This window comes from Caballeronia sordidicola, from assembly GCF_002220365.1.
In the GTDB taxonomy this organism is placed as follows: domain Bacteria; phylum Pseudomonadota; class Gammaproteobacteria; order Burkholderiales; family Burkholderiaceae; genus Caballeronia; species Caballeronia sordidicola_C.
The window spans coordinates 173015-218610 of record NZ_MTHB01000123.1; the positions used below are offsets into that span (position 1 = coordinate 173015).

At 58.7% G+C, this 45596-nt stretch carries 30 protein-coding genes and 1 pseudogene (1 of these 31 cut by a window edge); 12 read left to right on the plus strand and 19 right to left on the minus strand.

Translation table 11 applies throughout. The annotated features are described in order from the left end of the window. The 4 genes and pseudogenes from BSU04_RS20465 to BSU04_RS20480 form a co-directional block, all read left to right on the plus strand. On the plus strand, positions 1-306 hold the 3' portion of the coding sequence (locus BSU04_RS20465) for a phasin family protein (RefSeq protein ID WP_089162340.1). It extends 117 nt beyond the left edge of the window; only the last 306 of its 423 coding nucleotides appear in the window; its start codon lies beyond the left edge, outside the window; the stop codon is at positions 304-306. A 1217-nt stretch (positions 307-1523) separates the two neighbouring features. Next, positions 1524-2519: a mechanosensitive ion channel family protein gene (locus BSU04_RS20470; protein ID WP_179258378.1), complete on the plus strand. Its 996-nt coding sequence runs from the start codon at positions 1524-1526 to the stop codon at positions 2517-2519. Then, a complete protein-coding gene (gene mgtA, locus BSU04_RS20475) occupies positions 2516-5125 on the plus strand; it encodes a magnesium-translocating P-type ATPase (protein ID WP_089162342.1) in 2610 nt (869 codons plus the stop codon). The genes BSU04_RS20470 and mgtA overlap by 4 nt, the downstream gene beginning before the upstream one ends. Continuing rightward, positions 5125-5805, plus strand: a pseudogene (locus tag BSU04_RS20480) (VIT1/CCC1 transporter family protein). The gene mgtA and the pseudogene BSU04_RS20480 overlap by 1 nt, the downstream one beginning before the upstream one ends. A 334-nt stretch (positions 5806-6139) precedes the next feature. Here the strand turns inward: BSU04_RS20480 and BSU04_RS20485 are convergent. The 7 genes from BSU04_RS20485 to BSU04_RS20515 form a co-directional block, all read right to left on the minus strand. Further along, positions 6140-6787 (minus strand): BON domain-containing protein, encoded by a 648-nt coding sequence (locus BSU04_RS20485; RefSeq protein ID WP_089162343.1) that lies wholly within the window; start codon positions 6785-6787, stop codon positions 6140-6142. A 175-nt stretch (positions 6788-6962) separates the two neighbouring features. After that, positions 6963-8096, minus strand: a complete 1134-nt coding sequence (locus tag BSU04_RS20490) for an alkene reductase (RefSeq protein WP_089162344.1) — start codon at positions 8094-8096, stop codon at positions 6963-6965. Positions 8097-8342: 246 nt separating this feature from the next. Further along, complete coding sequence (locus tag BSU04_RS20495) at positions 8343-9113, minus strand: PRC-barrel domain-containing protein (RefSeq protein ID WP_089162345.1); 771 nt, start codon at positions 9111-9113, stop codon at positions 8343-8345. 375 nt (positions 9114-9488) lie between these two features. Beyond that, the gene (locus BSU04_RS20500) at positions 9489-10358 is read right to left on the minus strand and encodes an ADP-polyphosphate phosphotransferase (protein ID WP_089162360.1); all 870 of its coding nucleotides are present in this window, start codon (positions 10356-10358) and stop codon (positions 9489-9491) included. A gap of 388 nt (positions 10359-10746) precedes the next feature. Next, positions 10747-10989, minus strand: coding sequence for a hypothetical protein (locus BSU04_RS20505; protein WP_089162346.1), 243 nt, complete (start codon positions 10987-10989; stop codon positions 10747-10749). Between the two features lie 299 nt (positions 10990-11288). Further along, a protein-coding gene (locus BSU04_RS20510) for an IS3 family transposase (protein ID WP_373452836.1) occupies positions 11289-12424 on the minus strand; the annotation gives its coding sequence in 2 pieces (ribosomal slippage) (positions 11289-12160 and positions 12160-12424; 1137 coding nt in all). Positions 12425-12541: 117 nt separating this feature from the next. Continuing rightward, positions 12542-13333 carry an alpha/beta fold hydrolase gene (locus BSU04_RS20515; protein ID WP_089161538.1) on the minus strand — a complete coding sequence of 264 codons (792 nt, stop codon included), beginning with the start codon at positions 13331-13333 and terminating at the stop codon, positions 12542-12544. Between the two features lie 150 nt (positions 13334-13483). Here BSU04_RS20515 and BSU04_RS20520 point away from each other — a divergent pair, with 150 nt between their 5' ends. Further along, positions 13484-14965: an HD domain-containing phosphohydrolase gene (locus tag BSU04_RS20520; RefSeq protein ID WP_089161537.1), complete on the plus strand. Its 1482-nt coding sequence runs from the start codon at positions 13484-13486 to the stop codon at positions 14963-14965. Between the two features lie 59 nt (positions 14966-15024). Here the strand turns inward: BSU04_RS20520 and BSU04_RS20525 are convergent, their stop codons facing one another. From BSU04_RS20525 to nadC, 5 genes are all read right to left on the minus strand, one after another. Next, positions 15025-16662, minus strand: coding sequence for a methyl-accepting chemotaxis protein (locus BSU04_RS20525; protein ID WP_089161536.1), 1638 nt, complete (start codon positions 16660-16662; stop codon positions 15025-15027). Between the two features lie 85 nt (positions 16663-16747). Then, the gene (locus BSU04_RS20530; protein WP_089161535.1) at positions 16748-18025 is read right to left on the minus strand and encodes an MFS transporter; all 1278 of its coding nucleotides are present in this window, start codon (positions 18023-18025) and stop codon (positions 16748-16750) included. Between the two features lie 459 nt (positions 18026-18484). Beyond that, positions 18485-19846 (minus strand): MFS transporter, encoded by a 1362-nt coding sequence (locus BSU04_RS20535; RefSeq protein ID WP_089161534.1) that lies wholly within the window; start codon positions 19844-19846, stop codon positions 18485-18487. 117 nt (positions 19847-19963) lie between these two features. Further along, positions 19964-21769, minus strand: coding sequence for a phosphonate metabolism protein/1,5-bisphosphokinase (PRPP-forming) PhnN (phnN, locus tag BSU04_RS20540; RefSeq protein ID WP_089161533.1), 1806 nt, complete (start codon positions 21767-21769; stop codon positions 19964-19966). A 7-nt stretch (positions 21770-21776) separates the two neighbouring features. Next, positions 21777-22613: a carboxylating nicotinate-nucleotide diphosphorylase gene (gene nadC / locus BSU04_RS20545; RefSeq protein ID WP_089161532.1), complete on the minus strand. Its 837-nt coding sequence runs from the start codon at positions 22611-22613 to the stop codon at positions 21777-21779. Positions 22614-23433: 820 nt separating this feature from the next. Between nadC and BSU04_RS20550 the strand changes: the two genes are divergently transcribed. Next, positions 23434-24981 (plus strand): methyl-accepting chemotaxis protein, encoded by a 1548-nt coding sequence (locus tag BSU04_RS20550; protein ID WP_089161710.1) that lies wholly within the window; start codon positions 23434-23436, stop codon positions 24979-24981. Positions 24982-25144: 163 nt separating this feature from the next. On the opposite strand, the gene BSU04_RS20555 is transcribed toward BSU04_RS20550, so the two are convergent. From BSU04_RS20555 to BSU04_RS20575, 5 genes are all read right to left on the minus strand, one after another. Next, on the minus strand, positions 25145-26107 hold the full coding sequence (locus BSU04_RS20555; protein WP_089161531.1) for a Csu type fimbrial protein: 963 nt from the start codon (positions 26105-26107) through the stop codon (positions 25145-25147). Then, the gene (locus tag BSU04_RS20560; protein ID WP_089161530.1) at positions 26104-28542 is read right to left on the minus strand and encodes a fimbria/pilus outer membrane usher protein; all 2439 of its coding nucleotides are present in this window, start codon (positions 28540-28542) and stop codon (positions 26104-26106) included. The genes BSU04_RS20555 and BSU04_RS20560 overlap by 4 nt, the downstream gene beginning before the upstream one ends. A gap of 64 nt (positions 28543-28606) precedes the next feature. Continuing rightward, entirely contained in the window at positions 28607-29362 is a 756-nt protein-coding gene (locus BSU04_RS20565) for a fimbrial biogenesis chaperone (protein WP_306427205.1), read from the minus strand. After that, positions 29359-29883: a Csu type fimbrial protein gene (locus tag BSU04_RS20570; protein ID WP_089161528.1), complete on the minus strand. Its 525-nt coding sequence runs from the start codon at positions 29881-29883 to the stop codon at positions 29359-29361. The genes BSU04_RS20565 and BSU04_RS20570 overlap by 4 nt, the downstream gene beginning before the upstream one ends. Positions 29884-30786: 903 nt before the next feature. Continuing rightward, positions 30787-31791 (minus strand): LysR family transcriptional regulator, encoded by a 1005-nt coding sequence (locus BSU04_RS20575; protein WP_179258340.1) that lies wholly within the window; start codon positions 31789-31791, stop codon positions 30787-30789. Positions 31792-32020: 229 nt separating this feature from the next. Between BSU04_RS20575 and BSU04_RS20580 the strand changes: the two genes are divergently transcribed. The 5 genes from BSU04_RS20580 to BSU04_RS20600 all read left to right on the plus strand — a co-directional run bounded on the left by BSU04_RS20580 (position 32021) and on the right by BSU04_RS20600 (position 39855). Beyond that, positions 32021-34066 (plus strand): NADH:flavin oxidoreductase, encoded by a 2046-nt coding sequence (locus BSU04_RS20580; RefSeq protein ID WP_089161709.1) that lies wholly within the window; start codon positions 32021-32023, stop codon positions 34064-34066. Between the two features lie 155 nt (positions 34067-34221). Next, positions 34222-34719, plus strand: coding sequence for an Lrp/AsnC family transcriptional regulator (locus BSU04_RS20585; protein ID WP_089161526.1), 498 nt, complete (start codon positions 34222-34224; stop codon positions 34717-34719). Positions 34720-35340: 621 nt separating this feature from the next. Then, positions 35341-36474, plus strand: coding sequence for a porin (locus BSU04_RS20590; RefSeq protein ID WP_089161525.1), 1134 nt, complete (start codon positions 35341-35343; stop codon positions 36472-36474). Positions 36475-36721: 247 nt separating this feature from the next. Next, on the plus strand, positions 36722-37618 hold the full coding sequence (locus BSU04_RS20595) for an AraC family transcriptional regulator (protein WP_089161524.1): 897 nt from the start codon (positions 36722-36724) through the stop codon (positions 37616-37618). Between the two features lie 329 nt (positions 37619-37947). Continuing rightward, positions 37948-39855 carry a tannase/feruloyl esterase family alpha/beta hydrolase gene (locus tag BSU04_RS20600; RefSeq protein ID WP_256982836.1) on the plus strand — a complete coding sequence of 636 codons (1908 nt, stop codon included), beginning with the start codon at positions 37948-37950 and terminating at the stop codon, positions 39853-39855. 154 nt (positions 39856-40009) lie between these two features. Here the strand turns inward: BSU04_RS20600 and BSU04_RS46505 are convergent, their stop codons facing one another. After that, on the minus strand, positions 40010-40177 hold the full coding sequence (locus tag BSU04_RS46505; protein WP_179258339.1) for a substrate-binding domain-containing protein: 168 nt from the start codon (positions 40175-40177) through the stop codon (positions 40010-40012). Positions 40178-40459: 282 nt separating this feature from the next. Between BSU04_RS46505 and BSU04_RS20610 the strand changes: the two genes are divergently transcribed. Next, positions 40460-44245: a chemotaxis protein CheB gene (locus tag BSU04_RS20610; RefSeq protein WP_179258338.1), complete on the plus strand. Its 3786-nt coding sequence runs from the start codon at positions 40460-40462 to the stop codon at positions 44243-44245. 42 nt (positions 44246-44287) lie between these two features. Here BSU04_RS20610 and BSU04_RS20615 read toward each other — a convergent pair. Continuing rightward, positions 44288-45596: HAD-IC family P-type ATPase (locus BSU04_RS20615; protein ID WP_144021256.1), on the minus strand; the 1309-nt coding region annotated here is incomplete at its 5' end.

Here is a 45596-nt window from a genome sequence, read left to right on the forward strand (position 1 = left end):
CTCGTTGAGGCCAACAAGGCCACCTATGAGGCGATGCAAGCGCTCGCACGTCGGCAAACAGAGCTCCTGACCCAGGCCATGCAAGAGATTCAGGAGTCTGCTAAAGCCTTGGCCGCTGGCGGGTCCGCTGGGGCGGACCTTGCGAAGCAGACTGAGTTAGTGCGCGGCGGTTACCAGAAAGCGCTGGCCGATACGAAGAGCCTAGCGGAAATGGCACGCAAGTCGCAGACCGATGCGATGGATATCATCACGCAGCGGGCCACGCAGAGCCTGGAAGAGATGAAAAAATTGATGCAGCCAAACTAAAGGCGCCCTATGGACGCGGCGGCCGATGGTCGCCGCGTGGGCCACACACCTTGAAAAAACGATGGTGTCGCACTCCAAGTATTCCGTGGACCGGTCGGGCAGCCCTCGCGACGCACCCGTACCCTGGAAGGGAACGCGATAACCCGATCGAGCGGGTGCACTGGAGTGGCAGCGACCCACAACGCACACACAAACTCCTCCCGTGCTTCGGGTCGATCCAGCAACTCTTCACTGAAGGCGCATGTGAAACGCGCTTCACTCTATCGCGAACAACTCGCAGCCACGGTTCGTCGCATGGCGCAAATTCACCGAGTTGGCCCTCCGTCGAATGCTTTCTGATCAATCGGCAAACTTACCGCCATGCCGTCTCCCCCTCGGCAAGTTGATAATGACGCTTGGACTGGTGCAGTCGTACGCCAAAGCACGAATAGATTCCGACCTTTCGCACAGCCATTTCATTCGAATTAAATTACTGCTTAACCCGTTGGTGTCCCGGGTTCCGACCGTACCTCCTCTCAGTGATTTACCGACAGAGCTCAATCTGCCGTTAGTCGCCCGTGCATTCGAAGCCGCGAACCTGAGTAGTTTCCGAGCCTGCCGCGGGTTCGTGGCGAAGCCCATAATCGGCTGAGCGCAGAGAAATGATTGGCTTCGGCTCTATTGCTGTCGTCGCTTGAGAACCTGCCCAGCGAGGTCAGTTAGTACGTCGCCGGCTCTTGTTCTGCACCGACCGGCGGGCGTTTTCCGATCGGGCAGCTCCCGCGAGACTCCGCTTTTGCACTTCGATGCAGCGATCTTCTTCGCGACCGTCAGGGAGGTCGTCTCCTGACGCTGAAGCCAGTTCGCGCGGGTGGGCGCTGCGTTTGCGCAGACATTCACATGAGCGACATCTAGAGCTTGCCATGGGTTTCTTTGAGAGGAGCGTCAGTTCTTGCTCGTCGCCGATCTTGCACGGCATGACTGTATCGACTTTCTGCGCCAAGTGGTGGAGATGGGCATCTTCAAACAAACGAACTATCCGCTCTAGAAGGTGAACCGGGATCGAGCGGATCTCAGTGCAGGCAGCTTCAACGGCGCTGCCGCTCCTGTACGTGGGACGGCTCTTCGAATCACATCAATTGACGCGCCCGAAGCCGAGGACGAAACGGCACTCCGGCGCACGGGACTATAGCAAGATGATTGGTTTGACAGAGATTTGCCTCCTATCGACTGCGGCCGTGCTTCTGTTGCTTCGTGCACTGCCATACCTTCGACCTTACCACCCACTGTTTGGCGGCGGCGGTGTGCTACTGCTGATTACCGCAGTATTTCCGCGGACAGGTAACCCTCTAGGACAATTTCTCTTCGGGACGACGGGAGGTGGCCTGCGCCTGCCACGCGAATTGTTCGGGATCGTGTGGTGGATTCTGGGTGCGTGGTTGTTCAAAAGCCTGCTTGATCTAGTGCTACTCCGAACGTTTTTCCCCGATAATGACGAGCCTCACGCGCGACGCCTGTTCGCGGATCTAGCATCGGGTCTCATCTATGCCCTTGCCTTCGTTGGCATCGTCGGCACTGTCTTCAAAGAACCGGTCTCAACCTTCCTGGCGACTTCCGGCGTCCTGGCAATTGTCCTCGGCCTGGCGCTCCAGAACACCCTCGGTGACGTACTTTCCGGTCTCGCGATCAACATCGAACGTCCATTTGGAGCAGGGGACTGGATTACCTTGGCTGATCAGGTCTCTGGCCAGGTCATGCAGGTCAATTGGCGGGCTACCCGGCTTAGGACATGGTCTCATGACATGGTCGTCATACCGAACAGCTTCATTTCGAAGTCCATCGTGACGAACCACAGCCGTCCGAAAGGTCCCCACCGCTGCATTATTAGTCTCAGGGTCGATCTCGCAGTGGCGCCTTCGCGCGTGATCCAAGCGTTAATAGCGGCTGCCACCGGTAGCCCAGACATCGCCCACGGCACCACTCCGCAGGCCTACGCATGTGCATTCACGGACTCTCTCCTGGACTACGAGTTGGCTTTTGCGATCGACAGCTTTGCGCTGACGCCTGGTGCGAAATCCGAGATGATCGAGCGCATAGCGGACGCCCTCCGGGATCTTGACATCCATATTGGCAAACCGGCGATGGATGTCCGCATCGTTGCACAGGGTGATCTCGCTGTCGCCGCTGGCGTGCTGCACAGCGCTGCCCCATTACAACCGAACGGAAGCCGATGAAAACGATCGGTAAATGCGAGGGCGTTAGGGAGCCGGATCTCCACGATGCTATCGGTGTCGCAAATGGCGAACCCACTCCCGATGATTTCTGGAGCGGGCCCGTAGACAGGCTTCTTGTTCACTTGGCAACTACCGCTACCGGCCTAAAGACGTCTGAGGCGCAGTCGCGCTTAGCGACCTATGGACCAAACGACGCCGCAATCGACAAGCAGGCGCCGCTGTGGCTCCGATTTCTTGCCCGCTTCCGCAATCCACTCGTCATCATCCTGCTTTTCGCAAGCGGACTATCCGCGGCGGCTGGTGACATGATGAGCTTCATCATCGTGCTGAGCATTGTCATGCTTAGCATGATCATCGATTTCGTCCAAGAGGTGCGCGCCCAGAATGCGGTCGAGGCGCTGCGCCGCTCAGTGGCGGTTGAGGCCACCGTCCGACGTAACGGCACATGCGTGTCGTTGCCGATGGACCGACTGGTCCCTGGCGACATTGTTGAACTGATCGCTGGCGACCTTGTTCCCGCTGATTCGAGATTGCTTGCGAGCCGGGATTTATTCGTCAACCAGGCCCTTCTTACGGGCGAGTCTTATCCGGCTGAAAAACAGACTGGCAACCTGCCATCTGGTGCCGAAAATCCGGCCGGGGCATCCAACTCCGTCTTTGCCGGCACCTCAGTTATCAGCGGCACCGCGACGATCGTCGTCTGCCAAACTGGCAGCAAGACAGCGCTTGGGCATCTCGCGACGACTCTGGCGGAAAAACCGCCGGATACGGCATTCGTGGTCGGCATTCGTCGCTTTGGCATGTTGATCATGCGTTTCACCGTGTTAATGGTGCTGTTCGTCCTTGTTGTAAACATCTCGTTTCATAGGCCGGTTCTGGAATCGCTAATGTTTGCGGCGGCGCTCGCCGTGGGGCTGACACCTGAGCTTCTACCGATGATCGTGACAGTGACCCTTGCCCGATCGGCGATCGCACTGGCCAAACGAAAAGTGATCGTAAAGCGCCTCTCAGCGATTCACGATCTCGGTGCCATGAACGTGCTGTGCACCGACAAGACCGGGACGCTGACGGAAGCCACGATCAAGCTTGTCAGCGCGATCGATGGATACGGGGTGGAGAGCGCGGCCGCCTATGCGGATGCCTTCATCAATAGCCGCTTCGAAAGCGGTATGAAGAGTCCACTGGACGAAGCAATTCTCGCTGCCCATCCGTTCGACATGACCGGTTGGAAGAAGCTTGACGAAGTCCCATTCGATTTTGAGCGACGGCGCGTGTCGGTCCTGGTCGAGCACGACGCCAAGCGCCGTCTCGTGGTGAAAGGCGCACCTGAAGACCTGCTGCGACTTGCCGATCGATACACGACGCAGGATGGCAAAGAGCTACCGATCAATCCCGAAACGCGCGGCATCTTCGAGGCGACCCTCGACGCCCTCGGCGCGCAGGGCCTCCGCGCACTCGGTATCGCGAGCCGGGAGGTGGGTGAAAACCATCAGAGCGCTGCTCTCACCGACGAGTGCAACCTGACGTTCTCCGGTTTCGCCGTTTTCCTCGATCCCCCAAAATCCAGTGCCGGCACGACGATCCGGGAGTTGGCCGAAGCTGGCATAACAGTGAAAGTCCTGACCGGCGACAACGAACTTGTCACCCGCCACGTCTTCGGCGAGATCGGCGTGCCAGTTACGGGTGTTCTCACGGGAGATTCATTAGCCCATCTTTCGGATGAGGCGCTGCTCGGGCAGCTCCCGCAGGTGAACCTGTTTTGCCGGATCAACCCGCAACAGAAGCATCGTATTCTGCTGGCGCTCAAGCGGCTTGGCCACGTCGTCGGCTTCATGGGAGATGGCATCAACGACGCTCCGGCGTTGCACGCGGCAGACGTCGGGATCTCTGTCGATGGCGCTGCTGACGTGGCGCGCGCAGCCGCCGATCTGATCCTGCTCGAACATGATCTTTCGGTCGTGCGCGACGCCGTGGTCCAAGGCCGCAGTGCCGTTGAGAACGTGTCCAAATACGTCCTGATGGGGGCAAGCTCGAATTTTGGCAACATGTTCAGCATGGCTGGCGCTGCGCTCATACTGCCGTTCCTGCCCATGTTGCCGATCCAGATATTGCTTAATAACCTGATCTACAATGTCTCCGAAATCGCGATCCCGTTCGACCGGGTCGATCCGGAGGCGGTCAGCGTACCCATCAAATGGAACATCAAGCTGATCCAGCGATTCATGCTCGTATTCGGCCCAATCAGCTCCGTTTTCGACTTTCTCACGTTCTATGCGCTGCTGCATCTATTCGGGGCCGGTCAAGCCTTGTTCCAAACCGGCTGGTTTATCGAGTCGATGACAACGCAGGTCCTTGTCGTTTTCTGCATTCGGACGCGACGATGGTCCTTCTCCAGTCGGCCGAGCTGGTTTCTCGTTGGCATTTCTCTTTCTGCTGTGGCTATAGCGATCGGCCTTCCGCTTCTTTCTGTTGGCAAGTGGTTCGGGTTTGTGAAGCCACCTCCGATGATTTTCGTCTACGTCATCCCCGTGACCGTGGCATATCTTGCGCTCGTCGAGGTCACGAAGGTCCTTTTCTATCGTCTCGGAGCGAGAAGCTTATGGTGATGGCGCGACAGAGAGAACGACACCGGACGGGCAAAGCGGTTGGCTGCGCGCCGCTGTGTTGGGGGCCAATGACGGTATCTTATCGACGTCGAGTCTGGTTCTCGGTGTTGTCGCAGCGCATGGAAGTCATAGCAGCGTCTTGATCGCCGGAGTCGCAGGAGTTGTCGCTGGTGCGATGTCGATGGCCGCAGAGGAGTATGTGTCGGTGCACTCGCAGGCAGACACCGAGCAGGCGGACTTGGCGCTCGAACGGACCGAACTCAAAACGGACAATCCCGGCGAGCACGCTGAACTCACGGCGATCTATGTCGGCCGCGGCCTCGATACAGCGCTCGCCAAACAGGTTGCTGACAAGCTGATGGCTCATGACGCTCTTGGCGCGCACGCCCGAGACGAACTCGGCTTGTCGGAGGCCCTCAAAGCCCGCCCGATACAAGCAGCGCTTGCCTCGGCAGGCAGCTTCCGCCTTGCCGCTGCTCGTGACCGCTTTGTCACCCGAACCTCAGATAACTGTCTTCGTCTCTGCCGCGTCTCTGCTTTTCCTGGCCTTTTTAGGTGGTCTCGCGGCGCGAGTCGGTGGCGCTCGCGTGATTACGGGTGCGATCAGGGTCACGTTTTGGGGAGCAATGGCGATGGGGATAACTGCGGGCGTCGGCGACCTATTTGGAAGGTTAACGTGAACGATGGATAGCAGGCACGATATTCGATTTTGACAATCTTGAGCGCTGTATCCTTGAGCGATAGCACCAAGCCCTGCATCGGCTTACATCGAAAATGAGGGCTATCGGACCGGAGGGGCGTATTAGACACGCTGACTGACGTGGGACAACCTGGGAGTTGCTCAGGCCACGTCGTAGCGTCATGGATACGACCTGTTGGTTTCAGTTTGTCTCGAAAGAAAACAGCGCTTCGCTGGCAACCTTCGAGCAGGAGCGTTTCGCACTTCGCAAGGTCTGCCATGGCGGTCCGCTGATCTGCCTACCCAACGGCATTGGGTAGGCAGATAGCGGCTCTTCAGACAACAGTGATGGCGTTCTCGACATCCGTCGTGCCAGGTGCGGCCCAAGCGGCAGCGGTTGCCTCGTCACGCTCGTACCAGGATTCTACTTTCCCGGTCAACCTCACTTTCCCACCCTGCGCGGTCACGTTGATTGACGCAGGATCGAACCACGAGCGGTCCAATGCAAAAATGATGTCGTCTCTGATCTTAGACGTGTTAGGCCTCGGCTTGATAGTGATCTCGTTTGAGACGCCGACGACACCCCAAAGTCCGCGAACATCGTGCGCCGCAGCGTCTTGTTGGTAATGCCAATCGACTTCGCCGGTGAGGGTGACCCAGCCTTTTTCCACTTTAGCCTGAACGGCGTCGCTCGGAATAGCAGTGTCCCATTTCATACGATTGACCGCCGCAGAAGCAATTTCTTCATCGCCATGCTTTACATTGAAGGGCAGACGAACCTCAAGCTCCTCGGCAACCGCCTTGACGTCCTTAAGCCGGCGCGTAGCCTTCTCCGCAGCAAACTTCTCCGCATAGCTCTCGACGTGACCCATGAGAGTCACGACACCGGCTTTCGCAGTCACGCCTATGTGAGCGGCGTTTACACTCGGTTCCCACTTCAGTCCGTCAAGCACGGCTTGTTTCAATTGCTTATCGTCAGACATGGTTATTCTCCTGGTTTGATACAGAACTCGTGACGCCCTAAACTCCATGGGCTTGCGACCATGCGAGGGCAGGCTCGGAAGCTAAACGACCCGGTCAGTCCCTTCCGAAGTGGGGGTAGCACCGCGACCGGTGACGGCTGTTTTTATCTTTGCGTCGTGTTCGAGTGCGGGTTTCTCACGGAAGCTCTACCGCGGCGCCGCTTTCTTCAAGTGTGGGGTAGTCGGTATAGCCGCGGGCGCCGCCGCCATAGAACGTTTCCTCACCGATGAGGTTGTTGAGTGGAGCATTCAACCTAAGCCGCTGCACGAGATCTGGATTGGCCATGAATAGTCGTCCAAACGACACCAGATCGGCGCGGCCACTGGCCACCGCATCTATCGCCATCTGCCGGTCATAGCCGTTGTTGACCATCCAGACGCCATCGGAACGGTCATGCAGGGCGGCATAATCAAACGCAATACTGTCCCTGGCGCCGCCCGTCTCGCCCTCAACAATGTGCAAGTACGCCAAACCAAGGGGATTGAGGGCTCCTACGACATGATCGAAGAGCGCCTGCGGGTGGCTGTCCCGTGAATCGCCGGCGGTGGAGACCGGCGATAGCCGAACGCCGAGGCGCTCGGCTCCAATGGCGTCCGCGCAAACCCTGCTAACTTCGAGGAGCAGTCTTGAGCGGTTCTCGATGGAGCCGCCATACGCGTCGGTACGATGATTGGTTCCGTCGCGTAGAAAGGCATCGAGCAGGTAGCCGTGAGCGCCATGCAGTTCTACGCCGTCGAATCCGGCCTCGATGGCTCGCATGGAGGCGTGACGGAAGTCCTCGATAATGCCCGGGATCTCGTCTAACCGGAGCGCGCGGGGCATCGACACGTCGACAAAACCCTTTCCGGCCAAGAAGGTTTTGGTTTTTGCGCGGATCGCGGAAGGGCCTACGGGTGCTTGGCCGTCTTGCTGGAAGCTGGTGTGGGAGACACGGCCCGTGTGCCACAATTGAACGACTATGATGCCGCCCTTGGCGTGCACAGCGTCAGTTATCCTTTTCCAGCCTCGGACCTGATCGTCTGTAAAGCATCCTGGCGTGCCGTCGTAACCTTGCGCTTGAACGGATATCTGCGTGGCTTCGGCGATGATTAAGCCGGCCGTGGCGCGTTGGGCGTAATACTCGAGAGCAAACGGTCCTGGCACCAGGCCTGGCCCGGCTCGATTTCGGGTGAGGGGGGCCATGACGATGCGATTGGCGAGTTTGAAAGCGCCTGCACGCATGGGTTCGAACAGAGCCCGAACTGAGCGGGTTTGGTAAGTTTTTTTCATGCTGTGGCTCACGGATTATGGGTGGCGGATTGCGTGGGAAGGAGGCGCAATATCGGCGCCTCTCGAGGTTTGGACGAGGCGATGTATGCTGTCGCCTTATCGATCGCCCCCCGCGACGATTTCATCGGATGATTGGTCACCCCGAGTCTTTTCGGCGGGCGAGAGCTCTTCAAAAATCCCAGACGTCGGGATAGTCATGCTTCGACGGCAATAGGAAGCATTTGACAAAATTCATGTCGAAAAATATCAAGACCAGTAAGCTTCTCGACCGTAGAAATTATGGAGTTGAGTCTCGTACATGCGGTTCAGAGGGACGGCGTCGACGTACGCTGGACTATGCTCGACTGCATCGCGATTGAGCGTTGTCGAAACCGTGAATCTGACCGAATCGACACTCTCGATCCATTCGGTCGACAGTAGTATTTCCCTCGCGCTGTCCCACCAGTCTCGTGTATCGACAGCCATGTAGCGTACGACCCATGTCTCATCGTCGAACACAAAATCCGCGACGTGCCCGATGGCGCCGTCCGCGGTCGCCACGGAGAAGCTTCCTGCCTGTTGCGCACTTAGCAGATGTAGGTTGGCGCGCGAGCCTTTCACGTGAAGCGTTGGGCGCAGTTGCAAGGATTCAAGGCCCGGCCTTGAGTCGTTGGATCCTGCGGGGTTAGACGCATAGGTCGACGTGGCTCTGGCGGCCCAATAGGGTCTGCATCCGTAGTAATTGAACAGCTTGGTTTCCTGGAGGCGGGAGACGGGTTTTCGGGTATCGATTGGGGGGCTACCCGTCATCTGCCGCTGTGTCAGGTTCAAGGTGACAAGGCCTGCCGCGAAATCAATTCCTCTAACAGACAAAGGAGATACCCAGACTTCCTGCCAGTTGTTCCATCCCATCGCCTCGATAACAATAAAGCGGATACCCCACATCTCGTCATCGAAATAGACATGCTCCACCGCGCCGAGCTGGCCATCCGGGCAAGTTACTTTGCAGCGTTTCAGATCTTCTATGCTTCGTAACATAAGGGTGCCCTATCACTAGAAATGGCGAATCTGCCTGCTCGCCGAAGCCGGCCGCGAGGTTGGAAAATCCTGTTGGTCCGGCAGGCTAGCTTTGATGCACCCCCAAGCCGCCATGCCGTTGCAGGAATATGAACAAGCGTAAAGGTGGAGTTCCGCTAGCGATAGACTCGGAATCTACTCATGAAGACGTGCGGCTCGCTTGACAGACGTAGGGCACGCTCCGATGCTAAAGCGTTTGGGTGACGACGCCTGTTCCATCGAGAGGAGATAACGCACGCACATGAAGGCGATCCATAGATCATCTCACCGGCGGTAGTAGGACCGACAGAAGCGGAATCTGCGGCAACTTATCCGACACTGTACGCATACCGTAGATCATCTATGAAGCTTTCTACGAATAACTTGCAATTCCCGCTTGCGACTATCCGATGACTTCGGGTAAGTCATTTTGAGCTCGTTCAACGTATCGAGGAGGATGCCGGATACGATCAACCTCGCATTCTTCTTGTCATCAGCAGGTACAATGTACCAGGGCGAGTCCAACGTGCTCGTAGCGCCTATGCACTTCTCGTAGGCTCTCATGTACCGCATCCAAAATTGCCGTTCAGTTATGTCCGCAAGACTGAATTTCCAGTTTTTATCGGGCTCTTCGATGCGGTCGAGAAAACGCATTCTCTGCTCTTCCTTTGAGAGGTGAAGGTAGAACTTCACGATGTGAGTCCCGTTACCGTACAGATGCCGCTCAAGGTCTACGATGGACCGGTAACGGTCCCGCCAGACCTTCTTCCCGGTGCGACGGGAGTCTGGCAGGGCTTCACTACGAAGTTCCTCGGGATGGACTCGTACGATTAGCACCTCCTCGTAGTAGGATCGGTTAAAGATCCCGATCCGTCCTCGTTCAGGCAAGTCCCGCGTGGTGCGCCAAAGAAAATCATGCTCAAGCTCGGCCGCACTGGGATGTTTGAAGCTGAACACCTGGCAGCCTTGTGGGTTGACACCAGACATCACGTGCTTGATGGCCCCGTCCTTTCCTGCTGCATCCATCGCCTGAAAGATTAACAGGACGGCGTGATGGTTAGAGGCATAAAGCAGTTGCTGCAACTCGGAGAGCTTCTTTACATGCGTTGCCAGCAATTCCTGATAGTGCTTCTTTGACTTGTAGACAGGCGTCACGTTAGTGGGCCAATTCCGGAGGTCGATCTTGCTACCCTCCCGAACCCGAAAATTCTTTCGTTTGATTTCCATCTCGTATTCCTCGAGAAAACCCATTTGGCAGCCCCGACGGTCCGAGCAATTCGATGCCCGAAAAGATGTGCACCTTCATCAGCTACGACTGTGCCAATGGAGGACGACTCGAGCACCAAGGCATGGAAATGGCCGCAAGTCCCTCCGAGCCATGAGACCCGACCCGAAATGACAAGAATTTGCGGGTCGATCGGCAATTAGCCTGGGACCGCCACGGGGTGCGGCACGTGCGGGCCGTGCCGGAAGCGAGATTACATCAGGCACCCTTGCGTGCATCTGACTCCCTTTTTAGTCGATAAACCGGGTCCGCGTGAAAGCCCACGCCCCGTACTCGCACCCTATAGCAAGGCCGCTCGAAACCATTGCTCCATGCAGGGCGATAGAGCAATCACACTCTGATAGTCCTGGATATCTCCAGATCGATCCAGATCATGCCTTCACGTAACCCGTGCAGCACTGCGTCCTGCTCGGCTATGAAAATATGGCTATCTTTAAACTCGTGGGTGAAGTCGCCGTGGAGGTTGCGAGCGGTCACGTTGATCTGACAGATAAAGCCGCCCTCGGCTTCGTGCGTTTTCGCGGTAACCGACCAATTTCCATTTCCTTCGTTGACTCTACCAGACAGATTCATGATGATCTCCTCGCCGTTTTATCGGTTTTCCGGGTAGGCGGCAAAATCCGCCTGACCGACGCACAATTGTTCATCACAATCTTACGCAATCATCTTATACACGACCGGTTGCGACCTTCACGAAGACTCCGAACGTACAAGATGTACTCACCACTCGAGATCGTCGTGGGCACCTCCCTCATTCACCCACACTACTGAACCCTGGGACATCAACGTGCGGCAGTTCGTGCCGCCGTTGAAGAGAGGTGGCCCCGTTCGTTCGGACAGTTTTTTCGATTTTTAAGTGGAACGCTGGGCGGTCACGCTGCCGTTTTCATCGCGGGCAGCATCGCGAAGTAAGCTTCATCCGGGGTCTTGTCCGAAAGACTTGAATGAGGCCTTTGTTGGTTGTACCACGTCAGATAGTTAGCGATCGACTGCCGTGCCTGGCCGACGGACTCATAGGCCTTCAAATATATCTCTTCGTACTTCACGCTGCGCCACAGCCGTTCGATAAAAACGTTGTCTCGCCAGCTTCCCTTGCCATCCATCGACAGAGCGATCCCACGCGACAGGACTGCGTCGGTGAAGACCGTACTGGTAAATTGGCTGCCTTGATCGGTGTTGACGATCTCAGGCACTCCATATTTCGCGAATGCTTCTTCAAGTGCTGCCACCGCATGCTCGGCTTCCATCGTGATCGCAACCCGGTGCGCTAAAACACGACGGCTAGCCCAATCGATCACAGCAGTCAGATATACGAAGCCCTGTGCCATAGGCACGTAGGTCGTGTCCAGTGCGAACACCTGATTGCTGCGCTCGATCTTCCGATCGCGCAGCAGGTACGGCCAGATCTTGTGCGCCAGATGTTTGCGGCTCAGGTTCGGCTTGCGATACAGCGCCTCAATGCCCATTTTGCGCATCAACGTGCCGACGTGCTTGCGTCCGACCACTATGCCCTCTCGCTTGAGCAGGCGCATCAGCATGCGCGCGCCGGCAAACGGATGCTCCAGGTGCAACTCGTCGATGCGGCGCATGAGCGCCAGATCCGCGCCACTGACTGGGCTCGGCGCGTAGTACGCACTGGATCGGCTGATGCCGACTAGCTTGACTTGCCGGGAAACCGGCAAGGGGTGGGCACGATCAATCATTTCTTTCCGCTCAGCAGGCCTGCCTTGCCGAGCGCGCCGGATAAAAAATCGTTCTCCAGCGCCAATTGGCCGATCTTTGCGTGCAGCGTCTTCAGATCCACCGGCGGCTCACTGACGGGCGCGCCCGCCGCGCCGAACACATCGGCCGCTCGCTCTTGCAACTGCCGCTTCCATTCCGTGATCTGGTTCGGATGAACCTCAAACTGCTGCGCCAATTCTGCCAGAGTGCGCTCCCCACGTACTGCTGCCAGTGCCACCTTCGCCTTGAACGCCGCTGAGTGCGTGCGCCGGGTTCTCTTCGTCATCGTCTGGTTTCCTTTGTAGCCATTATGCCAATCTCAGAACCCAGCGATTCCACCTAACCGACTGTCCAGATTCCCGGAGCCACCTCTAAATGACCACGCCGAGAGCCTCGCGCCGGCTTACTGCGCTTCGCGTGCCGCAGCGATGATCGCCGCGGCGACTTCTGCCGGCTTTGACAGCATCGCCACGTGGCTCGCGTCCACCTTTACGACTGTCGCACCGATTTGCTGCGCCATTGCGGCCTGCAGAGCCGGGGGAATCATGCGGTCCTTTTCCGTCAATACCCACCACGACGGCTTGTTATGCCACGCGGCTTCGGACACCTTGTCGTCGGTACAACCGGCGAACCAGGGACCTTGAGTCGCCGCTACGAGGCGGGCTTGTGCAACGGGCAGGTCCTGGGCAAAGTCGTGAATGATTGCATCGGTCGAAAGTGTCAGGTATCCGGCGGAATCTTTCTGCAGCGCCGACGCCCACGGCGGTGCCGGCTTCCCCTTCAAAACGTCGTTGATCGACTGGTCCTTGTCGAGCGCAAAGGCGGCAACGTATACCAGCGCTTTCACCTTGTCGTCATTGCCGGCTTGCGTAATGACTGCGCCGGCCCAGGAATGGCCGACCAGTATGACGGGACCGTTCTGTTGCTCGATCACTCGTTTCGTCGCCGCTGCATCGTCATCGAGCGACCTGAGCGAATTTTGCACCGCCACCACGTGCAAGCCTTTCGCTTGCAGAATGGGGATAACCTTGTCCCAACTCGATCCATCCGCGAACGCGCCGTGCACCAGCACCACGTTTTTGCCCTTCAGGTCGTCAGGCGAAGACGCGGCGCTGGCTGGCGTGAATGCGGCGAGCGACATCAGGCCACCGAGCAGCAGCGTAGCGGCCAGGCATTTTTTGAGCAGGGTGTTCATAATATGAGTCCTCTTGAAGAAATCGGGTTGGCAAGGAAATCAGTGTGCGGATTGGAGAATGCGCTGATTGGGCGAGCTCTTGTATCGGTCAAATGACCGAGCCTGATCTGACGGAGGCTAGACGCGAAAGCTAAAAATGAGGCGAAACTGATGCAAGGCGACTCTGATATCCGGGTGCTGGACGCCGTCAAGGCGCTTGCATTTGTCGGCGACCTCAGCATGGGGCAGCCAACCGATCATTCCCTGCGTACCGGTTGGCTTGCCGGGCGACTCGCCGCCGAAGCCGGCCACGACGACGCTCAGTGCGGCGTTGTCAAGGAAGTGTCGCTGCTGCGCTGGTCGGGCTGCACGGCGAACGCAGCGGGTTTCGCGGAGTGGCTGGGAGACGACATCGGCAGCAGGGCGGACATGCTGGCGATGCGGCCTGGATGGGCCGGCGCCGACGAATCCCCGGGACGGTTCGGTGCGGCAATCACGCCGCTGGCTCAGATTCACTGCGAGGTATCGGGCGAGGTCGCGCGCATGCTCGGACTGGCAGGCGCAACCCAGGTGGCGTTGCGGCACATTTTCGAAAGTTGGGATGGCGCCGGTTTCCCGCATCAGATGCAGGGCGGCAATGTGCCCGATGCCGTGTTTCTCGTTGCGTTGGCCGGTGATATAGAGATTTTCAGCCGGATCTATGGGGTGGAGCAGGCGAAGGTGTTGATCACCCAGAAGGCCGGCCGTCAATATCCGCAAGCGCTTGCGCAACTTGCATTGTCCCGCGCGGCAAAGTGGCTGGACGAGCTTGAACAGTGGAGTACGTCGGCCCATGACGAACCCCTGAATACGCAACCGATGCTGCAAACAAGCGCGCCGGAAATCATCGCTGACGTGATCGACCTGAAGCTGCCCTGGATGGCCGGCTATTCACGGCGCGTAGCCGAAGCGTCGGCAGCGTGCTGCGCGCGCTTGGGCCTTGGTGAGGAGACAGCGCGCCGCGTGTATCTCGCCGGTTTGATCCACGGTATGGGACGCGCGGCAGTGCCGAATGCAATATGGAATACGCCGGGTCGATTGCCCACGGCAGCCTGGGAGAAAGTGCGACTGGTCCCTTACTGGACCGCGCGGGCGGGCAAGCAGATCGGCGCCCTCGCGCGCGAGTCGGAGATTGCCTCGCTTGCCTATGAGCGGCTGGACGGTTCGGGCTATTTCCGGGGCGCAGCGGGCGATGGCATTGCTCGTGAAGGCCAGGTGCTCGCTGCGGCCGCTGCCTGGGTCGCGCTGCGCTCGAAGCGTCCCTGGCGTGAGGCGCTTTCCCCCGAAGATGCCGCAACGCTGCTCCGCGAGCAGGCGTTGGCAGGGCGATTCAATGCCGATGCTGTCAGTGCGCTAATCTCGAACGAATGTGACGAGTATGACGGGAGCGTAATTGCCCAAAAACCCCGCTGCGCCCAAGCAACGCTGCTGTCGCCTCGCGAGTCGGAGGTGCTTCGTCACATTAGCCTGGGCGCCAGCAACAAAGAGGTCGCAAAGGCGCTGGAGCTGAGTCCCAGCACGGTGCGCACGCATGTCGAAAGCGTGTTCCGCAAGCTCGCTTGCTCGACGCGTGCGGCGGCCACTTTGAAGGCGTCGATGCTTGGATTGATTTGATGTCCTGGCGGTTCATCGGACAGCGCTGACATCGATGCCGGTCAATGGGTACTAGCGTGTCAGAAATGCGCCAGGGTGTGCACTGCTCGCTCCAGTTCAACGCCGTGTCCTCGCACACCCGGCGCGCTTGACGCCCGGGACGCTTCCGTACGGAACACGGCCACCGCCGCCGTGAGCCGACGCGCCTGATCTTCCAGCGAGCCGGCTGCTGCGGCTGCCTGCTCGACGAGCGCGGCGTTCTGTTGCGTCACCTCGTCCATCTGCGCGACCGCTACGTTGACCTGATCGATGCCTGAGCTTTGTTCAATTGCCGCTGAAGCAATCTCGCTCATGATCGCGCTGACGCGGGCGATCGCCTTGACGATCTCCGTCATGGTCGATCCGGAGCGTTCAACCAGTTGCGCACCGGACTGCACCCGTGCCGTCGATTCTCCGATCATGCCCTTGATCTCCTTGGCGGCCGCGGCACTGCGCTGCGCGAGCGAACGCACTTCGCTCGCCACCACGGCAAAACCACGCCCTTGCTCGCCCGCGCGTGCCGCTTCGACCGCCGCGTTGAGCGCGAGGATATTGGTCTGAAACGCAATCCCTTCGATGACGCCAACGATATCCGCCATGCGGTGCGAGTCGTCGACGATCTGATGGATCGTGCCAACCACCTGCTGGGTCAGCTCTCCGCCTTCGGCGGCGAGGCTCGACGCGCCTTGTGCAAGCGAGTTGGCCTGCTTGGCGTTCTCGGCGGTCTGCTTGACCGTGGAGTTCAGTTCCTCGATGCTCGCGGCGGTTTCTTCCAGCGACGCCGCCTGTTCCTCGGTGCGTTGTGACAGGTCCGTGTTACCCGATGCAATTTCACGCACACCGGTGTCGATCGACTCCGTTCCCGCACGGACCGTGTTCACCGTCGCGATCAGCGAGTCCTGCATCTTGCGCAGCGCGGTCGCCAGCTTGCCCATTTCGTTGTCGCTCGTCACGTCGATGCGGCCGGTGAGGTCACCACTCGCGATGCGCTCGAATTGCGCGATGGTGGCATCGACCGGGTGAACGATCGCCCGCACCAGCACGACGCGGCCCAGCCACGAGAACAGCAGCGCCAACACCATGCCCACGGCGACGGCAATACTGATGGCATAGAAGCGATCGTGCGCGTCCTGATAGCGTTGTGCGCCGTGATCGATTTGCAATTGCTCAAGCGTGAGCATCGCCTTTTCGTACGCGTTATAGAGTGAAGGAAGCTGGTGAGCCTGCAACTGCTGGAACGCGGTTTTGTCACCGGCCTTGAGCGCGGCCATCGCCGGCTCGATCCCGTTATGCAGGAACGTGGCACGCTTGTCCTGCATGTCTTTGATGAGACGTTGCTCGTCGTCGTCCGTCCCCGCGTGCCTCAAATAGTGCCCTAGGCGGTCGTTCGATACCTTCAGATATTGATCGAAGCGCTTGAGCACCGCTGCGGCACCGTCCTGATCGTTGAGATCGACGAGCGACGCGTAGGTCGCAAGCGCCAGGCGCAGACGCAGCAATTGTCCGGCGCTGCCTTCCAGGTCGGCGACGGCGGGTGTATCGACCGTGTACATCTGCTGTAGCGACGCATTGCTCGCGCGTAGCGACAGCAATCCGGCCGCGGCGCCAAGCAGCAGCACCACGCCGAAGAAGGCAATCATCGCGCTCAAACAAGCGCGAATCGACAGGTTTCTCAGCATTTCTTCTTCCTTGTTTACCGCGCTGATCGGCAAGGCTTTTGCCGTGGCACACGCAGATTTGTTGTGTTGTTCGAGGCCAGTTGCATCAGGCGTAGCCGGCCGAGGGCTCGCCACTATTTGCTTCACCCGGTAACTGCCGGTCCGGCCGCATCACGAAGGCGAGCAGCGTACCGCTCAGCATCAATGCCATCGAGACAATGAACGGGAGATTCCAGTTGCCGGTGTGATCGATGATCCAGCCTCCGACCACCGGGCTGACAATCGCCGCGGCAGCGGACCCCATGTTCATGATGCCGCTCGCAGTGCCCGCGTATTGGGGGGCAATGTCCATCGGCACGGCCCACATCGGCCCGATCGTCATCTCGTTGAAGAAGAAGCCTACTGACAGCGCGAGCGCAGCAAGGGGAATCGACAGCGAATGGACCAGCATGATCGGCGCAAGCGCCAGCAGCGCGAGGAACATGCACGTCGAGACCATGACGTTGCGCGCGAGCCGCAGGTTGCCCGTTCGACGCATGATGAAGTCGGTCAGCTCGCCGCCAAGCCAGTCGCCTAACACGCCGGTCAGGAATACGCCCGACGCGAACAGCGCTGATTTACCCAGTTGCATGTGCTGATGCTGGAAATACTGCGGCACCCAGCCGAGAAAGAGCCACAGGACCCAGCCGTAGCAGAAGTACACCGCGGTCACCGGCAGCATGCGTCGAAGCAGGGCGCGCCAGGGCACGCGGCCGCTTATCCTCGCCACGTTGTAGGCAGGCAGCCGGTCCGCTTCAACGGAACTCATCGAGCGATGCTCGCGCGGGTTGTCGCGGAAATACCAGACCCAGATGAGCGCCCACAGCACGCTGACAATGCCGGTAATGACAAATGCCCCGCGCCAGTTCGTCGTCAGCATGAGCCACGTCACCAGCGGCGGCGCGGCCGCGTTGCCAATGCGCGAGGCAGCATGGGTGATGCCTTGTGCGAAGCCGCGGCGCTCGGGCGTCGTCCAGTTTGACATTGCACGGGTGGCCGCCGGGAAGGTAGCACCCTCGCCGAGACCCAGCAGCAGGCGGGCAAACACCAGCGACATGAGACCACCGGCTAGCCCCGTTAGCACGGTCGCACCGGCCCAGATGAACGCACAGATGGTAAGCGTTCGGCGCGGACCAAAACGATCCGCAAGCCAGCCGCCGAAGATCTGGATGATGAGATACGGATACGCAAAGGCTGAAAAAACAAAGCCTGTTTGAGTATGCGAGAGGTCGAATTCCTTACCGAACTGCGCGGCCGCGGTGCTGACGTTGACGCGGTCTATGTACGTAATGCAGTACATGACGCACAGGAGGATGAGCACCTTCGTGGTGACGCGGCGAAACATGGTGGAAGTCCCCAACGTGTAGTCACATGATTCGCTGCATCTGCCGGTGGCGTGACTGATGCCTGATTCCGGGCGGCAGATCGCCTGATGCCGTCGCGCTCACGCCTTATCCTGCAGGTGCGCCGATCCGTGAATGTTGGGATGAGGGTGGCCGCGACGATGTCTTAAGTACTGTATTCCTCATACAATATCGACAACCATCGGTAAAACTTGAGCAAAAAATTTCGCTCAATGAGGAGACGGTCGGAAATCAGGCGGGGACGCGCGTTGCCTCACCGCGCAATGAAGAGAATCAATTGCTTGATACGGGCCGGCAGGGACCGGCGCCGCGCGGTTGAGATGTGAAGGGACTAACTGGGTACATTGAGCCGTAATGGGCTCTTGCCGCTACCGCGGCAAGAAAATTTCAAGTCAGGTGCACCTGGAAGCGGCTAACCTGCAACCCGGGGGCCGCAGACATCAAGGGCGCGCTTCATCCGAAGTCAAATCGCTGGTCAAGTCGCTGTTGCTTGCCACTTGCCGGACGCGCTCTTTAGACGGGGCGGCAACGGCGGCTTGCGGGATATCGAAGAGCGGCTTCTCAGGGTGCACAAACAACCAGAGCACCGTGCCTACCGCGGCCGCCAGTGCGATGACGACCAGGGCGCTCCCCCAGTTACCGGTGAGTTTCACCATGAAAGCGACGGCAACGGGTCCCGCGACGTTCGATGCGGCTCCCCACAGGTTAGTCCAGCCAGACATCACGCCGGTAAAATCTCGCGCCAGGTCTTGGGCTGCCGACCAGACGACGACTTGCACAAAACCTACCGCAGCGAAAGACAGGCACAAGAAACCAATGACGGCCGCAATATTGACGGCCCATGAAGCCAGACAGAGGGCGATAGCGCTAACAAGAAATCCCACCATGGCGACCGGAGCGCGAGCGGCCCAGACCGATTGAGTGCGCTTCAATATCTTGTCGCATACGATCCCCGCCACAAATACCGCCACGAATACGGCGATCCATGGAAGCGATGCCGCGAATCCCATGGACTTGAGCGAAAGCCCACGTGCGCGCATAAGATAAGTTGGCAGCCAGGTCGTATAGAAACTCTGGATCAGGACCAACAGAAAGTACTGGATACCGAAAAGCCAGAACCGCGGATGCCGGAGACACCTCAGGAATACCCCTTTGGCTACCGCCTCTGGTTCCGACTGTCCCGCAGCGATATACGTTGCCTCCTCGGGGGTAATCAGAGGGTGCCGCGCGGGCACATCGCGATAACCGAACCACCAGGCAATTCCCAATACAAGGCCGATTGCACCGAACACATAGAAGACGGAGTGCCAGCCGAACTGCAAGATCATCCAGGCAGTAAGAGGCGCGGAAATGATAGGTCCGAGATAGAGACCACCCAGGAGAAAGGAGTTCCCCTTCGCGCGTTCATTCTTGGGAAACCAGCGTTTCACTGCGAGCACGCCGCTTGACCAGTCAGCAGATTGTGCGCCTCCGAGCAGGGCGCGGCAGCCAACGAGCCAGTTAAAACCCACGCCGAACGGCGTCACTATCATCATCAAAGACCAAAGAGCGCTTGTTCCAAACAGCACCTTCCTCGACCCATGACGCTCGGCCAGTCTTCCGGCAGGGATTTGTCCCAATGCGTACGTCCAGAAATAGATGGTCAGGATCACTGACATCTCGACAAGCGAAAGACCAAGCTCCTTCTGGATCGTGGGCGCAGCGATCGTCATTGCAGCGCGATCCAGCGTCATGACGAAGGTGATGGGAGCGACCAGTAGCGAAACAATCCCCCACCGTAAATTGCCGATTCTTTTTGGCATTCTCACTGCTCCAAAGATAATTAACGACGCGCTGTTATGGAATCACTGCTACCGCTGTGGTCTTGCCAATTGCTTCCGGATCGTCACGCTCCGCCAGCTGCTCATGCTGCTCATGCCTTAAGCGGAGGGGAAGGGCGCGCTATTCATACGTTCAACGCAGATCTCATGCGTGCGCGTTGTTCGTGCCAACAAAGCCGCTGCCGAGACAAGCCCTTCGTCAGCGCCGTAGATATGAAATAGTCCGTCGCCGGGCTCGACGTACTGGCCCACCGTGGCGAGAAGATCTACGCCGGCACCCAGGTCCGTCGGAGCGCCGGCTTTTCGCGCAATTCCCGCGATGGCCCAGCCATCAATGCTTGAGACGATGCCACCCTGTTGTGCCACAACCGTTTGTACAAAGTTGCCGACTGAAACCGGCGGAACCCGCCGGCCCTGGCTATCGACAATGCTTTCGAATGCAATTCGGGCTCGGCCCGAAGAAAGCAGCGATTCCGCGATCTGCCGACCCTTGGAAACAGTGCCTACGGCCGGCGCCCAAGCAAGAATCTCCGCCGCAAAACGGAGCGCTTTTTCGCGCAGGTCGGCGGGTGCAGACGGGTCGTTATCCAGCACCTGCTTGACGTCCCGTACCTCGAGTGCCGGTCCGATGCCCCGCCCGATCGGGCTGCTGCCATCGGTGACCATGGCCTTTACGTGCAAGCCCAGGCCTGCTGCGACATACTCGAAAAGATTACCTAATGTGCGCGCTTCGAGTTCGTCCTTCAACTTGGCGTGCGGGCCGTAAGGAAGATCGATGATGACGTGGGTGGATCCTGCCGACCACTTCTTGGATAAAATCGATGCAACGGACCAGCGGTTTGAATCGAGGCCAAGCGGCCTGGTAAATGCATTGATCCGATCGTCGATCAACGAGTGATTCAACCGTCCGTTCCACGCAATACAAGCGCGCGCTTCACTGACGCAACGACGTACCTCTGCGCTGGTGAGATCGACACGTGCAACCGTCTCCATTGCATCGGCAGTCCCCGCGGCAGAGGTGATTGCCCTCGATGACGTCTTTGGCATTGCAAGCCCGAACGCCGCCACAACAGGTACTACGATCAAGGTGATCCGGCTACCCGGGACGCCTCCCATTGAATGCTTGTCAACGAGTATTGGCTCGTCCCATTCGATGCGTGGCGTCAGCTTGCAACGCACCTTTGCCAACGCGAGCACTTCGGCGTCGGACAGGTTTTGCGACGCGTGCAACAGGAACGCGTTGATATCCCGGTCCGAATAACGCAGTGCAAGAATGTCGTCGAACACACCGCTATATTGAGCTTCGTTCAGTGCTTCCCCGGCAATCTTTGCCTTCAAGGCGCGCATGCTGGGCGGAGCAGGCTGTGTGGCGCGGCGAAGCGCTGCGACGAAACGTGCTATCCCCTGCTCAAGCGTTGTGTCGTTCATGACCTTCAGGACCTCAACGTCGGCAGAGGTCGGCTCGACCTGACGCGCCACGCGTTTTACAACCTCGTCGTGGGTTTCCCTGCCTCGTGCGAGAATTCTTGCAGCGAGCACGGAAGCGGGTGCGTTCACGTCGACTACCACCAGCCGCGGTACGCGAGTTGAAAGCACGTCGATCATTGCCCGCGACCCGTTAGCGATGACGTGATGCCCCCGCGAAAGGGCGTCGAGAAGATCATGACGCAAACCGTATCTTAGTCCGTGGGCCGACCAGGTAATAAGGAATTCTCCTTGACTGTCCAGGCGCGCGAACTCGGTTTCATTAAGCGCTTCGTGATCTTCGCCCGGCGAGCCGTGAGGCCGGGTGACTACCCGACGCGCGAAGACGAAATCGCTGAGAACTTCACGCGCTCCGTCAATAAGCGAGTCTTTGCCGGCGCCGCTCGGGCCGACCACAAAAAAGAAGATTCCGTCGGACATGAGGGTATTACTCCGCCTCGTCCAGACCGATGTCAATGCACACCGAAGCCTGGTTTATCTTGCTCGTGGAGATATAGTCGACGCCCGTTCTTGATATTTCCCCGATTGTCGCGAGGCTGATACCGCCAGACGCTTCAAGCTTCGTACGGCCATTGACCAACTTCACGGCCTTGGTCATTTCCTCGACCGACATGTTGTCGAGCATGATGACGTCAACGCCGGCTTCCAGCGCCTCCTCCACCTGCTCGATGCGATCGCATTCGACTTCAAGCTTCGTCAACACTGGCAATTGGCGACGCGCACGTTGCACAGCCTTCATGATTCCGCCGCAAACCGCAATGTGGTTGTCTTTAATCATCACGCCGTTATCAAGTCCAAGGCGGTGGTTCAAGCCGCCGCCGCAGGTCACCGCATGCTTCTCCAGCATGCGCAAACCGGGTGTGGTCTTGCGCGTGTCAATCAATCGTGCGCGCGTTCCCGCGACTGCCTTGACGTACTCTGCTGTGAGGTTGGCAATGCCCGACATGCGCTGCAGGATGTTAAGCGCCGTTCGCTCGGCGGTCAGCACGCTTCGCGCATTTCCCCGTACGTCGAGAAGCACAGCCCCCTTCTTGACGTGGTCACCGTCCTTGACACGTACGACCACTTCAAGCGTTGGATCGTAGCGCTTGAACACCCGCGCTGCGACGTCGATACCCGCCACGATCAGATTCTCGCGCGCATTCATGAAGAATGCTCCCGTTTCGTTCGCTTCAATCATGACCTGTGCGGTTAGGTCACAATACCCAATGTCCTCGGTCAGCCACGTGTCGATCAGGCGATCCGTTTGAAATACGTCGTACATGTCAATCTCCTAGTGTATAAAAAAACAATTGTTTGTTGGTCGACAGGGGCACCAAAAGAAGTGCCTCCAAGATCGAAAGAAAATATCGGACTACGAAGTAGATAAGATTTGAAATGTAATATTGAAAGTGCGATAAGGCGTCTTACTTGAATTGGTGTACGTGTCGTGTCGGCCTGCGATTGCAGCGTCCACGCTCAAAATCTAAGCCGACCCCCAACACTGAGCAGGTTGAAACGACTGCGGCGGTCATGACGAACTCGATGCTCGACTGATCCGGTGCCGCGCGTGCACCGATATCCGCCAGTGACCACCGGAGAGCAACACCCGCGGCGCCAAGCGTTCGAGATCCCGTTCGCGCAGCATGGGTAGGCTGTAGCAACGGCGGAAGGAACTGCCCGATACGCAATGTCTTTGTCATCTGGTCGACTTCTCCGAAGCGTGCATCAGGATGTGTTCGATTTCTCAAAGTCTAGTGTTCACATTATAATTTGGCAAGATATCTAAGTATATTTTTGTTGGTGCATGTGTGCTTTAGTTTGGTGAAAACCCTTATTTAATGCATCATTTAAGGGAATACCCCATCTGAAGCCACCTATGTGGAAATTATGTTTTTAAGGAAAAATACAATGTGTACGCTCGATAAGACTTCATTCAAGCACTTTGGAAAACGCGCTGTTGGCGAGTGCAGGAGATGGAGGGAGTGAAGGGCGCCCAGCAGCAGGGCGGGGATCATCAAAACATCAAGGAACTCGAAAAGAAGTATCAAGTATCCGGGTTTCGTGCCGTACACCGATTAGTACACAACTATCTAAAAGACCTCATGAAGCGCCTTACATTTCAGCAACAGTTGTGGATCCCTTTGGCACTCTCCCTGATTTGCCTGATCTCTGTGGCGGGCTTCGGGGCTTACCAGACTCGTGAGGTCCGTCTGGAAGAAAGGCAGCATTCGTTAAAAGATGCTGGCGATATCGCGATGAGCATCACGCGCCGTTACGCAGCGCTGGCTGCTGACGGAACGTTATCGACGCCTGAAGCGAAGAAGCAGGCACTCGCGCAATTGCGAGCGATCCGTTATGGCGCTGACGGGTACGTATCCATCGTAGATTCAGACTGCCACGCCGTCATGAATCCTTCCAAGCCGGAAACCGAGGGCAAGTACTTTGGCGACTATCAGGATTCCAACGGGAAGTACGTGTACCGCTCGATGGCTGCGATCGCGAAGGGTTCTGGGGATGGGTTCGTTGACTATGCCACGCCGCGGCTGGGTTCGAAAGAACCCGTGCGAAAGCGCAGCCACATTGCCACCTTTAAACCCTGGGATTGGTCGTTCGTGACAGGGGCCTACCTGGACGACATTGACGAGGCGTTCAATGCATCGCTGCGCCAGTTGGTTGTGCTCGTCGCCATCATCGCTGCCATGCTGTCCGGTGCCGTGTACCTGGTGAACCGTAGGCTGAATCGGTCGCTAGGCGGTTCACCGGAATATGCAGCCCAGGTCGTGAGCGCTACAGCGGGTGGCAACCTCGCGCAACACATAGACCTGCAAGCCGGCGATCGAGGCAGCCTTCTGTTCAAGCTTCAGGAGATGCAGGCGCAACTGCGTCAGGCGGTGGTCGCGATCATCGGCGCGGCGAAGTCCATTGGAACGTCCACAGATGAAATATCGTCAGGTAACGCGGACCTCTCGAGAAGAACCGAGGAGCAGGCTGCGTCGTTGGAAGAAACTGCCGCAAGCATGGAGCAACTTACCTCAGCCGTGAGACAGAACGCCGACAACGCGCGACAAGCTTCGGTGCTTGCCGGCGATGCCTTCTCCATTGCCAATCGCGGCAATGAGGTCGTCTCGGAAGTCGTCGCTACCATGGATGAGATCACCGACAGTACGAAGCAGATTGGAGAGATCCTTGGGATGATCGAAGGAATCGCTTTTCAAACCAATATCCTCGCACTTAATGCGGCTGTCGAGGCGGCGCGGGCAGGCGAACACGGCAGAGGATTCGCCGTCGTTGCCTCTGAAGTCCGGAATCTGGCACAGCGTTCGTCCACCGCCTCAAAAGACATCAAGAGACTGATCGAGCATTCGAATGGTCGCGTTCAGAGCGGCGCCACGCTCGTCGACAACGCTGGCCAGTGCATGAAAGAGATACTGGTATCAGTTCAACGAGTGACTGCGATCATGAAGGAGATCGCATCGGCCTCCGAAGAGCAAAGCGACGGGATCGAACAAGTGAACAAGGCCGTCACCCAGATGGACGAAGTAACGCAACGAAACGCAGCGCTTGTGGAGCAGGCGGCAGCAGCCGCAGTGTCCATGCGCGAGCAAGCGCATGGACTTGTAGAGAGTGTTGCTGCGTTTCAGGTCGCTTGAGCTCACGCTTCTGACTTCAGTTTTGCCGCAACTCCTGAAGGTCGGGCTCCATCTCGGCAACCAGCCACGCCTTGATCCGTTCCACCTGGCCTCGCGCGGGCCGTTGCCCGCTGATTCGAGCCACGCGAATTCCGCGGCACGCTTCGACGCCATCGGCGGGTCTCTAAAAGCTGATCGTGGCCGTGACGGTGTCCGTGTAGGTACCCGGCGCCGGTGTGTTCTGCGCCGGCACCCGGCCGTAGACACTGATCACTTGTGCGTCGCCGGTGCCCGTGTTTGTCGCCGGGGACGTGCCCAGCGTGCCGTCGCCCCATGGCGTCGTGAATTGCGTATCCGTGTACAGCTCATAGCCGAGCGTCGCGCCACCGCCCGATCGCATCATCTTGCGGGCGTTGAGCGTGCCGTTCGCGCCACCGTTCAATGTGATCTTGTAGGCATTGCCATTCGTGCACTGCGCGGTGATCGCTCCATTTGCTGTCAATGCGGTGTCCAGCAAGCCAACCGCGTTGAAGGCGATGTTGGTCGCGCTGAGGTTGCAGTTGTTCACGACCGTCGCGCTCGCGTTGAAGCCGAACGTGCTTGTTGCTGCCAGAGCCGAACACGGCCACCCGCCACCCTGCAGGTAGAACAATACGTTGAACGATGTGTGTGCGCCGTGAAAATTCTGCGTGTAGAGCGTGTTAGCGTTATTGACGGTGCGGACTGCCGGCTGGTTTGCCAAAATCCGGCCATACACCGTCACTACCTGCTTGGTGGATGTGCCGGTCGAGGGCTTGATCATCGTGAATGAAATTGGCACAGTGCCGTGGGATGTCGAACCCCACGCCACAGAATGCCCCGGGTCGCTGTAAAGATCGTATTGCAACTGGTTCGTGCCGTTCGAAAGATGGCGGGGACTCGTGCCGCCGAGGTTCAAACAGATTTGCACATTCGGCAACTGCGTGGTGGCAGGCCACGTGCAGGTCACACTGACGGTACTGGTTGCATCGAACGCCTCGCGGCTGATCGGACTGACCGAGCCAAAATTCAGGTCCGTCGCCACCGCCGTGCAGGATTCTGCGCTTGCCTCGGTGGGCATCGAAAATAACACGACCGCCAGCACGAAGAGCGAGAGCGAGCGTTTCATCGCGTGTCTCCTGCTTGGCGAAGGCACGTCAACGGTCCGATGGTCGGCAGCGTGCCATCGCCGGGACGTATATAAGGAAAGCTCACGCGGCAATGCAGCGCACCGCTGTCGATCACCAGGTGATTATCTTTTTGCAGGCCTTCGATAAAACTCAGCCCGTCATAGCCGACGATGGTCTTTTGGCCGCTCTCCTCGTGCCGCACGCTCGCGCCCGGCGGCAGCAGCTTGCCGTCCGGCCCCTGCAGGATCACCGACGCCGCGCTATAACGCGTCACCCCGAAATGCGCGAGTACGCCCGATTGCGCCTGCGGCACGAGGGTCATCGTCGTGGTGGCGATGCGGGCATCGGCGGGAAGCTTCATGCCGTCGATACCCACCCGGTTGTCCTGATACGAATTCAGGTCGGGCACCAGCAGATGCCCCGCACGATCCGTCGTGCCGATCAGGCGGTTCTCGTGCAGCACGGGAATCCCGGCGACACCGTCCGTGGAGATCAACGCGAAGCCATCGTAGATACGGCGCGATGGCTGCACGCTGCCGTCCATCAGCACCACGGTGCCCGATAGATCCAGCGACGCCGTCGTGCGACTGGAGATCTGCTGCGCCATTGCCGTTACCTCACCGCCCTTGCCGAGATACTGCACCTGCGCCTGCCGGTACGGCGCCGGGCCCGCGTCGCCTGCTTGCACGCCCCAGCCCCAGCCGCCGTCGTAATCGGGCGGACGGCTTGCATTGACGTTGTAGTTCGGCTGCCCGTTCTGGCGCCCGACTGTCGTGTTGGCCGATGTATTGTTGCCAAGGCCAAAGCTCACGCTGATAAACGCGCCACGCGAATCGCGCTGCCTGAAGTCCTGATAGGCGCTGACATTCACGGACGCCAGGTTGCCCACATTGAGCGTGTAAGACACCGAGCCGATCTGCGAGGTCCGCGCCTGCGGATACTTGAAGCCGATATAGCTCAACGACAACGTTTGCGCGTTGAAAAAAGGGATCGCCAGCGTCACGCGATCCGTGGCGGTGGGCACAGGCGTGCCATCGCTCGCCGCAAGGTCGCCGTAGTTGCCGAACGCGCGGATGGTCTGGGCATCGATAGAGAAATACGGTTCGATCAGGTCATAGCCCAGGCTTGCCTGCGTGCCGGCGAGGCGCCCCGTGCTTACCGCGAGCGAACCGTTGAGCACGCCCGCCATGCCAAGCCGCACGAGCGCTCCGGCACCGGCGTTATACACGTCACGGATGGCTTCCGCATGCGCTTCGAGCGTCAGGTAGTCGTTGACGCCATGGCGTGCCGATGCGCTCAGCGCGGGATTCGGATCGTACCGGAACGAATCCAGTCCGTAGGCGCGGCGCAGGAACCCGGCTTCGAACGAATAACTCGTCAGGCCCGCGGCAAGCAACTGCGTATCCACATAGAGCGGCACGGATGTCTCGACCGTGCGTCCCAGCGCGTCGCGCGTGATCACGGTCGCTTGGCCGCCGCCAGTGATGCCCGGCACATTGTTCAAAATGAACGGACCGCTTGGCACATTGCCGCTGAACTGGCGCACGCTGTTCACATAGAGATCCACCGCCGACGGCACAACCGCCGAGCCGCTGAAAGCCTGCACGGGAAACGTCACGAGATCGGGGCGCAACGCGAAGTTGCTGCGCCACTGGAAGCCGCCCATGCGCACCGAACGCGACCAGGCGAGCGACGACGAGATGGTGTCGCCCATCTGTTTCGTATCGAGCGAGACGGGATCGGACGTGCTCCACGATGTATCGAACCGCGTATAGCGATGATCGCTGCCGTACAGGTATGCGACCCCCGTGTTGCTGAATACGCCTGCGGGATCGAAGTAACGTTCCTCGCTCCAGATTGCGAGCGGTGCTTCGGTATCGGATTGCGCGTAGGCGTCGTAGTTGATCAGGAAGCCGCGAGACGACGTGGCGGGTGGCGGGGCTAAATGCGCGCGGGTATCGAAGGTATAGGGTTTGCGGATGTCGTCGGGCACCTGCAGCGTGACGCGTTGACGCGCTGCGTCGTAGGTGTAGTGAAGACCACGAATGGAATCCAGCGGCACCTCCGCGGTGTCCGCAATGCCGAGCCGGTCGATCGCAATGCCGATGTTGCCGAGGTCTTTACCGGCTGCGGACAGACGGCCGCCCGACTCGCGAAATTGCGCGATCAAAATGGAACGCTCGCCATTGAGCGACACGTCGAGATACAGGTCATGCGACGGGTTTGCACTGGCGTCAGGGCGTTGCGCACCAAGCCGGCCGAGGGGCTGGCCGTGCTGCTGTGCTTGTGGCTGCTGTGCTTGTGGCTGCTGCGCTTGTGGCTGCTGCGCTTGTGCGACAGCGCGCGTGCACTCCAGAGTAGCAACCAGTTCCGTTGCGGCAAGCGCGATCTGGAAGCTTCGGGAGTGACGTCTGAGGCGTCGTCGGATTTTCATCGATTCAAATTGGGATGCATCATGGCAACGAGGCAACGAGGCAACAATCACTCCGCGCCGCCGTTCAACCCGGCGGCGCGACCGTCGCCACGGCCTCCAGGGGCATTGAATTGACCGCGGCGCGGACCTTCACCTCGCCGCGCAGAATGGCGTCGGCCGGCAGTGACACCTGCCACTGCCTGGCGCGGCCGGCTAATGCATAGCCAAGCAGACCCTTGCTGATCTCGTGGATCTTGCCGGCGCTGTCCACCACTTGCACCGACGCGATCTGCGCGCGCCTCGTGCCCGCGTTGTCCACCCGAAGCACCCAGCCCTTGATGTCACGACCGAGATGCCATGACAGCACCGGCGCGGCCACCTTGCCCGCCGGCTCGACAAACACCGGCACCGAATAGCGCAGCCGGATGGTCACGCCGTTGGCGGAGTCGGTCCTGGGCGACGGCAACTCGTCGATGACGATCCGGTAGCTTTGCTCCGTGCCTGTGGACGCGGGCGAAGTTCGCACGAGCCGCACGAGCTGGTTTCCCCCGGCGCCGATCTGTATCAGCGGCGGGCTGGCGACGAGTTCCTTCGTGGGCGTCAGTGTGTCGTCGAAGTGAACCTGATCCCACCGGAATACGCGGACCTGACCGTACAGCGGCAGCTCACCGGGATTGCGCAGCGTGACGCCGGTTGCACGCTCGTTCGACCGCAGGTCAACCATCACAGGCGATATCTGTAACGTAGCTGCCAATGTCGTGTGGCTGACAACGCCGCAAACGCACGGCAAGACCGCAAGGGCCCGACCGGCATTTGCCTTGAGGGTGGCGCGGACTATCAAAAATAGACCGTTGCGGTAACTGTAGTCTGGTAGCGATCAGGCGCGGGTGAGGCCTGCACCGGAACGCGCCCGTAGACGGTGATGGACTGGGCCGATCCATTGCCTGTGCCTTCCACCGTGTTGATGCCTTGGGTGTTGCCCCATGCAACCGTGCGCCCCGCGTCCTGATATAGCTGGAAGTTGACCGTCTTATCCGTGTTTCCGTCCCCTGTGCCAGCCAGCAAACGCGCTCCGACGGTTGATCCGGCCGCCGTTCCTCCGTCGAGGCCCACGTTGTAGGGCGTAGTGTCCGTACATGTGACCGCAAGGGTGGTTTGCTGGTCGATTGCGCTTTCTGCGACTCCGCCGGTCCCGAAATCCAAAGGCGTTGCATTGATCTGGCAATGTGCAAGCAGTGTCAGGGAAACGGTGAAGTTGGCGCTCGACGTGCCATTTGAATAGATGGCCGCATTCGCGACGGGCAGGACCGGCGCGAAAAGCAGTGCACCGGCGAGCATTGACAATACGATCTTTCGCTTCATTGCAGGATTCGCTCCGATTCAGGTTCCGTTTCAGTATTTCTTCTCAGGTTTGCCGACGCCGGTTTATGTCTAAACTCGCAGCGGCATGAAATCCATAATACCTTTCAGTTTGTAATTTCTCAAGAAAATTGATTGGACTTTCACACCGGCCTTATAGGGCATGCGGATTATTTACTAGTATGTTCACCTAGTAGCGGGACTATACAAATCCTGTGAACCAAGACATGAACGAGCCCACCGTTTCATGCAAGCGCCTGCGTGCTGGATGAAACCTGTGTCGGGAGGCGCGAAGGAGCGTCATCCGATGAACGTTAGAGCGACCGCTTTCACGTCGTGTTTTTAGAGTCAACGCAGTTTTGTCACAACAAAAGCCACTGATTATTAATCACTGATGTAAGGCAGTTAATTTAAAATTGCGAGCACAGCTTTCAGCGGCTGTAACTCTAATTTTATTTCGGCATTCCAGTCGATTCGGCCTATCGGCCTTGCGATAATAACCATATTGCTAGTCAATGAATCACCGAGCGCGTCTCAGGAAATTACCATTTGATCCAATAGGACCGGAAAAAAGCGTCTATTGAGAACGCCTTCGCCGTATGCATATAAATACCCTTTTTGACTAAATGTACTTGTGCAATTGAGGACTGGATTTGTCCCAGCCTCATTCAGTTGTCTCTTCGGCGCATTGCGCTGCGTCAAGGCCGTGACCCAGATGGACGAAGTAATGCAACGAAACGCAGCGCTTGTGGAGCAGGCGGCAGCAGCCGCAGTGTCCATGCGCGAGCAAGCTCATGGTCTTGTAGAGAGTGCTGCTGCGTTTCAGGTCGCTTGAGCTCACGTTCCTGACTTCAGTTTTTGCCGCAACAAGCGTTGCGGTAATTTAGCGATCGAAGATCTCTCCACCTAGGTCGAAACCGGTTGATCAAGCCCTCGCGGCGGCTCAGGCTTTGCCAACACCGGATACATTCGCGCGACCTCCTGAAGGTCAGCCTCCATCTCGGCGACCAGCCACTCCTTAACCCGTTCCACCTCTGGTCGTGCGGGCCGTTGCCCGCTGATCAGCTCATACTGTCGGCCCGTGGTGACAACGTGCCGGGAAGCCGGAACCAGTTGACCGGTTCGCAATGCATAGGACACGCCGGATACCCAGCCCAGCGCTATGCCACGGCCAATCATTGCGGTCTGAAGCACCAGCGCATAGTCGGAGAAGATGAGCGGGTCGCCGGACACCGTGCCGACCATGCCGACACGTTCTTGGAAACTCTCCCAATTGATCGTCGTCGGCACTAACTCGATAAGTGTGTGCTTTGGCAGATCACGCGCGTCGTCGAGCGGCCCATGACTCTCAAGATAGGAAGGACTACAGACCGGAACGATTACTTCCGGTGTGAAGGTCCAGCTTTGCTGGGATTTACGCCGCTGGTCCGCTGGGCGCAAGGCAAGGTCGGCTTCATCCGCACTTCCCTGTAGCACGCCGCTGATGACATGAAAACGCAAGCTGATCTCAGGAAAGGCGCTTTGAAAGCGTTGGTATCTGGGCATCAACCAGTAAGCAATGAAAGCACTGGAGAGTGAAAGGGTGACTGTCTGGGTACGCTGCTGCCGCTGCTTGATATCGGATACGGCGCGCTTGATAAACCCGAAGCCCTCAGTCACGCCGCGTTCGAGCAATAGTCCGTCGTCAGTCAGCACCAGCCCAGCCCGCGAGCGCACGAACAACTGAGTGCCCAGCGCTTTCTCCAGTCTCACGATCATGCGGCTGACCGCGACCTGCGTCACGTTCAGTTCATTCGCCGCGCGAGTAATGCTCTTCTCCCTGGCGACTACCTCAAACACCACCAGCGAATTCATCGACGAGCCGAAGTTGCGTAGGGTATCCATAACATTATGTTGGGTTCGAAAGAGCAAATGTCATTTGACGGGGATTAATGCGCTGCTTATGTTCGAGCTATCAATGCACGGGTAGCAGCGGCCGTCGAGAACCATAACATTCTGTCTGAATTTGCGCAGTGTGGGTCTCGCGAACGGAAGCCACTGAAAACGGTTTTGCTCAGTGGCGTTGCGCTCTGCGCAGGTGGCGTGGCCCATCGCTGCGGGCCTGCCGACGTATGAATTTCCCAACCTAAAGGTAAGTTCAATGAACCGTCCTCCACGGAGCCACGACCCGCTGCTGCAGCCACTGCGGATCCGACACCTGGTGTTGAAGAACCGGATCATGAGCACGAGCCACGCGAGCGGTTTGACAGAAGACGGCTTGCCGCTTGAACGCTATCAGCGCTATCACGAAGAAAAGGCCATTGGTGGCATTGGGCTGAGCATGTTCGGAGGCTCGTCGGTTGTGAGCCGAGACAGTTCCAACGTATTCGCGCAGATTGATCTTACTGATGATCGGATCATTCCATGCTTTCAAGCGTTCTCCGAGCGAATGCATGGACATGGCGCAGCATTGATGTGCCAGCTTACCCACATGGGCCGGCGGGGAAGTCCGTACGCTTCAGACTGGTTGTCGACGATCGCGCCGTCGCGGGTACGCGAGACGCTGCATCGAAGCATTCCGCGCGAGATGGACCGCAGCGATATCACCCGGACCATTCGGGACTTCGCTCAGGCGGCTCGACGTTGCAAGGAAGGTGGGCTCGACGGTATTGAAACCCTGGCCGGAGGGCATTTGATCGGGCAGTTCCTGAGTCCGACGACCAATCGGCGAACCGATGAATATGGCGGTTCCATCGAGAATCGATGTCGCTTTGCGCTCGAGGTTCATGAGGAGATCCGCCAGCAGGTCGGGAGCGACTTCATTGTAGGGATTCGCTACGTCATCAACGAGGCGCTGGACGGAGGCCTGACTTTCGCTGACGCGCTGACGGCGGCCAACATACTGGAAATGTCGGGCTCAATCGACTTCTTTAACGTGGTCTACGGGCGCATGGACACGGCGGCAGCGCTCGCTGATGACAACATGCCGACCATGTACGCTAAATCAGCGCCGTGGTTGTCGGCGGTCGCTTCGTTCAAGCGCGAAGTGTCGTTGCCGGTGTTCCACGCAGCGAAGATCGCGGACCTTGCCAGTGCTCGTTACGCGATATCGGAAAACATGCTCGACCTGGTCGGCATGACGCGTGCGCATATCGCGGATCCGCATATCGTGAAAAAGCTGATCCAGGGTGGAGAGGATCGCATTCGGCCCTGTGTCGGCGCATCTTTTTGCCGGGCTCACCAATCCGCGTGTATTCACAACCCGTCGACTGGACGCGAGACCTGGATTGCACATGAGGTTGATCCGGCTCACCGGGCTGGCCGCAAGGTGGTGGTGATAGGCGCAGGGGTGGGCGGGCTCGAAGCCGCGCGCGTCGCGGCGCTGCGAGGGCATGAGGTCGTGTTGTTCGAGGCGTCGCCCAGACTGGGCGGTCAGGTACTGCTTGCGCACATGGGTAGCTGGCGCCGCGACTTGATCGGGATTGTTGATTGGCGCGCGAACGAGCTGGGTCGTCTCGGAGTAGATGTCAGGACCAGCAACTATGCCGACGCTTGCGCAGTGCTGGCCGAGCATCCCGACGTTGTGATCGTCGCGACTGGCGGGATGCCCGATCTTGAGGATTTGCCGGGAAATGAACACTGCGTTACAGCGTTCGATGCCCTGACGATGTCTGTCCCCACGTCGGGAAGCGCGCTGGTGTACGACGGTACCGGCCGGCATGTGGCAGCAACATGCGCTGAGCGATATGCACAAGCTGGCATAGAAGTCGAGCTGGTCACATTGGATCGATGCTTCGGCGAGGAACTCGAGGGACGGGGAGATGACATCGGTTGGCAGCGTCGTTTCAACGAGTTAAAAATTTCCCTGCGGCACGATTTGCGGCTCCAGCGCGTCGAGCGCCTGCCGGGCAACAAACGCCGCGCCTGGTTCACGCATGAACTGAGCTCAGAGAGGGTTTGTCTGGATGCGGATCATGTTGTAGTCGAGCGCGGCATGATGCCAGTCGACGATCTGTTCCATGAGATGCGCAGCGAGTCAGTGAACGATGGAAAAGCGGATCTGGATTGCCTCTTGCTCGGCAAGGCGCAACCGTGGACGACCACGGAGCCGGCTGGCTATGAACTCTACCGGATCGGCGACGCGGAATCGTCGCGGAACATTCATGCGGCAATCTTCGATGCTTTCCGGCTGGCACGAACCATGTAGTGCACCGCAATGATCGTTCAATTTAATCAAGCAGAAAATGATTTGGATATCGAACTATGTTTAGACAACATGCGATATCGATTTCCAGAAAGTTGATCGTTCATTTGCGGAAGACATCGTGCTTCGCTTTTCCAATCATTTTTGGAGACGTTTTGATGAGTACAAACTGCAAGTTGGACCGGATCGACCTGAGAATTCTTTCTCGCTTACAGGCACACGGTCGAATCACCAATGTCGAGCTTGCCGACGCTGTCGGCCTGTCCCCCAGTCCTTGCCTGATTCGCGTGAAGCGCCTTGAGAGTGCCGGTTATATTGCGGGCTATGCCGCGCAGATATTGCTGGAAAAAATGGGTGACGTCCAGAGTGTGTTCACTCAGGTCACGCTCGCCGACCACCGTCGTGAGGATTCCGCCCGGTTCGTTGCGGCTATTCGCGAAGTGGACGAGATTGTCGAGTGTCATCTCGCGAGCGGCGGCTACGACTACCTGCTCAAATTTGTCACACGCAGCGTTGGTCACTATCAGAGCCTGATTGAAGACTTGCTGGCGCGCAACATCGGTATTGAAAAATACTCCAGCTACGTCATGATCAAGTCGCCGATCGTGAAGAATGCCTATCCGCTCGAGACTTTGTTTTCCCACAACTATTCCTGATTCCTTTCGCGCATGGGCTGCTCGAACACCGGCGAGCCACTTTGCGCGAACAGTACTGATTGCCTCTCCCAGGGGCGCCGCAATCGCGGGTGACTTAAGTCCGAGGCGAGTCGCGACCGTCCGCCTCGGAAAGTCCCACATAGCCTTGCCACCCCGCAATTCGCCGCAGTCCCGAGCATCCATTGCAGGCATGCAGGCATGCAGGCATGCAGGCGCGGATTTGCGCTCGATTCGCCTCCCCGTACATCTGTCATTCACCGATATGTGTTTTTATGCGTTTAATTACGTATCACACTTTATAAAAGCAATATATAGCCTGATATTGGGGCGCCGGTATTCGATACAGGAGTGTTCGGTTGCCAGCAAGTTCGGCTCGAATGGCTTGAAAATAAAGAAGATAAGCGATTCGTGAAGTTCAACCGCAAACAATTTTCAATGTGTTTTAACACCTGTATTTGAGCACATAGGCGTTTACACGCACTTTAAGTCCTAATAGTGATGCTATAAAGTGCACTTGCTGTTGACATTCCCTGGACGTCGCTTGTGCACCAGCCAAACAGACGGCTAACGCGGGCACGACCTCGATCAATAGAACCACAAAGACAAGATTTGGAGATGGCAATGAAATGGACGCATTTCGCAGCAGCGAGCTGTTGCGCGCTGAGCGCGTCGGCATACGCGCAAAGCAGCGTGACTTTGTACGGAATCCTTGATACCGGCGTTGAATATGTTTCGCACGCGGATGCGGCGGGCGACCATGTCGTGCGCATGCCGGGGATTACCGGCGAAATTCCTTCGCGCTGGGGCCTGCGTGGTGCCGAAGATCTGGGCGGCGGGTATAGGGCGGTATTCGCTCTCGAAAGCGGTTTCAACACACGTGGCGGCGACTCGGGGCAGGGCGGGCGGTTGTTCGGGCGTCAAGCATGGGTGGGTATCTCGAGCCCATATGGTCAACTGCAACTCGGTCGTCAATACACGATGACCTACTGGGCCATGGCGGATTCCGACATCCTGGGCCCGGACATCTACGGCAGCGGCTCGCTCGACTCGTATCTGCCGAACGCTCGCAGCGACAACACCATCGGCTACAAGGGCACCTTCCATGGCTTGACGGTAGGGGCGACCTACTCGTTCGGGCGCGATGGCGCGGGCACCGGCAACTCGCCGGGCCAGGGCACGTGCGCGGGTCAGGTGCCCGGCGCGCCGACCGACTGCCGTCAATGGTCCGCCATGGTGAAGTACGACGCGTCGGTCTTCGGCGTCGCCGCCGCGTACGATGAACAACGTGGAGGCGCGGCTGCCGCTGCGAATTTCTTCGATGGCGCCGCACCATTCCCGTTGACCAGTGGTACGGATAAGGACACGCGCATGCAGTTGAACGGATGGGCGAATGTGTTCGGGGTGAAGATCGGAGGGGGTTGGGTGGGTCGCCATGTCGATACGCAGACGCCAGCCACACCCAATGTGCATTCGAACCTGTTCTACCTTGGCGCGGCTTATTCGATCACGCCGGCGTTCACGCTTGACGGCGAGGCCTACCGGATCACCAACGGCGAACAGGACGCACGCGCCACCATGGGCACGCTACGCGGGACGTATTCGCTGTCCAAGGCAACGGCGGTTTATCTGCAGAGCTCGTACCTGAGCAACAGTTCGCATGGGCAATATTCGCTCAGCTCAGGCGGCGGTGGCACCACACCGGCCGCCGGAGCGAACCAGACCGGTGTGATGGCGGGCATTCGCCACGCGTTCTGAGGCCTCGCCTAGCGGTGACTCAACAATGAAAAATGGGGCGGCAAGTCCGGTACTGTGCCGCCCTGCATAAATTGGTATGGTCTGGAGACCTGTCATTGTCGGGCATGCCACCGTTGTCGGCGCTGTCTGCCATGACGTTGTTTTCGTACCGTTTTGGAATGGCGTCATCCTGGCCTGCAATGTCTGTATCGCGTTGCGCGAGAGGTTGTTCTTGTAGGGATCATGGCAACGAACTGGGAGCTGTCCTATGACTGCATCAGGTATTACGCTCGTCGAAAACGGGACGTCCATTGGTCTTGATGGGGCACTTGTCGCAAGCAGCGGCGCGCGAGACTGGCACGGGTTTCCCATGGAGATCCGTACGCTGTCTTCCGGGAGTTGCGATGAACACCGCTACAACCCCAATCCGATTATCTTTTTCAATGCGACACCCGCGGGCCACGCGGAGATTGTCTCGGGCACGCGGTCTTACCGCTTTGACATACACCCCGGCAGCATGAGCGTTTTCCAGGCAGGCTTTGAGATAGACCGCAGCAGTTGGGCGTGTTCGGCAGGTGAGGTGATTGCACTTGACCTTGCGGCGCACACGATGGACCGTTTGTTGCCGGATCAGCCTCGCTTACTACAGCTGAGAACAGAACTGTTCGCTACCGACCCTGTTCTTGCCCGTCTCATCGAGGCCATGCGGGTGGAAATTGACAGCGGCTGCCCGTCAGGACGGCTCTATGCGGAAGGGCTTTGCATCGCAATGTTCGGCTACCTTGGTACCCGCTTTTCGACACCCCCGCAGTCGTCGAATTTGACGAAGGCGTCGCGAACCTCGCAACGGCTGACGCCGGGCAGTATTGCCAGGATCCGGGACTATGTTCAGGCGCATCTGAGCGCGGATCTCAGCATTGCCGAGCTGGGAAAGATCCTTAACCTCAGTGCGTTCCATTTTGCGCGGATGTTCAAGGCAAGCGTTGGCGTGTCTCCGCATCGCTTTATTCTGGAGCAGCGGGTGGAGCGTGCGGCGATGCTGTTGAGCGCTGACCTGTCACTTGCGGAAATCGCGCTAATAGTTGGTTTTTCGAGCCAGGCTCATTTCACCCAGGTCTTCCGCAAACTGACCGGTACCACTCCCGCGCGGTCGCGTGCAAGCTAACTGTTGCGCAAGAAGCTGACAACATTCAGCAAGAATTCGATATACCCGTTGAAGGCTCGCCCAGTACGCTACAGGCATAAAGACATTGCGCGGCGAGCACGGCGTGATTGTTGTGTGTAGAGGAAGGTCAACAATGCATCTTCCGCGCGTTCCTCTTACGGTGTAAATAGCTAAATAATTATTTAGTCGGTGTACTAAATAAATAGAAAAAAACAATCACGGTTATCGCCCACTCCAGACAAGTGCTTTTCGCAAAGCGCTTTAAACACGGAAGGATGGCAACCTAAAGTTTTACGACAAGAGCCAGATACTGGCAAGGAGACAATGAAATGAAACAAGTCCGAAATCCGCTCGTACCGGGCCGCATGGTTCGGCAAACAATGCCTGTTCTGGCGGCCGCATGCGCGGGCGCAGTGATGCTTGCCGCATGCGGGGGAGGCAATTCGAGTTCCAGTGCATCGAGCGCCGCGTCAACAAAACCACTGACCTGCGACGACTCCATGAAGGCCGCATTCAAGCCCGATGCGAATACGACGGTGACGCTGGTGCAGGCCTTCAAGAAGGGCCAGGATATGAATTTAACCGGCATCCCGTCGGGCGTGCTGGCGCCCAATGACGAGTGCCTGGTCAAGCTGAACGTTGGACCCGGTAATCCGGGGCCCGCCAGTGCGCCTTCAACATCGCCGGGGATCGGTATAGAAGTATGGTTGCCGACACCCGCGAACTGGGATAGCCGAATTCACGTGCTCGGCGGGGGTGGTTTTGCCGGTGATCCAAACATCAGTTCCTTGACCGCGATCTCAGGAATCGTGGCACCGGGCAATGATGGTTCTCCGGCCAGTGTCGCTGGCGTGGAAGGCGCCGTCAGCGCGATCACTGACACCGGTCACGCCTCGACAGATACAGCGGGCACGGGCGCTAGCGGCGACGGCGCATTTGCAATGAACCCCGACGGCAGTATCAACACGACGCTGTGGACCGACTTTGCGAGCCGGGGCATCCACGAAATGGCCGTTGAGACCAAGGCGTTGACTGCGGCCTATTACACAACACCGGTCAAGTATTCGTATTGGGACGGATGTTCCACGGGCGGCCGCCAAGGAAACGAGGAGGCGCAAACGAACCCGAATGATTTCGACGGAATTCTGGCCGGCGATGCGGCCATGAACTGGACCAGCTTCATCACCGGCGAGCTGTACCCGCAGACCGTCATGCAACAGGATCTGGGCGGCGTACCGCTTACCACCTCTCAACTTGACGCGGTATCGGCAGCGGCTGTCAGCGCATGCGACAGCTCGCTCACCGGCAAGCACGACGGCTTCATCAGCAATCCGGATGCGTGCACGTACGACCCGACGCTGGACAAGACCGTGTTGTGCCCATCCAGTGGCGGCACGAACGCAACGGCCACCTGCGTGAGTACCGTGCAGGCGCAGGCGATCAACAAGATGTGGTACGGCCAGACAGTCGATGGCAGTGCTCCGGCACCAGCGGTTGCGAACGGATTTAGCCAGCAACTTCAGCCCGACCAGCTTTGGTTCGGAATGGAACGAGGAACGCAACTGGGTACGTTGACGGCCTTTGGGATACCGGGCCTCGCGGGTTCTGTCAATGGCGTTCCCGCGCCATTCAGCATTGCCACGAGTCAGGTTGCGCTCGAGCTTCAGCAATCGACTCTTGCGACGCCGGACTTCATCAACGCGACGGGCAACGGGGTGAATGGCTGGAAGTCCCTTTCTTATGCGCAGATGGCGAACGCGTCGGCGCAGGGCCTGGCCTTACAGCCGCAGTTCGGCAACATCAACGCGAATAATCCGGATCTCACCAACTTCAAAGCCCGGAATGGCAAGTTGATCGCGTACCACGGCACGGCGGACCAGTTGATCACGATCCAGGGAACGACCAACTACTACGTCAACGCCGCTGCGAAGATGGGGGGCATTCCAGCGACCCAGGCGTTTTATCGATACTTCCAGATTCCTGGGATGGGTCACTGCCAAGGGGTTGGCACGGTCAACGGAGTGGCCGGTGTAAGCCCGGTGGCCAACCCGCCATTGCCGGCGCCGAATCAGTTGTATAACGCGCTGACAAACTGGGTAGAGAACGGTGTTGCGCCGAATAGCATCCCCTTGCAGAATTCCGACGCGTCAATCACTCGTCCGATTTGCATGTATCCGTCGACGCCGAAATACGTTGGCGGCAATGTAGGGGCCGCGGCGAGTTTTACGTGTAGCTAAAAGCAACCTCACGACGTGAACCGGACCAGTGGCAACTGGTCTGGTCCGATCCGCGGCGTCACGTTCGCAGAAAGCGACAGGAGGAAATAACCAAGACTACGACAAATAGATAGTTATCCGAATTTACCGTGATCGCATCACCATCAGCGCCGCCTCAGCAGGATTCGCGCTCGATCTGCCTGAAACCCACGTCGACCACGCGCCGATCAACTTCACCATCCCGGATCCGTTCGACCAGCAGGGAGGCAGCCGGTTTCCCAATACGCGTTCCGTCAATGCGGATCGGAGTCAACGGCGGGTCTGTGTCTTTCGCGAGATTCATGTCGGGCGGACGGTAAAGGCAAGCTGTCTGGTTCGCCGCGGAGTGCATTACCCCACGCGAGCATAAAAACAGCGCCACAAACACTGTATTCAACCAACTGGTGCATAATCGGGGTACGGTCAGCCTGTCTTTGCTTTGGCGCGGTTCGCTCTATGTGAATCGTCGAATGAGCTTCTTTGCTGTCAAATAATTACGTTTGATTGCCAACTTCGTTTTTCGCTCCATGTCGCCCGACAAGAGCCGGCGAATGTAAGACGACCGCACTTCGTCACAGGAGCAGCAGTGACAACCAGTGCCATAGCAGACGACGAATCCACACAATCGTTCACGGTTGTGGGAATTGGCGCCTCCGCAGGCGGACTCGAGGCTATCTCGGAGTTGCTCGACGGAATCGCACCCTCCTGCGGAATGGCCTTCCTGATCGTTCAGCATCTTGCACCGTTTCGGCCCAGCCTGCTTCCGGAAATCTTGTCGAAACATACTTCGATGGTAGTCGTCGAAGCGACTGACGGCATGGCCATGGAAGTTGACCATGTCTACGTCATTCCTCCCAACACGAGCATGTCGATCGCCCAGCGCTTGATCAGGCTGCAGCCGCGGGGGGAGACCCTGGGCCCGCCGATGCCGATCGACGACCTGTTCGATTCGCTCGCCAGCGATTTAGGCGTGAACGCGATCGGCGTGATTCTTTCGGGCAACGGCTCGGACGGCGCCCTCGGCCTCCAGGCCATTCAAGGGGGCGGTGGCATCACATTCGCGCAGGACACGGTGACGGCTCGCCACAGCAGCATGCCGCGCGCCGCAATGGGACTTGGTTGCGTCGACAGCATACTGGCGCCGCGCGAGATCGCCCGCGAAATCGCTCGCATCGGGCGCTATCCCAGGCGCGCACTGGAAAAGCTCGAATCCATGGGATCGGTAACGGACCCCGGAGACCAGAGCCTGCGCCCTCTGTTTCGCTTGTTGCGCAACGCCTGCAACATCGACTTTACCTATTACAAGCGCGGTACGGTCCAACGCAGATTGTCGCGCCGCATGGCCTTGCGTGAAATGACCTCGCTCGCGGACTATGTCGACCTGCTCGGTTCCGATGCCGCTGAAACGCTGGCACTGGGCCGTGACCTGTTGATTCGTGTGACCGAGTTTTTCCGGGATCCGGACACGTTCGACGAACTGGTCCGAACTGTGTTTCCGCGTCTGATCAGCGACCAGCATGCCCCGCCAAGCATCCGGATCTGGGTACCCGGTTGCGCGAGCGGAGAGGAAGCTTACTCGATCGCCATATGCCTCGTGGAGTATCTGGGCGAGCGTTTCGCCAGTACCAAGATTCAGGTCTTCGGTTCCGATGTCAGCGTCGACGCGCTGGAAACCGCACGCGCCGGCCGGTATATCGAGAACATAGCCCGCAATGTCTCTCCCGAGCGGCTTGAGCGGTTCTTTGTGCGCGACGGTGACTACTACTGTGTCAAAAAATCGGTCAGGAGCCTCTGCACGTTCGCCCGTCACAACGTGGCGACCGATCCGCCATTCTCGCGGATCGACTTGGTCAGCTGCCGTAATCTGCTGATCTACCTGGATCCATTGCTGCAGCGAACGGTCATGCCGCTGTTTCATTACGCGCTGGCGCCCGATGGCGTACTTATGCTGGGACCGTCGGAATCGGTGGGGGCGTCGTCCGAGTTGTTCAGCCTGATTCCCAGCGTGTCAAGCAAGCTCTATAGCAAGAACCCCAGCCCCGGACGTCCGAGGATGGGCTTGCCTGCGTCAACGGTGATGCCGCAAGCGTTTGTCTCCGCCAGACCCTCGGCTGGCGGTCGCGAGCTCCCGACGCGTGCTGAGTTGCTGCGTGATGAAGTCAATCGCATGACCTTGGAGCGGTACACACCGCCGAGCGTACTGTGCGACGAGGAACTGAACATTCTCGAGTTTCGCGGCGATACCTCAGCGTATCTGGCCAATCCCAACGGACCGCCCAGCAGCAGTCTCAAGCGACTCGCACGGCCGGACATTTTCCTCGCGATCGACGAAGCAGTCAGACGGGCGCGCCGCGAATCCATCGTCATCCGCAAGGCGAGTCTGCGTTTGAACACCGCCGGCGGCGCTGCCAGCGTGACACTCGAGGTGCATCCAGTAGAGATCGCTGGCGTGCCGGGAAGGTGGTATCTGATCTTTTTCGAAGCGCCTGCCGAAGGCGTAAGTACATCGCCCAAGCCAAGGCGCGTACCGCTGACAAACTTCGTCGCGCAGGCTTGGCGGCAAGTCAAGGGGCAGCCCGAGCGAGGCGCCCTCGGCGAGAAGGACCTTGAAATCGCGAGGCTGGACGCCGAACTCGAGGGCAGCCAGCGGCATTTGCTGGCGATGCTCGAGGAACACGAGCGAGCACGGGAAGACCTGCGGGCAAGCGAGGAGGAACTGCTGTCGAGCAATGAGGAATTCCAGAGCACCAACGAGGAACTCGAGACCGCCAAGGAAGAACTGCAGTCCGTCAACGAAGAGTTGACGACGACCAATGACGAGCTGCGGTATCGCAACCATGAACTCAAGACCGCTAACGACGAGGTTGCCCGCGCGCGCGACTTCTCACAGGCGATTGTCGAGACCATGTCGGAACCTTTGCTCGTGCTCGAGGCGGACCTCAAGATCACCTTGGCCAACCGCGCGTTCTACCAGACCTTCCAGACATCGCCCGACGAGACCATCGGCACGAAGCTGTATGACCTGGGCAACGAGCAGTGGAATATTCCGGCGCTGCGTGAACTGCTCGAGGAGCTCGTGCCGCAAAGGACCAGCGTTCGCGACTATCAGCTCACCCACGAATTCCCGGGCATCGGGCTACGAACCATGCAACTCAGCGCCATGCGCATTGCGTGGCCCGCACAAGCGTTGATCCTGCTGACCATCGCCGATGTAACCCAGCAGCATCAGGCCTTCGGCCGCTTGCAATCCGCCGATCAACAAAAAGACGAGTTTCTTGCGATGCTCGCGCATGAGTTGCGCAATCCGCTTGCGGCCATTCGCAACGGCCTGCAGGTCTGGGAGCGGGACAGCGCGGACAAGGAAACGCAGAGGGTTGCACGCTTGGGCGCACAGCGGCAACTCGACCACGAGATCCGTCTGGTCGAGGATCTGCTGGATGTGTCGCGAATCACGCGGGGCATTATCGTTCTGAAAACCGAGTCGATTGATCTCGTCGAGACGGTGCGTCGGGCGATCGAGGCCATGCGTCCGGAATTCGAGGCTTATGCGCATGAAATCACGCTCGCTTTTCCAACCGGCGTGCTGCCCATCAACGGCGACGCGATGCGGATCGAACAGGTCGTGACCAATCTGTTGGGCAACGCGATCAAATACACGCCGCACGGCGGTCATATCCGGGTTTCGGTTGAGCGCTATCTCGACGACGCGATCCTGACCGTGGTCGACAGCGGCATTGGCATGACGGCCGAACTCATTCCGACGATCTTCGATATCTTTGTGCAGGCGGAACGCTCGCTGGATCGCAAGGCTGCGGGTCTAGGCCTTGGTCTCGCGCTGGTGCATCGCCTGGTCGTATTGCATGGCGGCGACGTGCGCGCGTACAGCGAAGGCCCCAACCGGGGCAGCAAGTTCGTCGTGCGCTTGCCCGCGATGCCGCACGGCACGGTGGCGGAAGCGCCGGTGCATGTCGCGCTTCATTGCGCACCGCCGCTCGGCGCCATGCGCATTCTTGTGGTTGACGACAACCTTGATGCGCTGGAGAGCAGCGCTGCTTTGTTAAGGATCGACGGACACGAGGTGGAGACCGCGCGCGACGGTCCGTCCGCGCTTGTTTGTGTCGAACAATTCAAACCTGAGGTGGTGTTGCTCGACATCGGCTTGCCTGAGATGGATGGTTACGAGGTCGCTCGCCGCATACGTTCAATGCCGGGTCAACACGACACCATGCTGATTGCGCATAGCGGGTACGGCGAGGAGGAGCATCTTCAGCGAGCCACGCAAGCGGGTTTCGACCACCACCTGATCAAGCCGGCCGACCTTAGTCAGCTGAGTGCCTTGGTTGCGTTGTGTCGCGAAAGACGCGTTCGCTGATTAGCCGCAAGGCAATGAACGAGATGATGGACCTGTCCCTGTTCAAGTAACAGCGAGGCGGCGAAAGAGCAGGAGCTTTGCGCTATCGAGCACGACGGCCAGCACGACAGCGGCGCACAAAATGCCTGCTATGAGCTGCAGCGGCAGCGCTGTCATCAGCAGTCCACTGGACGCAAGCACCGTAATGATCGCCACGTCCGCGACCGAGGACGCGATCAGCCATCGTCCGGGAACGGAACTCCACATACGCTGCCGTTCCCGTGCGACGTAAAAGACAGCCTGTCCACTGAACACCAGCGTGATGACGGCAACGGTCCGCAGGGCGTCTGTATCGAGACCAAGTACGAACTTGCCAGTCGCGAGGGTTCCTATGCAGAAGAGCAAATCGATCATGCCCATTGCAATACCCGCCAGCGTCAGGTTGCGTATGTGCCAGATGTTCGGGCGCGGCGAGGGACGCACGTTATCGGTGGATGAGGACATGGCGAGAAAGTCGCCCGTCACCATCATGAGCACCATGAGTGCGGGCGTCAGTATCGCGTGCCCGGTCATGAGCAGGCCGGCCGCGAGAAACAGAACTTGCACGATCTTGTGGATGATCGAGCGCAACGTATAGGTCAGGATGCGCTGAAAGGTGATGCGGCCTTCCTCGACCAGAGCGACGATGCCGCCCAGACCCGCTTCGGTCAGCACGACGCCTGCAGCCGATTTCGCCACGTCGGTGGCGCTCAGCACCGCGATGCCCATTTGCGCCTGGCGCAGCGCCGGTGCGTCGTTCGCTCCGTCGCCGCACATGCCGACAATATGACCATGCTTCTGCAGCACCTTGACGAGCTGGTATTTGTCCTCGGGCAGGACGCCTGCGTAGATCGAATACGACTCTGCGTCGATGTCTCCGGGCAAAGGCGTGGTGGCCCAGGTTTTTCCGGTAATGCCGACCAGGGCCGCGACGGTTTCGGCAGTCTTGCGAGCGTCGCCCGTCACCATGACTGTTCTCACACCGAGCCCGCCGAGCTGAGTGATCAGCGCAGCGGAGTCATCGCGCGGCGGGTCGCTGAGCCCGATCACGCCGGCCATAACGAGGGCGCCGGGTGGCCCCGAGGCCACGGCTAGGACCCTCAATCCCTTAGCCTCAAGTTTCTCCTCTTCAGTTGCCGCCGCCGCACAAGATGGTGTCAACGAAGAGATTGTCGCAAAGGCTCCCTTTACAACGTGCAGCAGCGCACCGTTCGGCGCGCGCAGCGTGGCCTCGGAGCGCTTCAAGGCCGGATCGAACGGCACGAACGTGACCAACTCCGGTGCGTCCGGGATCGGCTTGGCTGAGGACGCGCCGCGAATGGCGGCGTCGACC

Bases quoted from the DNA above. Each gene is read 5' to 3' on its own strand.
- mgtA (WP_089162342.1), top strand. From the start codon at position 2,516: ATGAAAACGATCGGTAAATGCGAGGGCGTTAGGGAGCCGGATCTCCAC.
- BSU04_RS20485 (WP_089162343.1), bottom strand. From the start codon at position 6,787: ATGTCTGACGATAAGCAATTGAAACAAGCCGTGCTTGACGGACTGAAG.
- BSU04_RS20490 (WP_089162344.1), bottom strand. From the start codon at position 8,096: ATGAAAAAAACTTACCAAACCCGCTCAGTTCGGGCTCTGTTCGAACCC.
- BSU04_RS20495 (WP_089162345.1), bottom strand. From the start codon at position 9,113: ATGTTACGAAGCATAGAAGATCTGAAACGCTGCAAAGTAACTTGCCCG.
- BSU04_RS20500 (WP_089162360.1), bottom strand. From the start codon at position 10,358: ATGGAAATCAAACGAAAGAATTTTCGGGTTCGGGAGGGTAGCAAGATC.
- BSU04_RS20505 (WP_089162346.1), bottom strand. From the start codon at position 10,989: ATGAATCTGTCTGGTAGAGTCAACGAAGGAAATGGAAATTGGTCGGTT.
- BSU04_RS20515 (WP_089161538.1), bottom strand. From the start codon at position 13,333: ATGAACACCCTGCTCAAAAAATGCCTGGCCGCTACGCTGCTGCTCGGT.
- BSU04_RS20520 (WP_089161537.1), top strand. From the start codon at position 13,484: ATGCAAGGCGACTCTGATATCCGGGTGCTGGACGCCGTCAAGGCGCTT.
- BSU04_RS20525 (WP_089161536.1), bottom strand. From the start codon at position 16,662: ATGCTGAGAAACCTGTCGATTCGCGCTTGTTTGAGCGCGATGATTGCC.
- BSU04_RS20530 (WP_089161535.1), bottom strand. From the start codon at position 18,025: ATGTTTCGCCGCGTCACCACGAAGGTGCTCATCCTCCTGTGCGTCATG.
- BSU04_RS20535 (WP_089161534.1), bottom strand. From the start codon at position 19,846: ATGCCAAAAAGAATCGGCAATTTACGGTGGGGGATTGTTTCGCTACTG.
- phnN (WP_089161533.1), bottom strand. From the start codon at position 21,769: ATGTCCGACGGAATCTTCTTTTTTGTGGTCGGCCCGAGCGGCGCCGGC.
- nadC (WP_089161532.1), bottom strand. From the start codon at position 22,613: ATGTACGACGTATTTCAAACGGATCGCCTGATCGACACGTGGCTGACC.
- BSU04_RS20550 (WP_089161710.1), top strand. From the start codon at position 23,434: ATGAAGCGCCTTACATTTCAGCAACAGTTGTGGATCCCTTTGGCACTC.
- BSU04_RS20555 (WP_089161531.1), bottom strand. From the start codon at position 26,107: ATGAAACGCTCGCTCTCGCTCTTCGTGCTGGCGGTCGTGTTATTTTCG.
- BSU04_RS20560 (WP_089161530.1), bottom strand. From the start codon at position 28,542: ATGAAAATCCGACGACGCCTCAGACGTCACTCCCGAAGCTTCCAGATC.
- BSU04_RS20570 (WP_089161528.1), bottom strand. From the start codon at position 29,883: ATGAAGCGAAAGATCGTATTGTCAATGCTCGCCGGTGCACTGCTTTTC.
- BSU04_RS20580 (WP_089161709.1), top strand. From the start codon at position 32,021: ATGAACCGTCCTCCACGGAGCCACGACCCGCTGCTGCAGCCACTGCGG.
- BSU04_RS20585 (WP_089161526.1), top strand. From the start codon at position 34,222: ATGAGTACAAACTGCAAGTTGGACCGGATCGACCTGAGAATTCTTTCT.
- BSU04_RS20590 (WP_089161525.1), top strand. From the start codon at position 35,341: ATGAAATGGACGCATTTCGCAGCAGCGAGCTGTTGCGCGCTGAGCGCG.
- BSU04_RS20595 (WP_089161524.1), top strand. From the start codon at position 36,722: ATGACTGCATCAGGTATTACGCTCGTCGAAAACGGGACGTCCATTGGT.
- BSU04_RS20600 (WP_256982836.1), top strand. From the start codon at position 37,948: ATGAAACAAGTCCGAAATCCGCTCGTACCGGGCCGCATGGTTCGGCAA.
- BSU04_RS46505 (WP_179258339.1), bottom strand. From the start codon at position 40,177: ATGAATCTCGCGAAAGACACAGACCCGCCGTTGACTCCGATCCGCATT.